The 54,765-nt window shown below is 61.7% G+C and carries 57 protein-coding genes and 1 pseudogene (1 of these 58 only partly in view); 21 read left to right on the top strand and 37 right to left on the bottom strand.

The features are described 5' to 3' along the window. Positions 1–162 carry the start of a nuclear transport factor 2 family protein gene (locus BS629_RS24525; RefSeq protein ID WP_018241220.1) on the bottom strand. It extends 183 nt beyond the left edge of the window, so the window shows 162 of its 345 coding nt (coding positions 1–162); the start codon lies at positions 160–162; the stop codon falls past the left edge of the window. A gap of 329 nt (positions 163–491) precedes the next feature. Between BS629_RS24525 and BS629_RS24520 the strand changes: the two genes are divergently transcribed. Next, a complete protein-coding gene (locus BS629_RS24520; RefSeq protein WP_018241219.1) occupies positions 492–1,718 on the top strand; it encodes a multidrug efflux MFS transporter in 1,227 nt (408 codons plus the stop codon). Here BS629_RS24520 and BS629_RS24515 read toward each other — a convergent pair. After that, positions 1,715–2,329 carry a TetR/AcrR family transcriptional regulator gene (locus BS629_RS24515; RefSeq protein ID WP_018241218.1) on the bottom strand — a complete coding sequence of 205 codons (615 nt, stop codon included), beginning with the start codon at positions 2,327–2,329 and terminating at the stop codon, positions 1,715–1,717. The genes BS629_RS24520 and BS629_RS24515 overlap by 4 nt on opposite strands. Positions 2,330–2,446: 117 nt before the next feature. Between BS629_RS24515 and gstA the strand changes: the two genes are divergently transcribed. After that, positions 2,447–3,130: a glutathione transferase GstA gene (gene gstA, locus BS629_RS24510; protein WP_018241217.1), complete on the top strand. Its 684-nt coding sequence runs from the start codon at positions 2,447–2,449 to the stop codon at positions 3,128–3,130. A gap of 36 nt (positions 3,131–3,166) precedes the next feature. On the opposite strand, the gene nadE is transcribed toward gstA, so the two are convergent. The 4 genes from nadE to BS629_RS24490 form a co-directional block, all read right to left on the bottom strand. Next, positions 3,167–4,000, bottom strand: coding sequence for an ammonia-dependent NAD(+) synthetase (gene nadE, locus BS629_RS24505; RefSeq protein WP_018517847.1), 834 nt, complete (start codon positions 3,998–4,000; stop codon positions 3,167–3,169). 118 nt (positions 4,001–4,118) lie between these two features. Then, positions 4,119–5,324, bottom strand: a complete 1,206-nt coding sequence (locus BS629_RS24500) for an adenylate/guanylate cyclase domain-containing protein (RefSeq protein WP_018241215.1) — start codon at positions 5,322–5,324, stop codon at positions 4,119–4,121. A 30-nt stretch (positions 5,325–5,354) separates the two neighbouring features. Continuing rightward, positions 5,355–6,974 (bottom strand): MDR family MFS transporter, encoded by a 1,620-nt coding sequence (locus BS629_RS24495; RefSeq protein ID WP_018241214.1) that lies wholly within the window; start codon positions 6,972–6,974, stop codon positions 5,355–5,357. 119 nt (positions 6,975–7,093) lie between these two features. Further along, entirely contained in the window at positions 7,094–8,395 is a 1,302-nt protein-coding gene (locus tag BS629_RS24490) for an HlyD family secretion protein (protein ID WP_018517846.1), read from the bottom strand. A gap of 138 nt (positions 8,396–8,533) precedes the next feature. On the opposite strand from BS629_RS24490, the gene BS629_RS24485 reads away from it, so the two are divergent. Together BS629_RS24485 and BS629_RS24480 are read left to right on the top strand one after the other, a co-directional pair. After that, on the top strand, positions 8,534–9,436 hold the full coding sequence (locus BS629_RS24485) for a LysR family transcriptional regulator (RefSeq protein WP_018241212.1): 903 nt from the start codon (positions 8,534–8,536) through the stop codon (positions 9,434–9,436). A gap of 166 nt (positions 9,437–9,602) precedes the next feature. Next, on the top strand, positions 9,603–10,148 hold the full coding sequence (locus tag BS629_RS24480; protein WP_018241211.1) for a hypothetical protein: 546 nt from the start codon (positions 9,603–9,605) through the stop codon (positions 10,146–10,148). A gap of 194 nt (positions 10,149–10,342) precedes the next feature. Here BS629_RS24480 and BS629_RS24475 read toward each other — a convergent pair whose 3' ends face one another. Then, the gene (locus BS629_RS24475; RefSeq protein WP_018241210.1) at positions 10,343–11,230 is read right to left on the bottom strand and encodes a branched-chain amino acid aminotransferase; all 888 of its coding nucleotides are present in this window, start codon (positions 11,228–11,230) and stop codon (positions 10,343–10,345) included. A 247-nt stretch (positions 11,231–11,477) separates the two neighbouring features. Here BS629_RS24475 and BS629_RS24470 point away from each other — a divergent pair, with 247 nt between their 5' ends. Further along, on the top strand, positions 11,478–12,521 hold the full coding sequence (locus BS629_RS24470) for a zinc-dependent alcohol dehydrogenase family protein (RefSeq protein ID WP_077988536.1): 1,044 nt from the start codon (positions 11,478–11,480) through the stop codon (positions 12,519–12,521). Between the two features lie 66 nt (positions 12,522–12,587). On the opposite strand, the gene BS629_RS24465 is transcribed toward BS629_RS24470, so the two are convergent. Beyond that, positions 12,588–13,406 (bottom strand): sugar phosphate isomerase/epimerase family protein, encoded by an 819-nt coding sequence (locus BS629_RS24465; protein ID WP_018241208.1) that lies wholly within the window; start codon positions 13,404–13,406, stop codon positions 12,588–12,590. A gap of 445 nt (positions 13,407–13,851) precedes the next feature. Here BS629_RS24465 and BS629_RS24455 point away from each other — a divergent pair, with 445 nt between their 5' ends. After that, complete coding sequence (locus BS629_RS24455) at positions 13,852–14,319, top strand: cupin domain-containing protein (RefSeq protein WP_077988528.1); 468 nt, start codon at positions 13,852–13,854, stop codon at positions 14,317–14,319. Between the two features lie 71 nt (positions 14,320–14,390). Here the strand turns inward: BS629_RS24455 and BS629_RS24450 are convergent, their stop codons facing one another. The 7 genes from BS629_RS24450 to BS629_RS24425 all read right to left on the bottom strand — a co-directional run bounded on the left by BS629_RS24450 (position 14,391) and on the right by BS629_RS24425 (position 20,041). Then, the gene (locus BS629_RS24450; RefSeq protein WP_018241206.1) at positions 14,391–14,966 is read right to left on the bottom strand and encodes a histidine phosphatase family protein; all 576 of its coding nucleotides are present in this window, start codon (positions 14,964–14,966) and stop codon (positions 14,391–14,393) included. 52 nt (positions 14,967–15,018) lie between these two features. Next, positions 15,019–15,513 (bottom strand): P-loop nucleotide/nucleoside kinase family protein, encoded by a 495-nt coding sequence (locus BS629_RS24445; RefSeq protein WP_018241205.1) that lies wholly within the window; start codon positions 15,511–15,513, stop codon positions 15,019–15,021. 79 nt (positions 15,514–15,592) lie between these two features. Next, entirely contained in the window at positions 15,593–15,748 is a 156-nt protein-coding gene (locus BS629_RS40575; RefSeq protein WP_245268249.1) for a GNAT family N-acetyltransferase, read from the bottom strand. After that, on the bottom strand, positions 15,694–16,056 hold the full coding sequence (locus BS629_RS39985) for a GNAT family N-acetyltransferase (protein WP_020493377.1): 363 nt from the start codon (positions 16,054–16,056) through the stop codon (positions 15,694–15,696). The genes BS629_RS40575 and BS629_RS39985 overlap by 55 nt, the downstream gene beginning before the upstream one ends. Beyond that, a complete protein-coding gene (locus tag BS629_RS24435; RefSeq protein WP_018241204.1) occupies positions 16,031–16,594 on the bottom strand; it encodes a P-loop NTPase family protein in 564 nt (187 codons plus the stop codon). Before BS629_RS24435 ends, BS629_RS39985 begins: the two co-directional genes overlap by 26 nt. Before the next feature lie 100 nt (positions 16,595–16,694). Continuing rightward, complete coding sequence (locus BS629_RS24430; protein WP_018241203.1) at positions 16,695–17,546, bottom strand: alpha/beta hydrolase; 852 nt, start codon at positions 17,544–17,546, stop codon at positions 16,695–16,697. Between the two features lie 110 nt (positions 17,547–17,656). Further along, positions 17,657–20,041, bottom strand: a complete 2,385-nt coding sequence (locus BS629_RS24425; protein ID WP_077988526.1) for a methyl-accepting chemotaxis protein — start codon at positions 20,039–20,041, stop codon at positions 17,657–17,659. Between the two features lie 869 nt (positions 20,042–20,910). Between BS629_RS24425 and BS629_RS24420 the strand changes: the two genes are divergently transcribed. The 3 genes from BS629_RS24420 (at position 20,911) to zwf (ending at position 24,665) form a co-directional block, all read left to right on the top strand. Further along, complete coding sequence (locus tag BS629_RS24420; RefSeq protein WP_018241201.1) at positions 20,911–22,185, top strand: hemolysin family protein; 1,275 nt, start codon at positions 20,911–20,913, stop codon at positions 22,183–22,185. 79 nt (positions 22,186–22,264) lie between these two features. Next, positions 22,265–23,035, top strand: coding sequence for a trans-aconitate 2-methyltransferase (tam, locus tag BS629_RS24415; protein WP_018241200.1), 771 nt, complete (start codon positions 22,265–22,267; stop codon positions 23,033–23,035). Between the two features lie 112 nt (positions 23,036–23,147). After that, the gene (zwf, locus tag BS629_RS24410) at positions 23,148–24,665 is read left to right on the top strand and encodes a glucose-6-phosphate dehydrogenase (RefSeq protein ID WP_018241199.1); all 1,518 of its coding nucleotides are present in this window, start codon (positions 23,148–23,150) and stop codon (positions 24,663–24,665) included. Between the two features lie 15 nt (positions 24,666–24,680). Here zwf and BS629_RS24405 read toward each other — a convergent pair whose 3' ends face one another. Both BS629_RS24405 and BS629_RS24400 read right to left on the bottom strand, forming a co-directional pair. Further along, positions 24,681–25,004, bottom strand: a complete 324-nt coding sequence (locus tag BS629_RS24405; RefSeq protein WP_018241198.1) for a hypothetical protein — start codon at positions 25,002–25,004, stop codon at positions 24,681–24,683. Positions 25,005–25,193: 189 nt separating this feature from the next. Continuing rightward, the gene (locus BS629_RS24400) at positions 25,194–25,649 is read right to left on the bottom strand and encodes an NUDIX hydrolase (protein ID WP_018241197.1); all 456 of its coding nucleotides are present in this window, start codon (positions 25,647–25,649) and stop codon (positions 25,194–25,196) included. 191 nt (positions 25,650–25,840) lie between these two features. On the opposite strand from BS629_RS24400, the gene BS629_RS24395 reads away from it, so the two are divergent. Then, positions 25,841–26,107 (top strand): type II toxin-antitoxin system ParD family antitoxin, encoded by a 267-nt coding sequence (locus tag BS629_RS24395; RefSeq protein ID WP_018241196.1) that lies wholly within the window; start codon positions 25,841–25,843, stop codon positions 26,105–26,107. Positions 26,108–26,110: 3 nt separating this feature from the next. Continuing rightward, the gene (locus BS629_RS24390; protein ID WP_018241195.1) at positions 26,111–26,425 is read left to right on the top strand and encodes a type II toxin-antitoxin system RelE/ParE family toxin; all 315 of its coding nucleotides are present in this window, start codon (positions 26,111–26,113) and stop codon (positions 26,423–26,425) included. Positions 26,426–26,596: 171 nt separating this feature from the next. Here BS629_RS24390 and BS629_RS24385 read toward each other — a convergent pair whose 3' ends face one another. Then, positions 26,597–26,989 carry a hypothetical protein gene (locus BS629_RS24385; protein WP_003546502.1) on the bottom strand — a complete coding sequence of 131 codons (393 nt, stop codon included), beginning with the start codon at positions 26,987–26,989 and terminating at the stop codon, positions 26,597–26,599. Between the two features lie 221 nt (positions 26,990–27,210). On the opposite strand from BS629_RS24385, the gene BS629_RS24380 reads away from it, so the two are divergent. Next, positions 27,211–28,776, top strand: a complete 1,566-nt coding sequence (locus BS629_RS24380) for a helicase HerA-like C-terminal domain-containing protein (RefSeq protein ID WP_018241194.1) — start codon at positions 27,211–27,213, stop codon at positions 28,774–28,776. A gap of 334 nt (positions 28,777–29,110) precedes the next feature. Beyond that, the gene (locus BS629_RS24370; protein WP_018241193.1) at positions 29,111–30,703 is read left to right on the top strand and encodes an ABC-F family ATP-binding cassette domain-containing protein; all 1,593 of its coding nucleotides are present in this window, start codon (positions 29,111–29,113) and stop codon (positions 30,701–30,703) included. A 7-nt stretch (positions 30,704–30,710) separates the two neighbouring features. On the opposite strand, the pseudogene BS629_RS24365 reads toward BS629_RS24370, so the two are convergent. Then, positions 30,711–31,208 (bottom strand): annotated as a pseudogene (locus BS629_RS24365) (metal-dependent hydrolase). Between the two features lie 382 nt (positions 31,209–31,590). Between BS629_RS24365 and BS629_RS24360 the strand changes: the two are divergent. Continuing rightward, positions 31,591–33,111, top strand: coding sequence for an ABC-F family ATP-binding cassette domain-containing protein (locus tag BS629_RS24360; RefSeq protein ID WP_077988524.1), 1,521 nt, complete (start codon positions 31,591–31,593; stop codon positions 33,109–33,111). Positions 33,112–33,313: 202 nt separating this feature from the next. On the opposite strand, the gene BS629_RS24355 is transcribed toward BS629_RS24360, so the two are convergent. The 3 genes from BS629_RS24355 to BS629_RS24345 all read right to left on the bottom strand — a co-directional run bounded on the left by BS629_RS24355 (position 33,314) and on the right by BS629_RS24345 (position 35,453). Next, positions 33,314–34,093: a VOC family protein gene (locus tag BS629_RS24355; RefSeq protein ID WP_018241191.1), complete on the bottom strand. Its 780-nt coding sequence runs from the start codon at positions 34,091–34,093 to the stop codon at positions 33,314–33,316. 78 nt (positions 34,094–34,171) lie between these two features. Further along, positions 34,172–34,639: a DUF1579 domain-containing protein gene (locus BS629_RS24350; RefSeq protein WP_018241190.1), complete on the bottom strand. Its 468-nt coding sequence runs from the start codon at positions 34,637–34,639 to the stop codon at positions 34,172–34,174. Positions 34,640–34,724: 85 nt separating this feature from the next. Beyond that, positions 34,725–35,453 carry a DUF899 domain-containing protein gene (locus tag BS629_RS24345; RefSeq protein WP_018241189.1) on the bottom strand — a complete coding sequence of 243 codons (729 nt, stop codon included), beginning with the start codon at positions 35,451–35,453 and terminating at the stop codon, positions 34,725–34,727. Between the two features lie 88 nt (positions 35,454–35,541). On the opposite strand from BS629_RS24345, the gene BS629_RS24340 reads away from it, so the two are divergent. Beyond that, entirely contained in the window at positions 35,542–35,988 is a 447-nt protein-coding gene (locus tag BS629_RS24340) for a MarR family winged helix-turn-helix transcriptional regulator (RefSeq protein WP_018241188.1), read from the top strand. 92 nt (positions 35,989–36,080) lie between these two features. On the opposite strand, the gene BS629_RS24335 is transcribed toward BS629_RS24340, so the two are convergent. Continuing rightward, positions 36,081–36,503: an organic hydroperoxide resistance protein gene (locus BS629_RS24335; RefSeq protein WP_018241187.1), complete on the bottom strand. Its 423-nt coding sequence runs from the start codon at positions 36,501–36,503 to the stop codon at positions 36,081–36,083. Positions 36,504–36,840: 337 nt separating this feature from the next. Here BS629_RS24335 and BS629_RS24330 point away from each other — a divergent pair, with 337 nt between their 5' ends. Next, a complete protein-coding gene (locus BS629_RS24330; protein ID WP_018241186.1) occupies positions 36,841–37,329 on the top strand; it encodes a MarR family winged helix-turn-helix transcriptional regulator in 489 nt (162 codons plus the stop codon). Positions 37,330–37,373: 44 nt separating this feature from the next. On the opposite strand, the gene BS629_RS24325 is transcribed toward BS629_RS24330, so the two are convergent. The 10 genes from BS629_RS24325 to BS629_RS24280 form a co-directional block, all read right to left on the bottom strand. Then, on the bottom strand, positions 37,374–37,598 hold the full coding sequence (locus tag BS629_RS24325; protein ID WP_003546479.1) for a hypothetical protein: 225 nt from the start codon (positions 37,596–37,598) through the stop codon (positions 37,374–37,376). 230 nt (positions 37,599–37,828) lie between these two features. Then, a complete protein-coding gene (rpsU, locus tag BS629_RS24320; protein WP_018241185.1) occupies positions 37,829–38,065 on the bottom strand; it encodes a 30S ribosomal protein S21 in 237 nt (78 codons plus the stop codon). A 59-nt stretch (positions 38,066–38,124) separates the two neighbouring features. Beyond that, positions 38,125–38,409 carry a hypothetical protein gene (locus BS629_RS24315; RefSeq protein WP_018241184.1) on the bottom strand — a complete coding sequence of 95 codons (285 nt, stop codon included), beginning with the start codon at positions 38,407–38,409 and terminating at the stop codon, positions 38,125–38,127. Positions 38,410–38,684: 275 nt separating this feature from the next. Next, the gene (locus tag BS629_RS24310) at positions 38,685–38,894 is read right to left on the bottom strand and encodes a cold-shock protein (RefSeq protein WP_003546468.1); all 210 of its coding nucleotides are present in this window, start codon (positions 38,892–38,894) and stop codon (positions 38,685–38,687) included. A 306-nt stretch (positions 38,895–39,200) separates the two neighbouring features. Further along, complete coding sequence (locus BS629_RS24305) at positions 39,201–39,935, bottom strand: L,D-transpeptidase family protein (protein WP_018241183.1); 735 nt, start codon at positions 39,933–39,935, stop codon at positions 39,201–39,203. A 139-nt stretch (positions 39,936–40,074) separates the two neighbouring features. Further along, complete coding sequence (locus BS629_RS24300) at positions 40,075–40,881, bottom strand: L,D-transpeptidase (protein ID WP_018241182.1); 807 nt, start codon at positions 40,879–40,881, stop codon at positions 40,075–40,077. A 190-nt stretch (positions 40,882–41,071) separates the two neighbouring features. Further along, entirely contained in the window at positions 41,072–41,992 is a 921-nt protein-coding gene (locus BS629_RS24295; protein ID WP_018449444.1) for an alpha/beta hydrolase family protein, read from the bottom strand. A 113-nt stretch (positions 41,993–42,105) separates the two neighbouring features. After that, the gene (locus BS629_RS24290; protein ID WP_018241180.1) at positions 42,106–43,731 is read right to left on the bottom strand and encodes a cisplatin damage response ATP-dependent DNA ligase; all 1,626 of its coding nucleotides are present in this window, start codon (positions 43,729–43,731) and stop codon (positions 42,106–42,108) included. A gap of 51 nt (positions 43,732–43,782) precedes the next feature. Then, a complete protein-coding gene (locus tag BS629_RS24285) occupies positions 43,783–44,793 on the bottom strand; it encodes a ligase-associated DNA damage response exonuclease (RefSeq protein ID WP_018241179.1) in 1,011 nt (336 codons plus the stop codon). A gap of 87 nt (positions 44,794–44,880) precedes the next feature. Beyond that, on the bottom strand, positions 44,881–45,687 hold the full coding sequence (locus BS629_RS24280) for an alpha/beta fold hydrolase (protein ID WP_018241178.1): 807 nt from the start codon (positions 45,685–45,687) through the stop codon (positions 44,881–44,883). A gap of 114 nt (positions 45,688–45,801) precedes the next feature. Here BS629_RS24280 and BS629_RS24275 point away from each other — a divergent pair, with 114 nt between their 5' ends. Further along, positions 45,802–46,773: a glycerophosphodiester phosphodiesterase family protein gene (locus tag BS629_RS24275; RefSeq protein ID WP_018241177.1), complete on the top strand. Its 972-nt coding sequence runs from the start codon at positions 45,802–45,804 to the stop codon at positions 46,771–46,773. Between the two features lie 377 nt (positions 46,774–47,150). Here the strand turns inward: BS629_RS24275 and BS629_RS24260 are convergent, their stop codons facing one another. Beyond that, positions 47,151–49,448, bottom strand: coding sequence for a sensor domain-containing protein (locus tag BS629_RS24260; RefSeq protein WP_018241176.1), 2,298 nt, complete (start codon positions 49,446–49,448; stop codon positions 47,151–47,153). A gap of 254 nt (positions 49,449–49,702) precedes the next feature. On the opposite strand from BS629_RS24260, the gene BS629_RS24255 reads away from it, so the two are divergent. Further along, complete coding sequence (locus tag BS629_RS24255) at positions 49,703–51,070, top strand: TIGR03808 family TAT-translocated repetitive protein (RefSeq protein ID WP_018241175.1); 1,368 nt, start codon at positions 49,703–49,705, stop codon at positions 51,068–51,070. Positions 51,071–51,168: 98 nt separating this feature from the next. After that, complete coding sequence (locus BS629_RS24250) at positions 51,169–51,834, top strand: glutathione S-transferase family protein (protein WP_026188316.1); 666 nt, start codon at positions 51,169–51,171, stop codon at positions 51,832–51,834. Positions 51,835–51,837: 3 nt separating this feature from the next. Here BS629_RS24250 and BS629_RS24245 read toward each other — a convergent pair whose 3' ends face one another. Continuing rightward, positions 51,838–52,734, bottom strand: a complete 897-nt coding sequence (locus BS629_RS24245) for a LysR substrate-binding domain-containing protein (RefSeq protein WP_018241173.1) — start codon at positions 52,732–52,734, stop codon at positions 51,838–51,840. A gap of 174 nt (positions 52,735–52,908) precedes the next feature. Between BS629_RS24245 and BS629_RS24240 the strand changes: the two genes are divergently transcribed. Together BS629_RS24240 and BS629_RS24235 are read left to right on the top strand one after the other, a co-directional pair. Next, positions 52,909–53,103, top strand: a complete 195-nt coding sequence (locus BS629_RS24240) for a hypothetical protein (RefSeq protein ID WP_018241171.1) — start codon at positions 52,909–52,911, stop codon at positions 53,101–53,103. Positions 53,104–53,141: 38 nt separating this feature from the next. Next, a complete protein-coding gene (locus BS629_RS24235; RefSeq protein ID WP_018241170.1) occupies positions 53,142–53,507 on the top strand; it encodes an MmcQ/YjbR family DNA-binding protein in 366 nt (121 codons plus the stop codon). Here BS629_RS24235 and BS629_RS24230 read toward each other — a convergent pair. Both BS629_RS24230 and BS629_RS24225 read right to left on the bottom strand, forming a co-directional pair. After that, positions 53,492–54,112, bottom strand: a complete 621-nt coding sequence (locus BS629_RS24230) for a glutathione S-transferase family protein (RefSeq protein ID WP_018241169.1) — start codon at positions 54,110–54,112, stop codon at positions 53,492–53,494. The genes BS629_RS24235 and BS629_RS24230 overlap by 16 nt on opposite strands. Positions 54,113–54,337: 225 nt before the next feature. Further along, positions 54,338–54,694, bottom strand: coding sequence for a hypothetical protein (locus tag BS629_RS24225; RefSeq protein ID WP_018241168.1), 357 nt, complete (start codon positions 54,692–54,694; stop codon positions 54,338–54,340). Positions 54,695–54,765 lie beyond the last annotated feature (71 nt).

Genomic DNA, 54,765 nt, shown 5'->3' with positions numbered 1-54,765 from the left:
GCAGCGCTCGAAATAGGTCGCCCGGTCGATGTGGTCGTCGCGCGGACTGGAGAAGGTGAAATCCTCCGTCAACATGGCGCCGACGATATCCTTGCGGTCGTCGAGATAGGCGGCATAGAGATGACGGACAGTCTGCTCTCGGGATGTGCGCATGTCGCTCATGGCAATGTCCTTGGATTGACCGATTGCATTATGCAATCGGTCATGTTGTAGCAGTTTTGTCCGAGAGGGTCCAGATTGCGGCTCTCATTTCCGAAGACAGGCCACCAATGCCGAAGCGCCATCTTGAAGGATGGGCCATAGCGCGGTTATATCAGCGCGTGCCCGCCCTGGAACGGCGAGCGCATGCACCGCTACGGCCTATGCGTTCGACCTCGAAAAACTCGATCTCAGGACAGTTTCACCCGCGCCGATCTCCTCGCCGCGGCAAAGGGCACATTGTTTCACCATGCGTGCGGAACTCGCCGCGCGATCAATGCCGGGGCCGAGAGATGACCGATACGCAATTGGACGCCAGCGCCAGGCCCGGCTCGATCCACTGGAAGCGCAATCTCACCATCTCGCTGATCGGCTCCTTCACCACGATCGTGGCGATGACGCTGCTGCTTCCCTTCCTGCCGCTTTATGTCGAGGAGCTCGGTGTCAGCGACCATGCTGACATCGTGCAGTGGTCGGGTATCGCCTATGGCGCCACCTTCTTCGCCGCGGCTCTCGTCGCGCCGCTCTGGGGCCGGCTCGGCGATATTTACGGCCGCAAGCTGATGCTGGTGCGCGCCAGCCTCGGCATGACGCTGGCGATCTCGCTGATGGGCATGGCCGGTAATGTCTGGCAGCTGGTGGCCCTGCGCCTCTTCGTCGGGCTTGCCGGCGGTTATGCCTCCGGTTCGATGGTGCTGGTGGCGACGCAGACGCCGAAGGACCGTTCGGCCTGGGCGCTCGGCGTGCTCTCCTCCGGCATCATGGCCGGCAATCTCGTCGGGCCGCTGGTCGGCGGGGCGCTGCCGCCGATCATCGGCATCCGCGGCACGTTTCTCGCCGCCGGCGGCATGATCTTCCTCGCCTTTCTCGCCACGGCATTGCTGATCAAGGAAGAGAAATCGCCGGCCCGCAAGCAGGCGGCGAAGGCCAGCGGCGGCTGGAAATCCATTGCCGACAAGCGGCCCGTCATCGCCATGCTGGCGACCGGCATGCTCTTGATGTTCGCCAATATGTCGATCGAGCCGATCATCACCGTCTATGTCGCGCAGCTCGTGCCCGTCGAAGCCCAGGTGACGATGATATCGGGCATCGTCATGTCGGCCGCTGCCCTCGGCAGCATTCTCTCGGCGTCATGGCTCGGCAAGCTCGCCGACAGGATCGGCCATTGGCCGGTGATTTCAGGCGCGCTCGCCGTCGCCGGGCTGTTGCTGATCCCGCAGGCCTTCGTCACCAGCTCCTGGCAGCTGATCATCCTGCGTTTCCTGATGGGCGCAGCACTCGGCGGGCTGCTGCCCTGCATCGCCGCTGTTATCCGCCACAGCGTGCCGGACAGTGCGGCCGGCAGCATTCTCGGGCTTTCCATCTCGTCGCAATATGTCGGCCAGGTGGCCGGCCCCATCCTTGGCGGCTTTGTCGGCGGGCATATCGGCATGCGGGCGGTGTTCCTCGGCACGTCAGTACTGCTTCTCGCAGGTGCTGCCTATTCCTGGATGGTACGGCCGAGGGAGACATCCGGCTAAGGGGCGCTCCCGCAGATCAGCTCGACGCCCGACCTGGCGATCGCTTCCAGCGTCTCGCGGCTGTCGCCGGCGCGGGCGCGGACGGCGAGCGAATGCATGACGGCGGAGGCGAGCCTTGCAAGCATCTGCGGATCGGCGCCTCGGGGAAGCTCGCCCCTGTCCACGGCAAGGCGCATGCGCTTTTCGATCTCGTCGTCGAAATCATTGAGGCTGCGGCCGAGCACCTCGCGGATCCGCTCATGCTGGACCGCCTCGACCGATGCCGTGCCGATCAGCAGACAGCCGCGGGCGGCGGTTTCACCGTGCAGATAGATCGCCAGCGCACCGGCATAGACGCGGGCGATATTGTCGCGCAACGGCAGTGACGGGTCGAGCGCCTCAGTCAGCACGTCCATGCCGTCCTGCCGATACCCCTCCAGCGTATCGAGATAGAGATCCTCCTTGTCGCCGAAGGCGCCGTAGAGGCTCGGGCGGTTGAGGTTTGTCGCAGCGCTCAGATTGTCGAGCGAGGCGGCGGCAAACCCCCTGTCCCAGAAGACATCCCGCGCCTTGCCGAGCGCCGCCTTGGCGTCGAAGGCCCTCGGGCGGCCGCGCTTCTTTTCGTCCTTCATATTTTGTACCATTTCGCATTAAATTCTTGACGAAGATTATTTTATGCGAAACAGTACAAATGTTCAAACGCTATCGGCGGGCGGCACCGACCGCCTCCACAGGGAGAGGAAACCGCGATGAAACTCTATATGCACGCAGCCGCCTGTTCGCTTTCACCGCACATCATCTGCCGGGAGCTAGGGCTTGATATCGAGCTCGTCCAGGTCGACCGCCAGACCCACAGGACGAGCGATGGTGAGGATTACCTCGCCATCAACGGCAACGGCTATGTGCCGGCGCTGATGCTCGACGACGGCAAGGTGTTGACCGAGGGGCCGGCGATCGTGCAGTTCCTCGCCGACAGTGTGCCGGAAGGGGCAGCTATGTTGCCTGAAGTCGGCGACATCCGCCGCAACGAGGTGCAATCCTATCTGAACTTCATCACCGCCGAGCTGCACAAGCCGATGGTGTTGCTCTTCAACCCGATTTATTCCAGCGTTCATGGCGAGGTCCGCGCGCTGATCTCGAAGCGGCTCACCTGGCTGAACGGCCGTCTTGCCGGACCCTATCTTACCGGCGATGCGTTTACGGTGGCGGATGCCTATCTCTTCGTCTGCCTGAACTGGTCGCCCTGGACCGACATCGATCTCAGGCAATGGCCTGATCTGCACGGCTTCATGGCCCGGGTGGCGGCACGACCGAAGGTGCGCGAGGCGCTGCAGGCCGAAGACCTCGAGGCCTTCGATGCCGACGGCGTCTATTTTGCACCACACGCCTATCTCGCCTCATCAGGACGGACCGGCTCGCCGGTCAGGCCGTAAACGCCAGGTCGCCCGCATTCCGGGCTCGGACGACCGTCACAGCGAGCTCACGGCGACCGGCAAAGCGCGCTTGTGGCCGGTCGCCCGATAGGCGGCGAGGATGCGGCGGCGGGCGATCTCGCCGACCGGCTTGCCTTCGAGAAAATCGTCGATCTCGTCATAGCTGACGCCATAGGCCTCCTCGTCGGGGCGCAATGGGCGCTGGTCCTCGAGATCGGCGGTCGGCACCTTGAACACCAGCTCGTCCGGGGCGCCGAGCCGCTTTGCCAGCAGGCGGACCCGGCGCTTGTTAAGGCCGGCGAGCGGCAGGATATCGGCCGCGCCATCGCCGAACTTGGTGAAGAAGCCCATGACCGCCTCGGCCGCATGATCGGTGCCGATGACAAGGCCGCTCACCGCGCCGGCGAGCGCAAACTGGGCGATCATGCGCTGGCGGGCCTTGATATTGCCGAGGATGAAATCCTGTCGGCCGGCATCGGCAAAGGCGAGGCCGCCGTTTAACGCGGCAGCAAGCATCGCATCCGCCGGCGCCTTGATGTTGACCACCATCGAGCGGTCGGCGCCGATCGTTTCCAGCGCCCTCACCGCATCCACCTCATCAGCCTGGACACCGTAGGGAAGGCGCACGGCGATGAATTCGGCCGCGTGGCCGCTGTCCCGCAGCTCGCGCACCGCCTTCTGGGCCAGCAACGCTGCCGTCAGCGAATCGACGCCACCGCTGATGCCGAGGACGTAGCCGCGCATGCCCGAAGCGATGAGATAATCCTTGAGGAAACCGGTTCGCCGTTCGATCTCGCGCTCAGGGTCGATGTCGGCGGCGACACCCAGTTCGCGGATGATCTCACCTTGTTCGTCGAACAGCACAGTCATAAGCCTCTTCCTCCCCGCTTGCGGAATTTCGGCGCCACTATGGCGAAAAGATGGGGGGAAGACGAAGCCGTTTCGGGCAGACCTGCCATGCATTTTATGCAAGTGGGCGGTTTGGCACCTACCGCACGATCGTGAACAGCTCCACCGGATCGGCAAAACCCTTCAGCCTGTGCGCCCCGACAGAGACGGCATCCCCTGCCCCGGCCTCCTCACGGAACGGCGCCGACATCAGCAAGGGCTCTCCCAGTTCGCTGCAGGCGGTCTGGATGCGGCTGACCAGGTTGACGTCGCCGCCGATCAGGGTGAAGTCGAGGCGGCGGCCGGAGCCGACATTGCCGTAGCTGACCTCGCCGTAATGCAGGGCGATGCCGGCCTTCACGCCGAGGCCCTCATATTGGAAATGGTCGATCTCATCGAGGATAGCGCGGGCCGATGCCAGGGCCGCGCCGCACGAATGGGCGGCATCATAGCCCGGGAAAAAGGCAAGCACGGCGTCGCCCATGAATTTCAGCACCTCGCCGCCTTCGCGGGTGATGGCCGGCACGATTTTATCGAAGTAGGCGTTGAGCAGGCCGAGCACGGTGCTGCCCGGCAGCCGGTTCGACAGTTCGGTAAAGCCTCTGAGATCACAGAGCAGCAGGGCTGCCTCCATCGATTCGACCTCGTCGCGGCGGATGCGGCCGGCCAGGATGCGGCTTGCCGTCAGCGGGCCGATATAGGTATCGAGCAGGCTGAGCTCGACCTGGCGAAGGATGCGCAGTTCGCTGGTGTTGCGCAGCGCCGGCAGGATGCGCTCGATCACCTGACGTTCGGTGGCGGTGAAGCCGCCCGGCCGCTTCGTACCGAAGACGGCAGCGCTGACCGGGCCGTCGACATTGCAAAGTGGCGCGATGACGAGCTGCATCAGGCCGCGGTCGGCAAAGACATCGATATGCTGCCAGCGGCCATGCACACTTTCTCTGGTATCGACCACAAGCGGTTCGCGGGTTTCCATGACCTTGCGCAGTGGCGTATTTGATATGGCGACCCGGGCGCCGTGTTCCCGGTCGTGGATCTCGACCGGTTCGCCCGGCGCCCAGGCGATGGTGCGGCCGATGAACTCGGGATGCAGCGTCATCAGATGCAAGGTCAGCCGGTCGACCGGCAGGCCGAGCGCCTGGAGCCTGCGGCCGAGGCCGGAGACGAGGCCCGCTTCGTCGAGCGCGTGGCATTCATCGCCGGAGAGCCATTCGATGATGGAGAGCAGCGCAGCGGCGCTGACGGCATGGCCGACGGTCTTCGTCGGGAGCCTGTCGGTATCGGGAGCATAGATCGCTGACGTCATGGCTTTCTCCTCCTTGAGGGAGGCGGGGCGCTAGTGAGCGCCGCCGCCGGAAAGTTGACCGGGTTTCCTGAGAAGCAGGGTTGCAAGCAGGGCGACGACGAGGGCAACGCCGAGCAGGAAGAAGGTGTCACTGAAGGCCATGATATTGGCCTGCTTGCGTATTTTCAGCGCGATGGCGACGACGGCCTTGTGGCTGGCGAGCGCCTGATCACTGACGCCGTGGTTCACGAAGTAGCCGGTGAGCCTGGCGATGCGATCGCGGGTGGCTTCCTCGAAGACCGAGACAGAATTCGTGAGGATGTTCGAGTGGAACTGTTCGCGCTTCGACAGGAAGGTCTGCAGTGAGGCGATGCCGACGGCGCCGCCGAGATTGCGCATCATGTTGAAGAGTGCCGAAGCCGAACCGGCATTTTCCTGCTCGATGCCTGCGGTAGCGATTGCCGAGAGCGGCGTGAAGACGAGCGCCTGGCCGATGGCGCGGACGATGTTCGGCCAGAACAGCTGGTCGCTCGCATAATCGCCGGTCATATGGACGTTCATGAAGTTCGAGGCGGCGAAAAGGGCAAAGCCGACGACGATCAGCAGGCGGACGTCGAAACGCTTCATCAGGCGCGGCACCAGCGGGATCAGCAGCAGCTGCGGGATGCCGGTCCAGGCGAGAACCATGCCGATCTGCTCGGAATTATAGCCCTGGATGCGGGTCAGATAGATCGGCAGCACGAAGACCGAGCCGTAAAGCGCGATGCCGAGCAGGAAATTGGCGACGATGCCGAAGCCGAAATTGCGGCGCACCAGCAGGCGAAGGTTCAGCAGCGGATTGGCAGTCTTCAGCTCGATGATCAGGAACAGCGTCAGCGAGACGGCAGCGATAACAGACAGGCGGACAATGAAATCGGAGCCGAACCAATCTTCCTTGTTGCCCTCTTCCAGCACGGTCTGCAGGGCCGCAAGGCCGATCGCCATGGTGACGATGCCCGGCCAGTCGCCCTTGGCAAGCAGCTTCAGGTTCATCGGCGCGCGGTCGAGCGAGACCCAGAGCAGGCCGACCATCAGCGCGCCGGGCACCAGGTTGACGTAGAAGATATGTTCCCAGCCCCAGTTCTCGGTGAGATAACCGCCGATCGTCGGGCCGATCGCCGGCGCGAAGGTGGCAGACAGGGCAAAGAGCGCGAGACCGATCGGCTGCTTGGCCTTGGGCAGCAGGGTGATGATGATGGTGAAGGCCATCGGGATCAGCACGCCGCCGGAAAAGCCCTGAATGGCGCGCAGGATGATCATCTGCTGCAGATTGGCCGCGAAGGCGCAGGCGACGGAGAAGATGAGAAAGAGGATGGCGTTGACAAGCAGATAGTTGCGGACCGAGAAGACGCGTGCCAACCAGGCGCTGAGCGGAATGACGACAATCTCGGCGATCAGATAGGAAGTCGAAATCCAGCCACCGTCATCCGTGCCGGCGCCGATCGCGCCCTGGATATCGGCAAGCGAGGCGTTGACGATCTGGATGTTGAGGACGGCCATGAAGGCGCCGAGCGTCGAGCCGACAACGGCTGCCCACATGCGCAGAGGGCTCATGACGGCAGGTGCCACGGGCGCTGCGGCGGCGGGGCGCGTCAGCGAATTGCCGTTTGCGGCGATCTGAAGAGTGGCCATGGCTTATCTCCTTCCAGCTCTCGCGGGAAACTTTCTCATGACGGGATTCGGGTGATCATTCGGGAATGATCGGGATCATTCGGGAACGATCGGGGATCATTGGGCGAAGAAGGGAAGGATCATCCAGCGTGGCTGGATAATCCCTCTTCGGCCGCCCCAGAGGCTTGGGCAGGCTTGGTCTCGCCAACCTTGGTCTCGGCAGCTCGGGTTTGGGCAGCCTTGGTATCGATTTCAGGCTCGACCGACATGCCCGAGCGTAACAGCCCGCTCGGCGCTTCGTCGTCGATGACGATCTTGACCGGGATACGCTGAACGATCTTGGTGAAATTGCCGGTGGCGTTGTCCGGCGGCAGCAGCGAGAATTCCAGCCCGCTTGCCGGCGAAACGCTGTCGACATGACCCTTGATCGAGATGTCGGGAAAGCTGTCGACCTTGATCTCGACCGACTGGCCGGGGCTGATATAGGTCAGCTGCGTTTCCTTGAAATTGGCGACGACATAGACCGCATGCAGCGGCACGACCGCCATCAGCTGCGTGCCCGAGGTGACATACTGACCGACCCGGATCGACCGGGCGCCGACCGTGCCGTCGACGGCGGCGACGATGTCCGTATAGGAGAGGTTGAGCTCTGCCTGCTGGGCGGCGGCGGCCGCACGGTCGCGCTGGGCAACGGTCTGTTCGCGCTCAGTCTGCAGCACCGGCACCTTATTCTGAACCGTGACGAGGGCTGCCCGGTCGCGCTGGACGGCAGCAGCGGCCTGGTCACGGGCCGACTGGGTCTGTTCGGCGCGAGACTGGGTGCCGGCGCCGTTGGTGATCAGGCGGGCCGAGCGGGCGGCATCGGACACGGCAAATTCCAACGATGCCTGCGAGGCATCGATCGTCGCCCTCGCCTGCTCGATCACCGATTGCTGCAAGGAGATCTGGGCGTCGATATTGGTGATGGCGGCTTCGGCCGCCTTCACATCGGCTCTGGCCTGCGACAGTGCGGCCCGGAAGTCGCGATCGTCGATGCGGGCGAGAACCTGACCGGCCTTGACCGTGTCATTGTCGTTGACCAGCACCTGGCTGATATAGCCGGCGACCTTCGGGGCGACAGTGGTGTAATCGGCCTTCACATAGGCATCGTCGGTGGATTCGATGAAGCGGCCGACCGTCCAGTAGCGATAGCCGAAATCGCCTGCGAAAGCGACGCCGGCAAGCAGCGCGGCGGCAAGGACGGCGCGCTTGACGATCCGACGGCCGGTCTTTTTGGGCGCTTCCGCGACTGATGCGTCCGCAGCCGGTACTTCGGCGACCGGCGCTTCAGAGACAGGCATGGCGGGCGCCTCGGCGGCCGGCGCCCTGGCGGCTTCCTCGGCCAAGATCTGCTCGGCCTGCTTCGCACTTTCGAAAACTTGCCTGTGGGGTAACTCGAGCATCGCAATTCTCCTTCACCGTTGGCCTCCTCTGTGAGAGGCCATGTTCGATGCGCAGGAAAATGCACCCTGACATTTATTTTGATAATCTGCTTAAATCGGGAAGGATCATCAACTCTCAGCGGATAATCCGAGGGCAATATGGATCGGTTGACAAGCCTCACAGTCTTTGGCCGGGTGGTGGAATGCGGTGGTTTTTCCGCCGCCGCGCGCCGGCTCAACATGTCCGTCACCATGGTCGGCAACCACGTGCAATCGCTGGAGGACCGGCTCGGCGTGCGGCTGCTCAACCGCACGACGCGCAAGGTCAGCCTGACCGAAACCGGCAAATATTACTATGAGCGCTCTTTGCAGATCCTGGCCGAGCTGGAAGAGGCGGACCGGACGGCAGGCGCGCTGAGTTCGACGCCGCGCGGCACGTTGAAGGTCTATACCAGCAGCGCCATCGTGCGTTTCCTCTCGCCTGTCGTCAGCGAATTTATGGAGCTCTATCCGTCGATCTCACTCGATTTCAGCGTCGGCGAGCGGATGGTCGACATGATCGAGGATGGCTACGATCTGGTGATGCGCACCGTACTGCCGCCGGATTCGTCGCTTGTCGCGCGCAAGCTGACGCCCTGGCGCCATATGCTCGTCTGCTCGCCGGCCTATTTCGAGAGCCGTCCGATGCCGAAGACGCCGGCCGAGGTCGCCGATCACAATTGCCTGCAATATGCCTATCACCCCTATGGCGACGAATGGCGCTTCGAGGATGGCGAGGGCAAACAGGAGAGCGTCAAGATCAGCGGCAATGTCGTCTCCAATAGTGCCGAGATGCTGCGCTTCCTGACGCTGACCGGGCGGGGCATCTTCCTGGCGCCGAGTTTCGTGGTGTTCGACGACATCGCCGAAGGGCGGCTGGTGAAGATCATGCCGGACTACCGGCCGATCGAGTTCAACATCAACGCGGTCTATCCCAACCGCAGCCACCTGCCGACCAAGGTGCGGCTGTTCATCGATCTCTTGGCGGAGAGATTTGCGGAACATCGGAAGTGGATGACGTGAGGGGGAATTTTACATTGGAGGTCAGCCTTCACTGCAACACAGCGGAATTCGGCAGCAATGCCGTTCGGCCCCAAAAATGCCCCGACTTCGCTGGACACCATTCGACTATGAAAAACAACAGGATGGTGCGTCGGCTGTGCCCATAGACATTTGGAATGTTCGGCGAATGGTCATCGCCGCTTTTCTTGGCACCGCGTGTGCAGCTTACCATCGCGCCTTGGATTTTTGGCCGCTTGATTCGGCCAATGGGCTACGAGGACTCTTCGATCTATTGGGAGGGCCGCTGCTCTTTCTCTCGGTCGCGGGCATACTGTTCGTTTGGTTTGTCGGCGCATTAGTCGCGTTATTTCGTCGTCGTATCCGTGGAATGGTGAGTCGTCTTATTGCTATCATCATTGTTCCGGTTTGTTTTGGGACGATGATCACCGTGCCTTTGTTCGATCCCTGGCTATGGTACGTCATTTTCAATAAATCGCGTTTCGAAGCGGCGGCAGCCGCGAGTGGCTCTGCACAGAACGGTACGATCATCGAGGGGCGCGACGTTTCGACAGGGATCGCCGGCGCGGGTTACAATCATTTTGTCGCTCTCATCTTTAGCGAAAGCGATCCGCCCAAACTGGTTTATGGCGACAGCGATGAAGAAAAATTGGCAGCCAATTCGGTGCTGACGCACCTCTACGGCAATTTCTACAGGCGAGATGAGTACTTTTGACGACCTTTGCGGGAACTGAGAGGCTGCGGCTATCCCCCTTCGCCCCGCAAGCGGGGAGAAGGTGCCGCCAGGCGGATGAGGGGCGGGGCGGACCCTGATCCGCCGAACCGCTGCAGCCCTGCGCTTGCGCTTCGGGCGTTCGTCGTTGCAATCGATTCACTGGATCGATTGCTCCCGCTTCGCGGGACCTCTCCTCACTCCTCGCTTTCGCTGCGGCCGTAGGCCCAGTCCATGTAGAGTTCCAGCGCCTTGCGGGTGACCGGGCCTTCCTGGAGGTTGCGGTCGTCGAGGCGGGCAACGCTAACGACCTTGGAATAGTTGCCGGTGGTGAAGATCTCGTCGGCTTGCATGAAATCCTCGACGGAGAGCGTTGCTTCGTGCACGTCGAAACCGGCCTGGCGCAGCAGGCCGATGACGCGGGCGCGGGTGATGCCGGCGAGGAAGGTGCGGTTGGCGGCCGGCGTCATCACCACGCCGTCCCTGACCATGAAGATGTTCGAGGAAGCGGTCTCGACGACATTGCCGTTCAAGTCGCGCACCAGCGCATTGTCGAAACCGCGGCTGCGCGCTTCGGCGATCATGCGGCCGCTGTTTGGATAGAGCGAGCCGGTTTTCGCCTCGGTCATCGCGGTTTCCGGCGAGGGGCGGCGATAGGGCGAGACGGTGAGGCTGGTGCCGCCATGGCCGCCCATCGGCGCCTCGAACAGGCAGAGCGCGAAGCGGGTCGATTCCCCGTCGACGGCGACGACGCTGCCGGGCGAACCGTGTTCGCCCCAGTACATCGGCTTGATATAGATTGCCGTCGCACCGTCGAATTTCGCAACGCCTTCCCAGGCAAGTGCGGCAATCTCCTCGGCTGATTTTACCGGCTTCAGGCCCATGGCGAGCGCTGAGCGGTTGATGCGCTGGCAGTGCAGGTCGAGATCCGGCGCGATGCCGTCGAACCAGCGGGCGCCGTCGAAGACCGTCGAGCCCAGCCACATGGCGTGCGAGGTCGGCCCGATCAGCGGCGGATTGCCAGGGAGCCACTCCCCGTCGACATGGGTCCAGGTGGTTGAACGGGGTGATGTATCGACGGCCATGATGGTTTCCTCCTGAAGCCGGAGAAGGAAAAACCGCTGCGGCAAGCCGGGTCAAGGACAAATCCCGAGCGGAAACGCGGAAGCAAGAAAATGCCGGGGAATGGCGGCAGGCCGCAATATTCGTGCGCAGCACGGCGGCTTCATCGATGGGTGCATCAGCAAAAATGATGGAATGGAATGTTGGAATGGCTACCTGCCGCATGTCATCATGCGCGCAATCACGGATAGACAGCAAGGGAAGACGCCGATGAAAGCCATGTTCTACGAAGCCTTCGAACAGGCGCCCGAAATCCGCACCCTGCCCGATCCGACGCCAACCGAGGACGGCGTCGTCATAGCGGTCGGGGCCAGCGGGCTCTGCCGTAGCGACTGGCACGGCTGGATGGGCCACGACCCGGATATCCGCCTGCCGCATGTGCCGGGACACGAGCTTGCCGGGCGGATCGTCGCCACCGGCCGCGGCGTGATGCGCTTCAAGGTCGGCGACCGGGTGACCGTGCCTTTCGTTTCCGGCTGCGGCCATTGCAGCGAATGCCATTCCGGCAACCAGCAGGTCTGCCCGAACCAATTCCAGCCGGGCTTCACCCATTGGGGGTCGTTCGCCGAATATGTGGCGATCGATTATGCCGAGACCAATCTGGTGCACCTGCCCGACACGATCGACGATGCGACGGCGGCAAGCCTCGGCTGCCGCTTCGCCACTTCGTTTCGCGCCGTTGCCGACCAGGCGCGCACTGGGCCCGGCGAATGGATCGCCGTGCATGGCTGCGGCGGCGTCGGCCTGTCGGCGATCATGATCGCCACGGCGCTCGGAGCGAATGCGATCGGCATCGACATTTCCGAGGAGAAGCTTGCCTTTGCGCGGGATTGTGGGGCGGTGGCGACGGTCAATGCGTCAGGCGTCGCCGACGTGGCGGAGGCAGTGCGCGAAATCACCAAGGGCGGCGCGCATGTCTCGATCGACGCGCTCGGCCATCCTGTCACCTGCTTCAACTCGATCAAGAATCTGCGCCGGCGCGGGCGGCATGTACAAGTGGGGCTGATGCTCGGTGAACACGCAACGCCGCAGATTCCAATGGCGCAAGTGATCGGCCACGAGCTGGAAATCTATGGTAGCCACGGCATGCAGGCCTGGCGTTACGACGCCATGCTGTCGATGCTTTCGGCCGGCAAGATCGCGCCGCAGAAGCTGATCGGACGGCGGGTTAGCCTCGAGGAGGCGGTGCCGGCGCTGATGGCGCTCGACAAAGCTGAGGCCACGGGGATCAGCGTGATTACCCGGTTTTCATGAGGGAATTCCACCCTCCCCGCCCGTGGCCAGCACGGGAATGAGGGAGGGCGGGACGAGCAACAGACCCTACTGAGCTACGCCGATCGAGGCGAGAAAAGCTGATGAAGCCGGGATCTTGGACTTATCCTTGATCTCGATGATGAGGCGCGGATTGCTTTCGAGCTTGGCAAGGGCTCTAAAGACGGCGTGCCAGTGGATCGAGCCCTCACCGAGGCTCCAATGGCGATCGGCATATCCGTCGGCATCCTGCAGATGGACATGCTGCAGGCGATTGCCAGCGGCCTTGACGTAATAATCGACCGGCGGAGCACCGGTATAGCCATGGGCATAATGGGCATGGCCGGTATCGATCGAGACGGCGACGGCAGGCGATTGGAAGCTTTCGGCGAGCGCCACGCGAATATGCGGATCCTTGTCCTCGATGTTCTCGATGACCATGGTGCAGCCGATATCCTCGGCGCGCCTGACGGCATCGCGCAGGGTCATGTGCGTGCGCTCGACCAAGGCCTCGCGGGCGCCGGCATTGTCGTCGAGATTGTTGTAGGACCAGGACGTATAGGGGCTGTGGATGACCATTTGGGTCGCGCCGATGGCGGCACAGACATCGAGCCCCTGCAGCAGACGCCGGGTGACAATGGCGCGGATATCAGGATCTTCCGAGGCGATGGTGAAGCCCCAGAACGGGCCGTGAATGCCGAGGCGGCCACCATGACCGTCGAGAAGCCTTCTGGCGCGGGCGGCGCGCGGCGCCCAGTCACCGTTCAGAATCTCGGCATCGACGAAGCTCTGCAATTCGAGATCGCGGGACTTTTCGAACAGCCAGTCACGGTGAAGTTCGACTTCATCGAGCGTCATGGCGGCACCGACGACGGGAAGAGAAGACATGGATGCGCTCCATCAATGTGAATGATCAATGTGAATGCCGGGACGGCGTGAAATGACGGCCCCCAAAGAACGGCTAAGAACGGCCGCCGCGTTCTATGCGCCCCTTCTGTGTCGGCGGTATTACAGGCGCCGAGCCTTTCGAACTCTCCGGCCTCAGTCATTTTCGCATAGCTGATGCGGCATTGGCGGACCTTGCGGAAACGCGCCGAAGTACCGATATCGGCCCCGACAGTCTCGTGACGCAGTGGCGCGCGAGCGGCGCTGAACCCCCGGCAACGGAGCCGTTTGTTCATCGCTTCGGCCGATGTAGCGCGATTCTTTGAAAGCGTTCGGCGATGTTACCCCCAACAACAGGGCGGGTTGTCAAAGGCGTCGCAAAGGTCTAACGGCTGCGCCCGCAAGAAAAAGCCCATAAGAAGAAGCCCTGTAAGAAAAAGAAAGAGACATGATGTCCAACTCATTTGTGAAAATGCCTGCGAGCGACGAGGCAAAGCGGTTTTTCGTCCTCGGCGACCGGGTCGAGCGGCGGCTTAGAATCAGCGGAGCCTGGCTCAATATCTTCGACGTCACCGTGCCATCAGGCAGCCGGACGCCGAAACATGCGCATGCGAGCCCGGAAGTGTTCCGCATGCTCGAGGGACGCCTGACGATCTGGCGCCTGAGCGACAGCGGCCCCGAAGAGATCGAAGCCAGCGCCGGCGACATCGTCACCATCCCGCCCTTCATGGTGCACGGCTATTCCAACCGAGGAACCGTTCCCGTGGTCTTCTCCGCGGTCGTCGATCGAGACATGGCCGAGTTTATCGAAGCGGAAGGCACGACCGAGCCACCGAAGGTCAGCCCTTCGGCGGAAACCATCGCCCGCATGACGGCAGCCGCCAACGCCTACGGGATCACCATCCTCGCGGCTTAGCGGAGCGTAAGCACCGCGGACGGAAGCGAGCGTCAACGACACCGGCTATGTTTGGGAGGTTGCCTAATCGGTCATCGGTCCGCCGGAGTGTCCGGTACATCGATAATCTTCATTTCGTTCCCGTCCAGCACTACGGCAGTCGGCATGGAAAGACTTCGCCAGAACGCCAGCGGATCGACCCTGAGAACCCGAGCGGCGTAGATCGACATGGCGGTGCCATGTGTTACGATCATTAAGTCGCCACTCGGTCGGGCTTTTCTCGCTCGGGCCACGGCTTGGTCCATTCTATTGAAAACCGCATCTGCGCTTTCGTCGCCAAATGTGAGCTGGTGAGGATGCTCCAACAGTCTGGTGATGCCTGCTTCAAAATCAGTTCGCGCAATATATCCTACCTTGGATCGGTCGTGTTCCCGCAAGTCAGAATCAAGACAAACGGGAAGAGCCAGACGATCAGCAATCAAGGCAGCGGTTTGATGCGCTTTCTTTTCAGGACTGCTGCGTATTTCCTTTACGCGGAATCCGGAGAGGTATTTTGCCAACTCGATCGCGGCTGCCTTACCCGGTGCACTTAGGCGCCAGTCGATAGACGGTGTATCTCCTTCAATGGAAGGGAGACTGTGACGAACGAGAACGATCCGAGATTCCATGTTCCGATACCGGTTCGTCGTTGATTGGCGGCAGCTTGGTGTAATTTCCTTCTCAGTCGCCAAGTCGGTCGATCAGTTCATCAACAGCCGCTTCCACCGTTTTCAAAGCCGTGTCGATGACGATTGCATCAGGCCATTCGTCATAGGTTCTTTCGGAAATCGCTTGCCATGTCGGCTTCACCAGACCTTCGACGTCGGTGAGGCGCGTTTCAGCACGGTTGCGGTGCTCGGCTTTATCCGAGCAAACGATCTCGACCTCCGCCGCTGTCACCCCGGCGGCTTGCGCGACCGAAAGCCACGCTGACCGGGTTATCCGAAGCGGGTTGACGGAGTCGGCGATAACAGTCCTGCCAAGGGTCAGATTGTCTCCAGCAATGCCGTAAGCCACGATATAGCCTGCAGGCCCGGCATCATCGGCAATTCCGGAGGCACGGATTGCCTGCTCGATGGTATCGACGCGCACATGGACCGCATTCAACCGCTCAGCCAAAGCGCGGGCAATCGTCGTCTTTCCACTGCCAGGCAGACCACCGAAGATAATGAGCATCGTGACCTCGTCGTTTTTGGAGAGGCTCCACGAGAACGTTAGAGCAGCTCGCGGTCAGCGCAATACTTCACCATTGAGGCTAGGTTCGCAATTCCTTTGTCAGCACAGGGTTTTCACCATCGGCCTCGACGACGGTCCATCCGAGCGCTTCGTAAAACCCCACGGCGTCTCGCGCCGCATTCACAAGCAATCTCTTGACCCGGTGTTGTGATGCGAATTTTTCGAGGCCTGCCATGAGCATCCGGCCGTACCCTTTCCCTGGCGTTCCGCCCTGATCGCGACGGTCCGCACCCATGCTGTCTGCTCGCTCATCAGATCAAGGCGAGCCGCACCGACCGGAGTGTTTTCAAGCAGAAGCAGCAAAGGGAAATGCCCATCCCTTCGATCATCGGGATGGTTCGCATCATAGCCAATCAACCCGCGGGCCTCGAAGAGGACGGCGCGGCGGATGTCGTGGTAGGCATTCCAGTGTTCATCCGCAAACACCTGGACGACCATCCAGGCGTCTTCGCCCTCGTCATTCGGAAATCTGGGCTCTTTCATCGGCGGCCTCGTCGATGCTGGTGGACAACCGGTCGGCAAAATCGGTGACTGCCTCACGGCTCGATAACAGGAACTTCGGACGGGTAAAGACCGAGAACAATCGCGCGTGCGTCTCGAAGGAATTCCAGTTGTTCGTTCTACTCCGGTATTCGGCCACCCACTTTAAAAGGCCATCGAATTGCGTTCCGGTCTCGCCGCCTTGGATACCTCGCAGCTTGATGTTGGCGATGCATTCTTCCTCCGGCAAATCAATCCAGACCAGGATCGTCGTGCGGTTGAGGACCATGTTCGCCAGTTGCCCGTAAACGCCCTCCATGACCCAAGCATTGCCTTCGGCCGCCGCCTTGACCATCTCGTCCCGCAACGCTCTGTCGCGATCGATGCCGTAGCGCCCCGGCTCCCAATGCATGTCATCAAGGTGGACAACCGGATGGTGAAGCTGCTCACCAACACGACGGGCGAGCCATGATTTACCCGCACCGCCGTTGCCCATGATGAGCATGCGGTCAAAGGTGGCTGAGGGATTGGGAAATGTCATCGGCAACTCCGAGGACTTTGCGCTGATGCTGGTTTGTGTGACCTTAGCGCGAGGTATTGAATGCTTTCAAATCAAAATTGAGCGCGGGCCATCCTTGCAGTTATGTTCGCGTGAGGAAAGCTGGCCGCAGAGCAAAGAAATTCGCGGTCGCCATCACCAGCGCATCGAGAGCTTCAGTGCCGAGCGATGTATTGAAGGCGTGGTCCATCGGACTGATCCGAAGCTCGTTGTCCCCGTTATGGGCCGACACGAATTTTCGTCCTGTGCCCGCCGGAATGGCAGTATCCAAGGACCCTTCCGCCACAAAAAGCGGGCCATCATAGGCTTTGATTTCATCGAATGGATCGTGCGTTGCCACCTCTTGAAAGAAGGGGTGCCTGAGCTTGAGCCTGGCGCCCCACGGCATCACGATCTCGGTCGCAATGCTCTCTTCCGCCAAACCGCGAAGATAGGTTTCCCGACCGATCAGAGCGGGAAAGGAAACACTTAGCTCTCCAATAGCAGCCCAAAGAGCAATCCCGGACGGTCTATTGGTTCGCCCGCCTATCGCAGCAGCGACCAATCCACCCTGGCTCCATCCCAGCAGGAAGATACGGTGTCCATCGACGCGGGGGTCGGACCTGAGAAACTCCATGGCGGCAATGCCATCGGCTATTTGGCTCGAATATGTCGTGTTCTCAAACAGGCCGTCGCTTTCGCCGCTTCCACGGAAATCGATCCGAAGACTGGAAAACCCTAGGGATGCAAAAGACCCGGCTATGTAGGCGAAAATTCCTTTGCCTTGGCTTGGAATCTGAAGCTCATCTCGAACTCCGCCAAACCCCGGAAAAAGCAGGATCACCGGCTGTGGCTTTCCGGTAGCAAGGCGCAACGTGCCGACAACACGCTCTCCCTGAACGTCAAAGGCTACGACCTCCTCTGACGGTTCGTTACTGTTGCGGTCCTTTGGCAATTTCCACCACCGAGATACACCCAAACAAAGAGCTGAGGCGGCAACAAACTCGCGCGGGTGCTATCTGCTGCCAAGGGGAGCGGCGCTCAGCGGCGTCGCACGCCGTATGTCTAGAACTCTTCCCAGTTGCCCTCGGTCGAAGCCGGTGGTGCGGCTGAGGTGCCGAAGGCTGCTGCAAGCTTGCCGCCGAGCGCACGGGCCGGTGACGGAGCGGGCCTGGCATGGTCGGTGGCCGAGGCGGGAACCGGTCTGCGCATCGAAAGCATCGCCCCCACCGGGCGTGCCAACGGCTTGGCAGTCGTCCAGGCGGCAGGGGCCGCCTTTGCCACCTGGCCGAGATTGAACTGTGCCAGACGCTCCGAGAGGGCAGACACCTCCGTCACCAGCGTATGCGAAGCGGCGTTCGATTCCTCGACCATCGCGGCGTTTTTCTGGGTCGACTGGTCCATCTGGTTGACCGCCGTGTTGATCTCCAGGAGACCCGTCGACTGTTCACGGGCGGCCTGGACGACCGCCTGGACATTGCTGTTGATCTGCTGGACTTCGGCAACGATTGCCTGCAGCGCCTTGCCGGTCTGGCCGACGAGATCGACGCCACGCTTGACCTGGTCGCCGGACGAGGTGATCAGCGCCTTGATCTCCTTGGCGGCGGTGGCCGAGCGCTGCGCGAGTTCACGCACTTCCTGGGCGACGACGGCGAAGCCCTTGCCGGCCTCCCCCGCACGCGCTGCTTCAACACCTGCATTGAGGGCCAGCAGATTCGTCTGGAAGGCAATATCGTCGATCACGCCGATAATGTTGGAGATCGACTGCGAGGATTGCTCGATGCCGGTCATGGCGTCAACGGCATTGCGCACGATCTCTCCGGACTTTTCTGCACCATCCTTGGTGCGGCTGACGAGCGTTCCCGCCTCCTCGGCGCGAAGGGTGGAGTCCTTGACCGAGGTGGTGATCTGCTCCAGCGCAGCGGCGGTCTCCTCGACGGAAGCGGCCTGCTGTTCGGTGCGGCGGGCGAGATCGTCGGCGCCCGAGCGGATTTCTTCGGAACCGGCCTGAATGACGGCAGCGTTTTCGGAGAAGGAAATCAGGGCTGCCTGGAGCTTTTCGACAGACGCATTGAAATCGACGCGGATTTCGTCAAGGGAGTCGGTAAATGGCTTTTCCAGCCGGATGGTCATATCTCCGTTGGAAAGGCTTGCCAGTCCGTTGCCGAGTTCGCTCACCGCAAACTTGATCGAATCCTCACGGGCGGCATGGAGGACGGAACGTTCCTGTCGTTCGATCTCTTCGCGGGACCGGGAGCTTTCCGCATCGGCCTCGAGCCTGATCTTCTGGCGATTGCTTTCCAGCAGGATGGCGAGGGAGCGTGAGAGGTCGCCGATTTCGTCCTCGGCATTCTTGTCGTTCAATTGCACGTCGAGTTGGCCATGGGCGATGCGATCAGTCTCGGCAATCACGCCCTCTATGCGGCGGACGAATTTGCGGGCAATGAGCCAGCCTGCGAAACCGAGCAGGAGGGCAGCGATGGCGGTGATCGCGACGGCGCTCCAGGCCATGTTATTGAGTTGGGCAAAGACGGTGGATTTGGGCACCGAAACAATGGCGTACCAGTTGAGGTCATTCGTGAGCTTTACCGGATAGGCGACAGAGAAATAGCTCTGACCGTCCGGGCCTGCGATCTCCTGCTCGACGCCGGGCCTGGCGATCAACTGATCCCAGCCGGCGGTGAGATCACCGCCGTCCTTGATATTCTTGCCTGCGAGCGCAGCGGAGGGATGGCTGATGATGCTGCCGGCGCCCGTCACCAGGCTGAGATAGCCGGTCTCCATCGGGTGGACTGCGGAAATCGCCTTGTTGGCGTCGTCGAGCGAAATGTCCATGCCGGCGACGCCAAGCGCCTTGCCATCGACCACGATCGGCTTGGCGACCGAGGTCATCAGCACATCCTTGCCGTCGACCGCGTAGACATAGGGTTCGATGACGACGGTCTTTTTCTGGGTAAAGGGAAGCTGGTAGTAGTCGCCGGCGCCCGACACCCCATAATCGACCAGCGGCGTGTGCTGGATCTTGTCGCCACTGCGCACCCAATAGGGCACGTAGCGGCCGGTGGTGTCGTGGCCTTCCTTGCCGACGAAATCCTTGTCCTTGCCGTCGAAGGCATTCGGTTCCCAGCCGGTCCAAACACCGAGCGCCATCGGATTATCCTGCAGCATGTTCTTCAGCAGGTCGTCGGCGGTCGCACGACTGGCGTTTCCGCTTTCCTTCATCGTCGACAGCGATGTCTCCAACGCATTGACGATGCCGAGCGCCACGCTCATGGATTTCTCGACGTTGAGCGCGTTGGTGGCAGCGATCTGGAGCATCTGATCGAGGCTCGATTTGCGCATATCGTTATAGGCGATGTAAAAAAGAACGCCCGATGCCGCGATCGTCGCGACGACACCGCAGGCCGCCACGGAAAAAATGTTGCGTCCGGTAGCCGATTTGAACTGCATGCGCGTACCTCCTCGAGCGGGCATGTCGTCGATCGAGCCGGGACGTGGCTGCACGTCGCGGAAATCGTTCGCAATTTGAAGAAAATACGAAGAGGCTGTTAATTTACGGTGTATTGCGCCAGCTTTACTTATGAGTTGGGCAGCTGTTCACGGGCTCACCTTGATTTGTCATAGGCTCTAGCGCCGCGCGTCTTTTCAGACGTGCAAACAATGCTGTAGCGCTTTGAATTTGTGCATAATTTTGTCCTTGACACCACCTCTTTACCGGATCGCTATTCCAGGTCATGGGACGCGCCGCAGTGCCGCTGCTACACCCTAAAAATTCCATCTGCCAATAGCTCGATCATTATAAAGCGTTCGTTGCAGAAGCGCGGAAAATCCGCCGAAATCCTCAATCAGAAAGAGGTGCTACTGTCCTTTTCAAAACTGTCACATCAAGACGCTATAAGGATTTTCGCCCGACGCCTCTTGCGCCGAAAGCGTTTCACCGCCAAAATTGCGCCATGCCTGACAGCGACCCATCCAGTACAAGCTCCGCCCGCTCCAACCGGGATCTCCCGGCCGAAGAAGCTGGCGACCACTGTAGGCGGTGCGATGACATCCGCCTCGCCTCAGGCATATCAGGTTCCAGCAGAGAGCGTTCCAGACCATCGCGAATGACGGGCGGCCGTTGCAGGCCGACTGGATTTCCAACCGTTCCGGCTGGGTCGGGCTTGCCACCTCAAGGAAATCTGAGGACTGATGGAACCTGTACTGATGTTAACACGATGATGGAAAGACGATGGGCGATGCTGATATAGCGTCACTTCGAACGCCTTGCCGCGTCGCCTGATCAATGCGGCATTAAAACCTCAACGAATAGGGTCCCTGTGTTTCTGGAAATTGGAATTGTGGCGTTTCTCACCATCGTAAATGGTGTGCTCGCCATGTCGGAGTTGGCTGTTGTGTCTTCTCGAACAGCCCGCCTAAAGGTTCTCTCTGACAATGGGAGCAAAGGTGCAGCTCAGGCAATCAAACTTGCCGAAAACCCCGGTCGCTTTCTCTCTACGGTTCAGATCGGCATCACGCTGGTCGGCGTTCTCTCCGGCGCTTTCTCAGGTGCCACGCTCGGCGGCCGCCTGAGCGGATGGCTGGAAGCCCAGGGGCTGTCATCGACGGCCGCCGATGCCATTGGCGTAGGTTCAGTCGTTGTGGCAATCACCTATCTTTCGTTGATCATCGGCGAACTTGTTCCAAAGCAGATCGCATTGCGAGAACCCGAAGCGGTTGCGGCCAAGGTCGCCCCAGCTATGGCGGTACTTTCAAAAATCGCGCTGCCACTCGTGTGGCTTCTAAACGCCTCCGGAAATCTTGTGCTTAAGCTTTTGGGCCAATCAGGAAAAGGTGGCGACAATGTCTCTGACGCAGAGATCAAAACCGTTCTGGCCGAGGCGCAGTCGGCTGGCGTGATCGAAAGCGAAGAGTCCGCGATGATATCAGGTGTTATGCGGCTGGCGGACCGCACTGCTCGAGCGCTTATGACGCCCCGACGGGACGTCGAAATTATTGATATTGACGACAGCCTTGATGAAATTCGAACCCAGTTGCACCGGACGAAACGGTCTCGGTTGCCCGTTCGGAAAGGCAGTTCGGACGAGGTGATCGGCATCCTTCCGGTCAAGGACTTCTACGACTCGATGTCCGAACACGGCAGTGTCGACATCAAGGCTCTGACGCAAGACGTCCCGGTGGTTTCAGACCTCTCAACCGCCATAAACGTGATCGAAGCAATCAGGAAATCGCCCGTCCACATGGTGCTGGTTTTTGACGAGTACGGTCATTTCGAGGGAGTTGTTTCGTCAGGTGACATTTTGGAAGCGATCATGGGAGCTCTCCAGGAGGGACCTATCGATGAGCAGGCCATCGCTCGCCGAGACGACGGTTCTTACCTCGTGTCCGGCTGGACGCCGATTGACGAATTCGCTGAGTTCTTAAATCTCAAGCTCGATGACGATTTGGAATATCAGACTGTGGCTGGCCTGGTGTTGGAAGAGTTGAAACATCTGCCGGAATTGGGTGAGAGCTTCACGCGAGATGGATGGCGCTTCGAAGTCGTCGATCTCGACGGGAGGCGCGTGGACAAAATACTTGTGTCTGCGGATTGAAGGTCGGCACGCTCGACGGCCGCAACATCAAAGATCCGCATCCGCCACATGATGTGGCCTGATATCAGGAGTGATCGCCATGGCATGGTCCGCCAACCAATATGTGAAATTCGAGGACGAACGCACGCGACCGGCGCGTGACCTGTTGGCACAGGTGCCGCTGCAAAGCCTTAGCCATGCCGTTGACCTCGGTTGCGGACCGGGCAATTCGACAGAACTGATCATCGAGCGCTACGGGGCGGCCGGCGTCTCCGGCGTCGACAGCGACATGAACATGCTGGAGGCAGCGCGCAAGCGACTTCCGGACACTGCCTTCGTCGAAGCCGATCTCACTCGCTGGCAGCCGGACGAACCCGCAGACCTTTTGTTTGCCAATGCCGTCTTCCAATGGCTGCCCGATCATCTCGATATTTTCGACCGGCTGATGAACGGGCTTTCCGAAGGCGGCGTGCTTGCGGTGCAGATGCCCGACAATCTCGGCGAACCCTCGCACCTGGCGATGGAGGAGACGGCGCATGCCGGACCGTGGAAATCCGCCTTCGAAGCGAAGACCGTGCGCCGCAAGGGGCTGCCGCCGCCGTCCACTTACTACAGCCGGCTGATCGCCAAATCCTCGCGCGTCGATATCTGGCACACCATCTACAATCACCCGATGGCGGATGCGGCTGATATCGTCGAATGGGTGAAGGGAACCGGGCTGATGCCCTATCTCGCCCATGCCGGCGAAGAGCATCGCGAGGCATTCCTGGCGGACTACCTCAAGCGGGTGGAAAAGGCCTATCCAAAGATGTCGGATGGGCGGGTGCTGCTGAGGTTTCCGAGGATTTTCATGGTGGCAGTCAAAGCGTAACCGACCTCGGGCGCACGTCAGATGCTGTCAAATGCCTGTTACCCCTCGCCGCCTATGTTGCGGCGAAACCGGCACGCATTATAGTCGGCCGCAAATTGCAAGGAGATGACACATGGACGCTGCCCCAACCCCGCCGGTCACCCTCGTCATCTTCGGCGCCACGGGAGACCTGACGCGCCGCCTACTGGTGCCGGCGATCATCAATCTAACGCGCAGCCGCCTCGTCGGCGACGATCTCCACATTCTCGGCATCGGCATCGAGCCGGGTGACGATGAATTCCTGCGCGGGCGGCTCGACCAGTTCCTCAACCATCTGAGCGGCGAAGAGCCGACGGTAAAGGACGAAGCCTGGGAAAGCCTGCGCCGGCGTATTTCCTATACGTCAGGCGATTTCACCAAGGACGATATTTTCATCGAGATCGGCAAGCGGCTGGGGCCGAATGCCAATGCCGCCTTCTATCTCGCGGTGCCGCCATCCTTCTTCGGGACGATCGTCGAGAAGCTCGCCGCCCATGGGCTGACCGATGAAAGCGATGGCGTCTTCCGCCGTGTCGCGATCGAAAAACCGTTCGGCACCGATCTCGCCTCGGCGCAGGCGCTCAATGCGCAGATTCTCGCGCAGGTCGGGGAAAGCCAAGTCTACCGGCTCGACCATTTCCTCGGCAAGGAGACGGTGCAGAACCTGATGACGGCGCGTTTCGCCAACATGATGATCGAGTCGTTGTGGAACAGCCGCTACATCGACCATGTGCAGATCACCGCCGCCGAGATCGTCGATGTCGGCAGCCGCGGCAAATTCTACGATGCGACAGGTGCGCTGCGCGACATGGTGCCGAACCATCTTTTCCAGCTGCTGGCGATGATCGCCATGGAGCCGCCGAACAGCTTCGATGCCGAGGCAATCCGCAACGAGAAGAGCAAGGTGCTGAAGGCGCTGCGCATCTATACGCCTGATGAGGCCAAGACGCACGGCGTGCGCGGCGCCTATGGCGCAGGCCCGCTCAATGGGGCTCAGCTTCCCGCCTATCGCGACACCAAGGACGTTTCGCCCGACAGCCGGACTGAGACTTTCGTGGCGCTGAAGCTCTATGCCGATACCTGGCGCTGGGCCGGCGTGCCCTTCTATCTCAGAACTGGCAAGGCGCTGACGGCGCGCGACACCGAGATCGTCATCACCTTCCAGCCGGTGCCCTTCGCACAGTTTCGCGAGACCGATGTCAAGAGCCGCCTGCCGCCGAACCGGCTTGTGATCCAGGTACAGCCGGACGAGGGCATGAGCATGGAAATCTCGATCAAGTCGCCTGGGCTTTCCGTCGATACCGTGCCGGTCTCGCTCGATTTCCGCTATGCCGACAAATTCGATATCGCCAAGACGACCGGCTATGAATCGCTGCTCTACGATCTCTTTATCGGCGACCAGACGCTGTTCCAGCGCGCCGACGGCATCGAGGCCGGCTGGGCGGCGGTGCAGCCCTTCCTCGATATCTGGGCTGGGGATCGGAGCGTGCCTGACGCTTACGCGCCGGGCAGCATGGGACCGGCCTCAGCCGACGAACTGATCCAGCGCGACAGGCGGCAGTGGCATGAACTCGGCGTCATCCTGCATCACGACAAGAAGGACGGCAAATAGCGCCCTCCCCTGGTGTTACTGGTTTCCGTTATCACGGCATGCGGCGCTGACCGAGGCGCCGCTCTTGCCGCCTTCGGTGGCAAGCGCCCCGCGTGCCTTGCGCGGCGGGCAGCGCGCCCAGTCGACCGGACCGCTTAGAGGCTCGTTGTCGATGCTGCCGGTTTCGATCGAGTCGAGCGGGATTATCAGCCCGCTTTGCGTTTCAACTCCCGGCGCGGTGCCGAGCGGCGGCGTGCCGTCGATCCGGCCGCTGGCATCCATGCCCATGTTCGACTGGGCAAGAACCGGGGCGGAGAGGCTGAGGAGAGCGATCGAAGTTGCTGCAATAAACCTGCGCATGATGCTATTCCTTCTGGTTTCAGCGATCGTTTTTGTTTCACGCAATTCCGGACGCAAAACCGCTGCACACTTTTGCTGGAATTGCTCTAGCAACAGGCGATGCCAGCTCATTGTTCCCCCGGGAGCGGGCCGCAGACGATCAAAGTTTGGCGATCGGCCGAAGCCACCTCAAAGCGGGGGATATCAGGCTCAATCGCGCCAGCGCGACAGGAGTTTGTCGAGACCTGTCGGATAGAGATCGATGCCGGCGTCGCGCAGCCTGTCGCGGCCGAACCAGCGCGCCGTCGCCGCCGTCTCGTCGAGTTCGGAATAGTGGATTTCATCGCGCTCACAGAGCGATGCATCGGCCAGCTCGATATCGGCAGCAAAGATGTATTCGTGACCGGTCGCGCCGTGATGCTCGTAGATGTTTTCAAGCAGATGCCAGGGACCGACGATGCGAATATCAGTCTCGAGTTCCTCCCTGAATTCGCGCTGCAAGGCTTCTTCGCGGCTCTCGCCGAATTCAATGGCGCCGCCAAGCGGGCGAACCCCCTTGATGCGACCCCTGTCATCCTCCACTTCGGCGGCGAGCAGTTGGTCTTTCCGCCAGGCGAGGCCGATCACCTTCACCCTGATCTGCTGCGATGGACGCCAGACGGTCATCTGCTCTCCTTCCATCCAATGGGGTAGCCGTTAATTAGCGGGCAGAGGCTGCAAGGCAAGGCGATCAGGCCACCGCGGCAGATCACCAGACGATCGGAGGATCGTACCCGCGCCCCGTCTGAGGTCAAGGATTGACATCTATTGCCATATGCATGTCACAACTCCATATTGACGACAACGAAAGGAAAACCATGCCCAACGTCGCGCTCGGGAACCACTATGAAGAATTTGTGCGGAAGCAGCTGGAGTCCGGCCGCTACAACAACGCCAGCGAGGTTGTCCGCGCAGGCCTGCGGCTGCTGGAGGATCATGAGGTGGCTCGCGAGCGCTGGCTCAATGAGGAGATTCCGGCGCGCTACGACGAGCTGGTGAACAAGCCGGGCATCGGCATCCCGGCCGAGACAGTGCGCGCCCGCTTTGAAACCAAGCGGCGGAATGACGCGGCGAAAGCCAAGTAGGGCATGGCCTACCGCATTGTCTACCATCCGAAGGCGGAAGCCGAACTCGACAAGCTCTATGCCGATATCGCTGTTGAGGCGGGAACGGGCATCGCCGGCGACTTCGTCCACGCCGTGATGACCTTCATTGAGGCCCTGGAGACGTTCCCGGAACGGGGAACGGTGCGGGAAAGCCGAATTCTAGGCCTTCGTGTTATCGGCTACCGGCGCAGCGTCAGCGTGGCGTTCTCGGTCAGTGGCGGTGACGTCAACATATTGGGCGTGTTTGCGCGTGGGCGTGATATCACTGACGAGGTTCTGGAAGAACGACACGGGTGAGCCGACAGGCGAGCCTCCTCCGCGTGAACGGTAGGTTGCAGGCATCTTCGGCTCAGCTCGCCGTGCTGCTGACCGGCCATTTCTTCAAATGGAACGGACCTTTGCCTCGGCGATTTCACTGCAAATATGAGGTGCCCCGCAACGACGCGAGGCTCCTGCCGATCAAACATCTCAGACGAACTGGCTGAGGCCCGGGACGGAAGCGACGACCTCGTCGACGACTTCCTCGCCAGCATATTGCTTGGCGATCGCGATGGTTTCCTTGGCAAGCGAGGTGATTTCGCCCATGCCGAGGCCTTCGCCCATCAGTTGCTGGCCGAGCCCCATGATGCCGCCGCCGCCGAGCGAGCTCATCAGCCCGCCGAGCAGACCGCCGCCGCCGGCACCTGCGCCGTTGAACTGGGCGACGAGATCGGCGCCACCGGGGATCGCTTCGATCATCTTGGCAACCGGGCCATCGGCGGCCTCGCGCTGGAGGAAGCCGAGCATCATGCCGAGCGCCTTTTCGGCCAAATCAGGCGCAATACCCACACGATCGGCGATCTGGGTCACAATTTCATTCATCGTCAGCCTCCTGTTTTTTGACGTTAACGTCAACGTTATTCGAAATTCCACAGCAACTCAAGCCGGCCCTCCCCGGGCGGCGCTTTGTCCGGTTTTGCTTTCAATGCAAACAGTTGTCCGCATGCGCCTGCCTGCTTATAACAGGGAAACGATGGTTCGATGAAGGTAGCTGAAGCAAGCCTTCTCATAAATGGCGGCAGAGCCCCAAGGGAGCATTCCGAATGATCGAGGAAGGCAAGATTTTCATCGGCGCGAGCCGCAATCCCGATGACAGCATCAACAAGCCGGAATATCTCGACCTGAAATTCGGCAATCGCCACGGCCTCGTCACCGGCGCTACCGGCACCGGCAAAACGGTAACGCTGCAGGTGCTCGCCGAAGGTTTCTCCCGCGCCGGCGTTCCGGTGTTTGCGGCCGATATCAAGGGCGACCTTTCCGGCATCGCCGCCAAGGGCGAGCCCAGGGATTTCCTGACGAAGCGCGCCGAGCAGATCGGCTTTGCCGATTACGAATTCGACCAGTTTCCGGTGATCTTCTGGGATCTGTTCGGCGAGAAGGGCCATCGGGTGCGCACCACCATCGCCGAGATGGGACCGCTGCTACTCGCCCGCCTGATGGACGCCTCCGAACCGCAGGAAGGCGTCATCAACATCGCCTTCAAGATCGCCGACCAGGGTGGGCTGCCGCTGCTCGACCTCAAGGATTTCAGCTCGCTCTTGAACTATATGGGCGAGAATGCCAGCCAACTTTCCAACCAGTACGGCCTGATCTCCAGGGCCTCGGTCGGCTCGATCCAGCGGGCGCTGCTCGTTCTCGAACAGCAGGGCGCCGAGCACTTCTTCGGCGAACCGGCGCTGAAGATCACCGACATCATGCGCACCAGCAATAATGGCTACGGCCAGATCTCGGTGCTGGCCGCCGACAAGCTGATGATGAACCCGCGGCTTTACGCCACTTTCCTGCTCTGGCTGCTCTCGGAGCTGTTCGAGGAACTGCCCGAGGTGGGCGACCCCGACAAGCCGAAGCTCGTCTTCTTCTTCGACGAGGCGCACCTGCTCTTCAACGATGCGCCAAAGGTGCTGACCGAACGCGTCGAGCAGGTGGTGCGGTTGATCCGCTCCAAGGGTGTCGGTGTTTATTTCGTGACGCAGAACCCGCTCGACGTGCCGGAAACGGTGCTCGCCCAGCTCGGCAACCGCGCACAGCATGCACTGCGCGCCTATTCGCCACGCGAGCAGAAGGCAGTGAGGACGGCGGCCGATACCTTCCGTGCGAATCCGGCCTTCGATTGCGCCACCGTCATCACCAATCTCGGCACCGGCGAGGCGCTGGTCTCCACGCTGGAGGCCAAAGGCGCGCCTTCGATCGTCGAGCGCACGCTGATCCGCCCGCCATCCGGCCGCGTCGGCCCGGTGACGGATGACGAGCGCCGGCAGATCATGGACAGGAGCCCGGTTCTCGGCATCTATGACGCGGATATCGACCGCGAATCCGCCTTCGAGCTGCTGGCCGCACGGGCGAAGAAGGCGGCCGATGCCGAAGCCGCCAAGCGAGCCCAGGAAGAAGCGCCTCAGCAACAGGGCGGCACGACCTCCGGCTGGAACCTGCCGGGCTTCGGCGGCGGCAATGACGACGACAACCAGGGCCGCGGCCAATCGCGCGGCCGGACTTCCGGCTACCAGCGCGAAACAGTGGTGGAAGCGGCAATGAAGAGCGTGGCGCGCACGGTGGCGACCCAAGTCGGCCGGGCGCTGGTGCGCGGGATCTTGGGTAGCTTGAAGCGGTAAGCCTGGGTCCCTTCTCCCCAGCGGGGAGAAGATGCCGGCAGGCAGATGAGGGGGTGTGAGAAGCGTCAGCGACGAACGCCTTGAGCGGCCGGCGAAAGGCAGCAACGGGGTACCGTGCGGCCCCCTCATCCGACCCTTCGGGCCACCTTCTCCCCGCCGGGGAGAAGGGGGAGCAAGGTTGGTGTCTGCCGCCCCATTGGCTGCTTTGCCTTGAACCTTCAGCCTTTATTCCCTAAATTCCCTGCCATCGACCATTTCAACAGGATGTGTGCCGCAATGGATTTTAACCCGATCGCAACGCCAGTTCGCCTTGCCAACCGGGAAATCCATATCCATGCCTGCATCCATCACCCTCTCCCAAATTTCGTGGTCCGCGCCTGACGGGCGGCCGCTTTTTTCCAATCTCGACCTGAGTTTCGGGGCCGAGCGTACCGGTCTCGTCGGGCGCAACGGCGTCGGCAAGACGACGCTGCTGAAGCTCGTCTCCGGTGAAATCCAGCCGCATTCGGGCACCGTATCCGTCAACGGCAGCCTTGGCGTGCTGCGGCAGAGCGTTCAGGTAGCATCTGACGAAACGGTTGCCGATCTCTTCGGCGTCACCGATGCGCTCGCTATTCTTCGCCGCGCCGAAGCCGGCGCGGCAACGGCCGACGAGCTGGCATCCGCGGACTGGATGCTGGAGGCGCGCATTGCCGCAGCGCTCACTCGGACCGGGCTCGACGCGTCACCGGAAACCCCGCTTGCGGCACTCTCCGGCGGGCAGCGCACACGTGCCGGGCTGGCGGCGCTGATCTTTACCGAACCGGATTTCCTGCTGCTCGACGAGCCCACGAACAATCTCGATCGCGAAGGCCGCGAGGCGGTGATCGCGCTGATGTCAGGCTGGCGGGCCGGCGCCATCATCGTCAGCCATGACCGCGAACTGCTCGAAAGCGTCGACGCGATCGTCGAACTGACCTCGCTCGGCGCCACGCGCTTCGGCGGCAACTGGAGCCATTATCGCGAGCGCAAGGCCCTCGAGCTCGTGGCGGCACAGCATAATCTCACTGAAGCCGAAAAACGCATGGCCGAGGTGGCAAAGAAGGCGCAGGCAACGGTGGAGCGCCAGGCGCAGAGGGACAGCACCGGGCGGAAGATGGCCGCCAAGGGCGGCATACCGCGCATCATGCTCGGCGGCATGAAGGAGCGGAGCGAAACGACAGGCGGCGACAATGCCCGCCTCGCCGACCGCCGGCGCGCCCAGGCCCTGGAAGAGGCAAGGGCAGCGCGCGAGAAGATCGAGATCCTCCAGCCCTTGTCGGTCACCTTGCCGCCGACCGGGCTGCCCGCCAGCAAGATCGTGCTGAGGATGGATGGCGTGACATCGGGCTACCAGCCGGGTGATCCCGTCATCCGCGATCTCTCCTTCGATGTGACCGGACCGGAGCGTATCGCCGTCACCGGCCGCAACGGCTCGGGCAAAACGACCTTGCTGGCGCTCATCACCGGCGACCTAAAACCCTGGGCGGGCACGATCGGCGTCATGACTGCCTTCTCGATGCTCGATCAGACGGTCAGCCTACTCGATCCGTCGGTCTCGATCCGCGACAATTTCCGCCGGATCAATCCGCTTTCCGATGAAAATACCTGCCGGGCGGCCCTTGCCCGCTTCATGTTCAGGGCGGATGCGGCGCTGCAGACCGTATCGACGCTCAGCGGCGGGCAATTGCTGCGCGCCGGCCTTGCCTGTGTGCTCGGCTCAGCGCCGCCGCCGCTGTTGATCCTCGATGAGCCGACCAACCATCTCGACATCGACTCGATTGCCGCCGTCGAGGCCGGATTGCGCGCTTACGACGGCGCGCTCATCGTCGTCAGCCACGACGCGACATTCCTCAGGAGTATCGGGATAACGCGGCGGCTGGATTTGTCTGCCGGCCACCCGGGATAACTCCGGCTCATGCCTGCTGCCGGCCTCCGACGCGACGATTCCGGCAGACGGCGACGATCAACGCGGTGACGCAGATCAGGAGTTCGAGAACGAAGGTTCAATGCAGCATGAAACTCACGATCCAATTGCTGTAGGTCGCCGGCACCGTCGTCAGCTCGAATTTCGACCAATCGAATGGCGCGAGCCAAAGCATCGGCGCAGCGACGGTATCCATAACCATATGAAGCACGACGGCTGCGAAAAAGACGGCGGCCGTGGGAAGCCAGTCCGGCGCCAGTCGACTGATCGCCGGCAGGGCCGTGGCGGCGAAGCCGAGCCAAAAAAGCGGCCAGTGGGAGACATAGTCGTGATGGTGGACTTTGCCGCCGGTCAGGAAGAAATAGACCATATCGAAATCCGGCAATACGCTTCCGATCAAGGCTACGGTCATGATGCCGGGTGCGGCGGACCGTTGCCGCGCGGCGCTCCCGAGAAGGTAGCCTGCAGGCAAATGGGCAATGAGCATGCGTCTTATTCTCCCGGTCGGTCCCGAAGAATCCTCTATGCGCGGTTTATGGCTAGAATCGGCGCAGGTCCGGCTCTCTTGCCTCTTTTTGCGGGCAATGTTATTTGGGTCTTGCAAGCTTTTGAGAAAGGAGGGTCACGCAATGCAATATTATTTTCGGTTTAATCGCCAGCGTGGTCCCGTCAACGCCCTGCAAATGCGTTTGCAGGGCTGACCAGAGACCGTTTCTCGACATCTCTTCCTGGTCTGCCCTTCGTGGCCAATGCCGCGCCGTAATTGACAGCGCGCATTCCTCTCATTTCCCGGGCTCGAACCGCGCAATCCCGTGATGGCTGAATGCCCCGGATCGTGCCGACCACCCGGTCAAGACCAGAGAACGATCATGACACTCATCAATATCCGCAATCTCGGCGTGACGCTGGGCAATCCGTTGTTTTCCAAGCTCAATCTCGTCGTCAATGCCGGCGACCGCATCGGCCTAGTCGCCGCCAACGGGCGGGGGAAATCGACGCTGCTTGCCTGCATCACCGGTAAGCTGGAGCCGAGCGAGGGCGAGATCACCAAGGCGCGCGGGCTGACCATCGGCCATGTCGCGCAGAATGTACCGCCTGCCCTTTTCGACACGCCGTTCTACGATGCGGTGCTGCAGGCGCTGCCGGCCGATCAGGCCGAAAGCGAGAGCTGGCGCGTCGACGTCGTGCTGGAATCGCTCGACGTGCCGGAGCTCATGCGGAGCCGGCCGCTGAAGCAATTGAGCGGCGGCTGGCAGCGGCTTGCCATGCTTGCCCGCACCTGGGTGAGCGAGCCCGACGTGCTTCTGCTCGACGAGCCGACCAACCATCTCGACCTTGAAAAGATCGCGCAGCTGGAGGGCTGGCTGAATGCGCTGCCGCGCGACGTGCCGGTTATCCTGTCCAGCCACGACCGCGCCTTCCTCGATGCGACGACCAACCGGACGCTGTTCCTGCGGCCGGAGCAATCGCCGGTCTTCGCCCTGCCCTATACCAGGGCACGCGCCGCACTTGACGAGGCGGACGCTTCCGAAGCCCGGCGCTACGAGCGCGACATGAAGGTGGCGGAGCAACTGCGCAAGCAGGCGGCGAAGCTCAACAATATCGGCATCAATTCCGGCAGCGACCTGCTCGTCGTCAAGACGAAGCAGCTCAGGCAACGGGCGGAGAAGCTGGAGGACGCGGCAAAACGGGCGCATCTGGAGCGCTCGGCCGGGGCGATCCGGCTCGCCAACCGCGGCACCCATGCCAAGGTGCTGGTGACGTTGGAGGATGCGGTGGTGACGACGCCCGATGGAACGCCGCTGTTCAAGACCGGCCGGCAGTTCATCTGCCAGGGCGACCGCATCGTGCTGCTCGGCCTCAACGGCGCCGGCAAGTCGCGGCTGGTGTCGATGCTGAAACAGGCGATCGAAAGACCGGAGACAGCGCGCGACAGCATCAAGGCGACGCCCTCGCTCGTGCTCGGCTACGGCGACCAGGCGCTTGCCGATCTTGCCGACAGCGATACGCCGATCGGCACGATCATCCGCCGCTTCGATGTCGGTGACCAGCGGGCGCGGGCGTTGCTGGCAGGCGCCGGCATGACGATCGACATGCAGGCAAAACCGATCGGCCAGCTCTCCGGCGGCCAGAAAGCGCGGCTCGGCATGCTGGTACTGAGACTTGCGGAGCCGAACTTCTACCTGCTCGACGAGCCGACCAACCACCTCGACATCGAGGGCCAGGAGGCGCTGGAGAGCGAGCTGATGGCGCACGAGGCGAGCTGCCTGCTGGTATCGCATGACCGCAGTTTCGTGCGGGCGGTGGGAAACCGGTTCTGGCTGATCGAGAAGAAGCGGCTGGTGGAGGTGGAAGGTCCGGAAGGGTTCTTTGCTTCGGTTGGAGGGTGATGGTGGTGGGTGGTGGGATCCGGAGCGTAATTGTTGTTGACGGTGTGCCGTGAGGCCCCCTCATCCGGCTGCCGCCACCTTCTCCCCGCTGGGGAGAAGAAACTCGTGGCGACGTCTCGATTCCCCCTTCTCCCCCGGGGAGAAGGTGCCCGTAGGGCGGATGAGGGGGCTGCACGGCACACCGCCAACGTCGCTCCCAAACCTACCGCTTCGGTGCGACCAGACAGAAGAAGGCGCCTTGCGGGTCGGTGGCCTGGACGATCCAGCTGCCGCCAGGGACTTCCATCGGGCCGTGGACGACCTTGCCGCCGCCCGAGGTGAGGCGTTCGGTTGCGGCGTCGAGGGTCGGCACGATGAAATAATAGCACCAGAAGGGCATCGGAAGGTTTTCCGGCTTGGTCATCATGCCGCCGATCTGCCTGCCGTTATGGGCGAAGAGATAATAGACGCCCATCGGACCCATGTCGAATTCGCTGTGCTTCGTCCAGCCGAACCGCTTGGAATAGAAGGCCAGCGCTTCTTCGCCATTGCCAGCATAGAGTTCGCGCCAGCCGATATTGCCGGGGGCGTCGAAGGCCAGTTCCGGCATGGGATTTTCCATCGGCGCCGGCGTCATGATGCAGAGCACCGCGCCATGCGGATCGGCGACGACGGCGAAGCGGCCGATGGTCGGGATGTCTTCCGGCGGACGGCGGACCGAACCGCCATTGGCGGCAAAATCCTTGGCCGACTGGTCGACGTCGTCAACGTCGACATAACCCGTCCAGTTCGGCGGAATGCCCTTGCCCTCGAGTTCGGCCGGAAATTCCATCAGGCCGGCGACACCGATGCCGTTCGCCTCGAAGATCGTATAGGTGGGCATGCCCTCCATTTTCATTTCTGAGGTGGTCCAGCCGACGACCGAGCTGTAGAATTTCGCGGCCGCTGATGTGTCGGGGGTCATCAACTCGCACCAGATGAACTTTCCATGCGTCTCAGACATCATACTCTCCCTTTTTCGACGCTCCTCTTCGGAAGCCTCTTTGCAAGGCCCCTATTTCGAGGGTGAGCGCCGTGATTGTCAGATCCTGCGGGCGTAATGCGCTTCCATGAACTGCTTCCAGGCGCCATCCGGCTGCTTGGCGCTGGAGACGAAGGTGCGGTGATCGGCATCGACGAAGATGATCTGCTCGCGGTACTCGGCAAGTCCCTCGCCGTTGAAGTCGGGCCCTGTCGTATAAAGGTCCAGCACATTGCCTGACGCATCGACCTCGCCCTCATAGACCCACATATAGTCCATCATGCTGCCGATCCAGCTGCCGACATACTTGCCCTTTGTGGCGTTGTAGCCGAGCGTCAGGATGCTGGTGGCCTCCTTACCGTCCGGCATGCGGCCGGTCCCTTCGGCGACGAACCAGATGCCGTGCAGCGAGCGGACGGTCTCGGTCCAGGTCTCACCGCCACTCATGTCGGGTGCGGTGACGGTCCAGTCGCCGATCAGCCTTTCCAGAAAGGAATGTTCCTTCAGCACTTCAGCGGTCTTCATCATCCTCTTCTCCCTTGAGTGATGGTGGCGCTTGTTTTCCGCATTCCGGACGCAAAACCGCTTACACTTTTCGGCATCATGCTCCGGCTCAGTGACAGCAGGATGGCGCCTTGGCGGCCTCCTCATATTCGTCGTGGCGGCGCACGAAATTCATCGTGCTGTCCTCGTTGCGGCCCTTCGGCGCGCGGTCGAGGATCATCAGGGTGCCGATCAGTTCTTCCGGCCCGCGAGCATAGCTCGAATAGGTATGGAAGATCTCACCCTTGTCGTTGCGGTAGAAAGCGCTGAGGCCCGGCAGTTCGTCATTGGCATCAGCCGGCTGCATAGGCGTGAAATTGTAGAAGACCTTATCTTTGGCAAGATCCTCGGGGCTAAAAGAAACGTGATAATCGAAATTGAAATCGCTGCCGAAAGAAGAGACCCAGGGAAATTTCCAACCCATGCGCCGTTTGTAGGCGGCGATCTTGTCAAGCGGCGCGCGCGAAACGGCGACCCAGGTAACGTCATGATGGTTCAGATGCGGCAGGGCGCCATCGACATGATCCGATAGGAAGGAGCAGCCGGTGCAGCCGGCATCCCAATCCGGGCCGAGCATGAAATGGTAGATCAGCAACTGGCTGCGACCGTCGAAGAGATCGGCGAGCGACTTCCTGCCCTCGGGCGTTTCGAAGACATAATCCTTGTCGACCTTTACCCAGGGCAGCGCCAGACGGGCAGCGTTGACGCTGTCGCGCAGCCGCGTCGCCTCTTTCTCCTCTGCCAGCAGGGCACGGCGGGCCTCCAGCCACTCTTCGCGGGAAACAACCTCATTCTGCATGGAGTGCGCCCTCCTCCGGCGCTTGCCGGTGAAGCCGGCTCATCTCCTTCTCCTTGACTAAATACATTGATATCAATAGAAATGAAGCATGTCAAATTCGATCGAGATTCCCTTTTCCACGACGCTGATGGTGCGCGACACCTGCCTCTGCCTGCATGTGCAGCGGGCAGCGCGCGCGCTTGCCCGGCTGTTCGACGACGCGCTGAGGCCGGCCGGGCTGACCAATGGGCAGTTTTCGCTGATGATGTCGCTGAACCGGCCGGAGCCACCGCCAATGGGGCCGGTCGCCGCCCTCCTCGCCATGGACCAGACGACGCTGACGGCGGCGCTGAAGCCGTTACAGCGCAAGGGCTGGGTGACGGTGATGGAGAACCCGAGGGACAGGCGCGGTCGGCTGCTGAGCCTCACCACTGAGGGCAAGGCGGTGTTGGTGAGAGCGCTGCCGATCTGGGAAAGCACGCATGCGATGATCGACGGAAAGCTGCCGGATGGCAGGGTCGCAAGGCTGCGGCAGGATCTGCTGGCGCTGTCATGAATGGCGGCAGAAACGCCGAAGCCGGCCGGATAGCACCCTACCCGACCGGCAGATGGCGGCAGCCGATACGGCTGCCAGCTTTTTAAAATCGATCAGGCGACGGTGACCGGAACCTCGGTCGAGGTGCGCATGGCGTGGCTGTAGGGGCAGACGATATGGGCTGCGGCTGCGAGCTTTTCAGCCGTTTCGCGGTCGAGACCCGGAATGTCAACCGTCAGCGCCACTTCGATGCCGAAGCCGCCGCCATCTTCCCGCGGGCCGATGCCGACCTTGGCGGAGACCGTCGTGTCTTCCGGAATCTTGACCTTCTGCTGGCCCGCGACAAATTTCAATGCACCGAGGAAGCAGGCGGAGTAGCCGGCAGCGAAGAGCTGTTCGGGATTGGTGCCGGTCGCACCGTCGCCGCCGAGTTCCTTGGGGACGGTCAGGGTCACGTCCAGAACGCCGTTTTCGGAAACGGCGCGGCCTGCGCGGCCGCCGGTGGCAGAGGCTTTGGTCGTATAGAGAATAGGCATGACGATCTCCTTTGGTTGGCCCTTCGATGGGGTTGGATTTTTAGTATCGCACAATTAAATTGTACGCAAGTGAATTTTGCAAATTGCATTTCGAATTCGAAAGGAGGACAATCGGGCCTTAGAACAGGATGATCTTAGCCGCGCCGGCCTAGAATCTGAATCCTGTTCTAAATTAAAGAGTTAGAGCATGATGTCGCCCGAAAACCGCTGAAACTTTTCGGCATCATGTTCTAGAGCAATTCCAGCAAAAGTGCGCAGCGGTTTTGCGCCCGGAATTGCGTGAAAACAAAGGGATAGAGCATTTCGTGATTCGAAGAAAAACGGGAATGCTCTAGGGATGATGGATATGAAAGCGCACACGACGAAGACGATGGAGATACCGCAAGAGGAGAAGCGGCTGGAAAAACAGCTGTGCTTCGCGGTCTATGCGACGGCGCATGCTTTCACCCGCGCCTACAAGCCGATCCTCGACAAGGTCGGCCTGACCTATCCGCAATATCTGGTGATGCTGGTGCTCTGGGAACGCGGCGAATTGCCGGTCAAGACGATCGGCGAGCAGTTGGATCTCGATTCCGGCACGCTGTCGCCGCTGTTGAAACGGCTGGAACAGAGCGGGCTGATCAAGCGCATCCGCGACCTGCGCGACGAACGGCAGGTGATTGTGTCGCTGACCCCTAGAGGTGAGGCTATGAAGGGGGAGATCGATACGATCATGATGGCGATCGGGCAAGCCGCAGGCTGCACGCTTAAGGAAATGGCCGAGATGCGCGACATGCTGCATCGGCTGCGGGGTAATCTCGGGCGGGCCGGCGCGGACGGAGGCTGAACGCGTCCACCCGGTAGACCCTCATCAGCGTGCGCTCCGAGAGATCAGGGCCGCGGCTTAGCCGGCGACCGACGCTTCTTTGCAGGAGCCGCCTTAGGTTCGGCCTCGGCCTCCTGCTGCAAACGCAGCGCCTTCAGCTTCTCCGTCTTCTTGTCACGGGCCGACGCCTCGGCGGCGATGATGGCACGCGCCGTGTGATCGGTCGCTTCCGCCTTGTCGCGAGACGAGAGCTTGGCGGGATTGAAGAATTCTCCCTTGGTGGCGGTCATGTGCCCCTTTCCCAGGTGATGGCGGCGCTACAGCATAATTCCTTAAATCGGAATTGGCTCAAGGAATTATGCAGAAATTCAAAGTGTTACGGCGTCCATTGCGCGTCTCAAAAGACGCGCAGCGCTGCAAGCCATGAATCCGCGGCTGAAAGCCGTGATCTCACGGCTGAAACCATGATTCCGCGGTCGGACCGTGATGCCACGGCCGGACCGCGACTCCCCGGCCGGGATCAGCGGGTGCGGAGAACTTTCTTCGGTGCCGGCAGCAGACCTTCGCGCTGCAGCTTCTTGCGGGCAAGCTTGCGCTGGCGGCGAATGGCCTCGGCCTTTTCGCGGGCGCGCTTCTCGGACGGCTTTTCAAAGGCGCTGCGCGCCTTCATTTCCCGGAACAGGCCTTCCCGCTGCATCTTTTTCTTGAGCACGCGGAGCGCCTGATCGACATTGTTGTCCCTGACGAGTACCTGCAAAACGATATCCTTCCTGTCGCGGCGGCGAGGCCGCACTGTCCATATTAAAAAGCGCGGGACTACTTCCCGATTTTGATGCTCGAAAACTTCAGCCAGGGTTCGGCGCCATCGGACTTGGCCGCCGCTTGGGGGGAAACCCTGGATGGCGTTTCCCCGGTATCGATGTCGGCCTCAGTGATGCGGCGTTCGAAATTCTCTGCGTCGAACTGGACGCGGTATTGCACATGCCCATGGTCATTGGGCAGGATGCTGGAGATCCGGCACCGCTTGTCGGCTTTCGCCGTGCGGGTGAGGCCGGACTTCAGCACGATCATGTCGCCGACTTTATAGTTTGGTCTGCCCATTTCAGCGTCCCTTCGACTCTTCGGCTGCTCAATCGGTCAATCAGAACGACCAGGGGCCATTCAGGTACGACCGAGGGCCATTCCGGAAAAGCCTGCGATCAAAGCAAAAAGGCCGGGCTCGGACCCGACCTCTTCCAGTCACTCAGCCCGCTGCCCGTATGGTCAGCTCACCGCCACCCCTGGCCAGCTCGCTGCCAGTACATCCGTGGTCAGCTTGCCGCCAGCACATGGCCAGCCCGCTGCCATATTCATGGTCAGCAGAGGCGAATGACAAATCATGCGGCCTGAAGATTATCAGCCGAATTCTTGCCGGACTTCTTGTCGCGGACGAGATCGTAGCGGATCTTCTGACCTTCAACGAGTTCGCGCATGCCGGCGCGTTCAACCGCTGAAATATGGACGAAAACGTCCGTAGAACCATCATCCGGCTGAATGAAGCCAAAACCCTTGGTGCCATTGAACCACTTGACGACGCCTGAATTCATAACGATCTCCTTTTCAACCGTTTGTGTTCGCCTGCGGAGAGATATCCGACAAGCCGTATCGATGTTGAGAGGATATCTGACGGTGCGCTCAAGCGCGTGGACAAAGGTCGCAAGCAATTCGATACGCACCATGTAGGATATTTACCGAATTAAGCAATGGTATTTCGGAAAATAATTCTCTTGCGGGCGCAAAATGAAGCTCTTGCCCCGGGGGCAAAGCATCTGCTTGCCCGGGGCAAAGCAGGTGCTTGCCCGGGGAAAAGGAATTGATCCCAGGCGACCGGATTGGGGCCGCCTGGGTGAAAATTACTGCCAGACGACGATCGGCGCCTTTGTCGGAACGCGATCGTAGAGATCGATGATATCCTGGTTCAGCAGCCGCACGCAGCCCGATGAGACGGCCTTGCCGATCGAGCGCCAATCGGGATTGCCGTGCAAGCGATAAAGCGTGTCCTCTCCATTCGAGAAGATGTAAAGCGCGCGGGCGCCGAGCGGGTTTTTCAGGCCCGGCTCCATGCCGCCATTCTCGATCGAATATTTGACGAGTTCGGGCTGGCGGGCGACCATCTCGTTCGGCGGCTTCCAGCGCGGCCATTTCTGACGCCACTGGATGACGCCCGACCCCTGCCAAGCGAAACCCTCGCGGCCGATGCCGACGCCGTAACGCATCGCCATGCCGCCATTCTGGACGAGATAGAGGAAGCGCGACGGCGTATCGACGACGATGGTGCCGGGAGGCTGACCTGTGGGATCGACGACGAGCTGGCGATAATAGCGCGGATCGATCTGCTCGTAGGGAACGGCTGGAATGAGAAAGCCGCCGTCCTCGACGGGGCCATACATGACGGCAAGCTCGGCCCCACTCGGCACGCTCGACGTTCCCATCGATTGGAACAGGCGCATGGGCGAACGGTAGATGATCGTCGTATCGCCTGATGTCACCGTGTTGGCTGAGGAGGCGCAGCCGGTGAGCGCGGAGGCTGCGGTCAATGCCGAAAAGGAAAGAAAGCTGCGGCGGGAAAGGTGTCTATCGAGGCTCATGACGCGGGACTGATTTCCTTTGATGCGGGAATCTTGGGATAACGACATAAGAAGATCTATCGGCTTGCGCCAAATAAACCATAGCTTCACGCAGACGTGTCCCGCCCGGAGCGGACGAATGGGCCACGCTGTTGCAGCGCTACATCACAACGATCTCGGCCTTGGCAGGCACGCGGTCGTAAAGATCGACGACGTCCTGGTTCAGCATGCGCACGCAGCCCGACGAGGTGGCCTTGCCGATCGACTGCCAGTCGGGCGTGCCGTGGACGCGGTAGAGCGTATCCTGCCCGTCCTTGAAGATATACATGGCGCGTGCGCCGAGCGGGTTCATCAGCCCCGGATTCATGCCGCCATTCTCCGCCCCGAACGGGCGAACCTCAGGCTGGCGCGAGACCATTTCGACCGACGGTGTCCAGCGCGGCCATTTCTGCTTCCACTGGATGACGCCGCGGCCGGACCAGGCGTAACCGTCGCGGCCGAGGCCGACGCCGTAACGCATCGCCTTGCCGTTGCCCTCGACGAAATAGAGGAAATGCGCCTTGGTATCGACGACCACGGTGCCGGGACGCTCAGTCGTCTGATAATCGACCTCCTGGCGCAGGAACTGCGGCTGCACGCGGCTGACCGGGATCGCCGGCAGGGTGAAATCCGCGTCGCGAAGCTCACCATACATCGCCATATGCACGGGATTGGTCACCGGCAGGCCATAGGTCTGGTGGAACTGGGTCTTGTAGAGTTCGCGCGTCTGCGGCACCGGCTGATCGGGGACCGGCCGCACCCGGCGCGGATCGACACCGGGCGGCTGATAGAAGACCGGCGAGGTTTCCTGGACGAAGCGGGCGGGCGAATCGGCGGCGACATCGGGAATGAGGATGTTGCACCCGCTCAGCGACGCAACCGCAATCACGAGCCCGGCAATCGGGAAGACCCGGCGCAGAAAATTCATGGAACCACCCTTATCAACGATCGGCAGACAACGACATCTGCCGGGACGATGGCATCCGCGGCTGGCGCGAGGCTGGCGTTGGGGTGGAAAAGGCACAAGGTCAGGAAACGACCAGCCCGCCGCCATCGGTGGCGGGATCGCGGATCAATCGTCCAGGGCACTTAATCGCAATTGCCGGTGGCGGCGAAACTCAGGCCGCCACCCCGTGGAAGAAACGGATGCTCTGTTCGATCTCGGCCGGCAGCGCCGAGGTATGATTGCCGGCGACGGTTTCGGTCTCGATATGAATGCCGGCGGCGCGGGCGCGGCGGGCAAGCAGATCGGCGCGGTCGTTGAAATGCGGCTCCTCGGTGCCGTGGACGACACGCACCGGGCATTTGAAGCTCTGGGCGTAACACAGAGCAGAGCGCACCTCGAATTCATGCTCATTGCTGTCGTCGAAGCGGATATCCTGGGGATAGCGGCTGAAAAAGCGGAAGGCGTTGGGGTTGCCCGAAATCGGCGCGGCGGCGCGGAACTTGTGGGTGGTCATCGCCGTCAGCATGGTCAATGTGCCGCCGATGCTGTGGCCGGCGATGAACAGCCGTTCGGGGTCGACGCCCGGCAGATGCGCCAGGCGCTCGGTGGCGGCCAGCACGTCGTCGACCTCGTCGTAGAAGCCGGAGAAATTGCCCATCTGGCCGTTTTCGCCGCGCAGCGACGGCATCATCACGACATAACCGGCATCCATATAGGGCTTCATCAGCTGCCAGTGGCCGATGCCCATGGCATTGCCGCCGTGCAGGAAGAGCACGGCCGGTTTGGCGGCGCGCTCGCGCTTATATTTGGAAACCCAGGCCGCCAGTTCCAGCTCGCCGTAGCCGGAGCGGTAGAAGATCTTGTCGGCATCGGCCGGCGCATTCAGCGGTTCGTATTTGTCGGGCGCCGGGCCCTTCTGCAACAGCTTGGTGCGGAAATGGTGGCGGACCTTGGCATAGTCGTGCTTGGCGAGACGCGGCTCGTCCGGGACATCAAACGCGGCTGCCATGCGCGGCAGGATGAGTGCACCGGCAAGACCCGCCAGAACGGCACGGCGTTGACGGAAAAAGGAATTTTGTTCAAGCGAGCTCATAACGCACCCATCATTTCCCCGGCACGCAGAATCTGCACCGGAAGATCGTTGCCGCCAATACACATGATGTTGAAAATATTGCCCTGCGTCATTGTTGCGCAGGGCATGCAACCTCATTCCGGCTTGGCGTCGATCATGGCGATCAGCGTGCGCAGCCGGTCGGCCTCGTATGAGGGCTTGTCGGGGCGAAGGCGAGCGATGCGGGGGAAACGCATGGCGACCCCCGATTTGTGCCGGGTCGAGCGGTTGATGCCCTCGAAGGCCACTTCGACGACGAAGCCGAAATCCTTGTCGGCGCGCACGGCGCGCACCGGGCCGAAGCGCTCAGTGGTATTGTCACGTACGAACTTGTCGAGCACCTCGAGTTCGGCATCGGTGAAGCCGAAATAGGCCTTGCCGACAGGCACCAGCTGTTCGCCGTCCTCGTCATCGGCCCAGACGCCGAAGGTGAAATCAGAATAGTAGCTGGAGCGCTTTCCATGGCCGCGCTGGGCATACATCAGCACCGCATCGACATTATAGGGGTTGCGCTTCCACTTGAACCAGGGGCCCTTCATGCGGCCGGCCTGGTAGATGCTGTCGCGGCGCTTGATCATCACGCCTTCGATGACCGGATCGGGCGGCGCGGCGCGGAGAGCGTCGAGCTCTTCCCACGACGAGAACGGCACGAGCGGCGAGAGATCGAAACGGTCATGGGGGGCGCGGTCGATGATCTCGGTCAACCGGTCGCGGCGATCGATATAGGTCCGGCCGCGGACATCCTCCTCGTCGTCGAAGAGCAGGTCATAGGTGCGGATGAAGGCGGGATAGTCGCCGAGCATCTTCGTCGTCACCGTCTTGCGGTTCAGGCGCTGCTGCAGGTCGGAGAAGGTCCGGGTCGGGCTGTTGGAGCGGGCGGTGCCGCCAACCAGCAGCTCGCCGTCGACGACGCCGGAAAAACTGATCGCGTCGAGAATATCGGGAAAGGCGCCTGAAATGTCGTCGCCGGAGCGGGAATAGATCTTGCGCCTGTCGCCGGAGCGGGAGAGCTGCACGCGGATGCCGTCCCATTTCCATTCGGCGACATAGTCGGCCGGATCGAGACCAGTGAGATCGCCCTCCTCCACCGCATTGGCGAGCATGACGGAGTGAAAGATTGCCGGTGTGGCCAGCACCGGTTTTTCGCCGCCATTCGCCAGCCATTCAAACAGCGTCTCATAGGGCGGCTGCAGACCGTGCCAGAGGGTTTCGATCTCGGTGACGTCCTTGTCGCCGAGATCGGCCAGCGCCTGCTTGGCAAGGCGAGCGGAAACGCCGATGCGCATGGCGCCGGTCGCCAGCTTGATGAAGGCGAAACGGCCGGACGAATCCAGCCGGTCGAGCAGGTCACGGACGAAGCTGCGCACTTCTGTGCGGCCGAGTGCGTTCATGCCGGTGACGACCTCGCCGAGACGCGGCTGGGCGAGCGCCGAGCGGTCGAAATCCCTCTCATTGTCCCAGACAAGCGAGATGGTTTCGGCGAGATCGCCGACATAATCATAGGAATAGCGGAACAGCACCTCGTCCATGCGCTCCAGCACCAGCTCGCGCAACATGGCGGGCTTGACGTTGCGCACCTCCAGCGTGCCGGCGATGGCGGCAAGGCCATAGCCACGGTCAGGATCGGGCGTGTCGCGGAAATAGTCGGTCAGCAGCTTCAGTTTGCCGTTGCGGCTGGGTGTGAGCACCAGGCGGTCGAGGAGGTCGGCGAAGGCTTTCATGGGCGCCTCCCGACTTCGGAGGGGTTTTGACGCGGGATATTGCTCATCTCCTCAATCCCCCTCGTCCTCATAACCCACCAGATGCAGCGGTTTCGCCTTGATGCCCTGCAAATGGCACCAGCGCACCAAGGCCTCCTCGCGGCCATGCGTCACCCAGACCTCGGCCGGGTGCAATTCCCGGATCGTTTCGGTCAGCTCCGGCCAGTCGCAATGATCGGAGATGACGAGCGGCAGTTCGACGCCGAGCTGTTTGGCGCGCTGGCGCACCATCATCCAGCCGGAGGCGAAGGCCGGCAGCGGCTCGTTGAAGCGCCGGGCCCAGCGGTCGGCGAAGGCCGATGACGGGCCGATGACGACCGCACCCTTGAAGACTGATTTGTCGCGGCTTTCGATCGTCGCCGGCAGCAGCTCGCCGAGATCGATGCCCTGCTCGATGTAATAGTCGCAGAGCCTTTCCATGGCGCCGTGGATATAGATCGGTTCGGCATAACCGGCATCGCGCAGCAGCCGGATGACGCGCTGGGCCTTCCCCAGCGCATAGGCGCCGACGAGATGGGTGCGCTCGGGAAATTGCCGCAGCGACGCCAGCAGCTTGGCTATCTCCTCCATTGGATCGGGATGATGGAAGACCGGCAGGCCGAAGGTCGCCTCGGTGATGAAGACATCGCAGGCAACCGGCACATAGGCGGCGCAGGTCGGATCGGGGCGGCGCTTGTAGTCGCCGGAGACGACGATGCGGGTGCCGTTCTTCTCGATGGCGATCTGGGCGGAGCCGAGCACATGGCCGGCCGGATGAAAGCTCACCTTGACGCCGTTCACCAGCAGTTCCTCGCCGAAGACCGCAGCCTGCTCGCTGGCGCAGAAACCGTCGCCGTAACGCAGACGCATGATGTCGAGCGTCTGGCGGGTGGCAAGCACGTTCACATGGCCCGGGCGGGCATGATCCGAATGGCCGTGGGTGACGAGCGCCTGCTCGACCGGCCGCACCGGATCGACATAGAAGCCGCCCTCGGGGCAATAGAGCCCCTCCGGGGCGGGATAAAGCAGCGCATCAGGTCTCATGAAACGAGAGATAGCGGGAAATGGACGCGAGGCCAGAGGGCGGGAAGAACGGACTATGGAATGGAGCGCGGCTCAACGACTGCGATGTCATGACCCTATCCCGTCGAGAAAGTTGACCACAGCGACATTAAACTCACCCGGCCGCTGCAGCGGCGCGAAATGACTGACGCCTGTGAGATAGATCATCTCAGCGTTCGGAATGCTGCGAGCAAGATATTCGGCATGGTCGGGCTTGATGAATTCGTCGCGCTCGCCGAGGACGATTGCGACCGGCACCCGGATCAGGCCCAAGTCGGCGGCCTGATAATTCGGCTCCGTCCGCATCATCAGGCTGACCGCCTCGACGAATGGATTAAAATCGTCAGGCGTGGTGGACAATGCGGCATAGTCCTTGGCGTGCCGGCTGAAGCATCGGTCGATGACCGGGCTCGGAACAAATTCCAGCGTGCCGCTCGGATCCATGTTGCAGGCGAAAAAGAAGACCCCCTCGACACGTGACGGCGCCGTCATGGCGAGAATCAGGGCAATGCAGGCGCCGTCGCTCCAGCCGACGACGGCCGCCTTGTCGAGATGCAGCGCGTCCATGACCGCGAGCACGTCAGAGGCCATCAGCTCATAGCTATAGGGACGGGCATCGCGGGTGCTTCTTCCATGGCCACGGCTGTCGATCAGCACGACGCGGCGGCCGCGGCGCAACAGTGCCGGGACCTGATAGCCCCAGTTGCCGCTGTGACCAAGGCCGCCATGCAGCAGAATGACAGGGGGACCTGCGCCGTAGGACGCATACCAGATGCGGGCACCGTCGCGCGCGACATGCCCTTCAACTGCTGCCGGCGGCAATGGGGCGCCGCCATGCGTCTCGAAATGGATGAGCTCGTCGTCTTGTGGTTCCATAGCGATGAGGCTCCCGTCCGGCGAATAGACCGATGGCATAGAAAAGCCGGAAAACAGCCCAAGAACAACCAGAATCGCTTTCTAGCCCTTGCGATGCAACCAGGGGGATCAGCATTGGGCAGGAAGTTTTTCTATTGTGCGGCGGCAATCGCGGTCGTCGCGGCGGGTATCTACCTCAACAATACCAGCCTGATTGCCGAACACCGACCGGGAAAACCGGTGCTGCTCGCCCATCGCGGCATCGCCCAACGCTTCGACGAAACCGATCTCAAGAACGACACCTGCACGGCGAGCCGCATGCTGCCGCCGAAACACGATTATCTCGAAAACACACTTCCGTCGATGCAGGCAGGCTTTGCGGCCGGCGCCGATATTGTCGAGATCGACGTACATCCGACAACGGACGGGCAGTTCGCCGTCTTTCACGACTGGACGCTCGACTGCCGCACCGACGGGCATGGCGTCACCCGCGAGCATTCGATGGCTGACATGAAGAGGCTCGACATCGGCTATGGCTATACCGCCGATGGCGGCAAGACCTTTCCCTTTCGCGGCAGGGGCATCGGCATAATGCCGACCCTTGCCGAGGTGCTGTCGACCTTTCCGGATCGGCGCTTCCTCATCAACGTCAAGAGCCGCGATCCTTCCGAGGGCGAAAAGCTCGCCACCGTGCTCAACGGACTTTCCCAGGAAAGACGGGCCGAGATCATCGTCTATGGCGGTGACGAGCCGATCGACGTGCTGCGCCGGATGGCACCCGATATCAAGACCGCCTCGCGCAAGAGCCTGAAGGGCTGCCTGTTCGGCTATGTCGGCTATGGCTGGACCGGCCTGCTGCCGGACGAATGCAAACATGCGATGATGCTGGTGCCGATCAATATCGCCCCGTGGCTCTGGGGCTGGCCGGACCGTTTTCTCAACCGGATGGCGGATGCCGGGACCGAGGTCTTCGTGCTCGGTCCCTATCGCGGCAGCGATTTTTCCACCGGCATCGATGACCCCGCGCAACTGGCGCGGCTGCCGCCAAACTATGCGGCGGGCATATGGACGAACGAGATCGAGGCGATCGGCAAGCTTGCGAAATAGAGCTTGAAAGACGCCGCATCGACCTGATCGATGCGGCGTCTTTCAATGTTTCCTTTTGTGCATGTCGTTCTCCCAAAATCGCTGCACACTTTTGGGCGACATGCAATAGAGCCTTTCCGGGTTAGATTGAAGCATTCTGTTGGCTCAAACGGAGTCGGATGGTCGACCGGCCGGCGCGCGTCGTAGCCCGGCTCTACGGCCAAGCCGGCCGGTCGATCAGCCGGCCCGTTTCAGCCAACCCGAAGGGCCGGGCATCTTTCCGCCAGGATCAAAGGCGATCGGCTCGGACGTACCTTGGGGTATGCCCGTCGCCAATCGCCTTTGATCCTGACGAAAACCTGCTCCGGCAGAATGCTTCAATCTAACCCGGAAAGGCTCTAGAGGCTCCGCGCCCGCAACAATGCCGGGATCTCCTCCGGGGAGACGGGTTTCGAGAAGCGATAGCCTTGCGCTTCCTCGCAACGCGCCTGGCGCAGGAAATCCATCTGGGCGTCGGTTTCGACACCCTCGGCGAGAACCGAGAGCTTCAGCGTCTGCGCCAGCGAGATGACGGCCGAGGCGATGGCGACGGCGGTCTTGTCGCCCGGCAGGGCCTCGACCAACGAACGGTCCATCTTCAGGCGGTCGAAGGGGAAGGTCTTCAGCGCCGCGAGGCTGGAATAGCCGGAGCCGAAATCGTCGATCGACAGGCGAACGCCCAGCGCCCGCAGCGATTCCATCATGGCGAGCGCGCGTTCGGCATCGTGCATCACCACGCTTTCGGTGACCTCCAGCTCCAGCCAGCGCGACTGCAGGCGGTGGCGCTCGAGCGCTTCGGTGACATGGGTTGCGAAATCCGGGTCGGCGAATTGCTTGGCGGAGACGTTGACGGCGATCGTCAGCGGCGGCAGGCCCATATCCTGCCAGTTGCGCGCCTGGCGGCAGGCCTCGTTCAGCACCCAGAGACCGAGGGGGACGATCAGGCCGGTCTCTTCGGCGAGCGGAATGAAATTGACCGGCGGCAGCCTGCCCTTGGCCGGATGGTTCCAGCGAACCAGCGCCTCGAGCCCGGTGATGCGGCCGGTGGCGACATCGACCTGCGGCTGGTATTGCAGGAACAGCTGGTCGCCGGCGATCGCCAGGTGCAGTTCCTCGTGCTCGCCGAGCGGCATTCCGAGGGGCGTGCTGCCGCCCTCGTGATGTTGCAATGTGTTGCGGCCGAGTTCCTTGGCGCGGTACATGGCGCGGTCGGCATTGGCGAGAAGCTCTTCCGAGGTTGCGCCATCGAAGGGGAAGGCAGCGACACCGATGCTCGAGGTGACGGTGATCTCGCCGTCCGCGCCGCGGATCGGCCGGTTGATCGCCTTCTGCAGCTCGCGAAGACGGCGCGTGATGCCGGCATCGTGGCTCGACTGGTGGACGAGCACCACGAGGAATTCGTCGCCGCCGAGACGCACCACCATATCTGACGCCCTGACGCTATTGGCCATCCGGGCGGCGATCTCCTTCAGCACCTCGTCGCCGGCGGCGTGGCCGCGGCCATCATTGATGTCCTTGAAGTTGTCGAGATCGATATAGGCGACGGTCACCTTGCGGTTGTTGCGCCGGGCCTGGTCGAGGATACTCGCGAGCCGCTCCTTCAGGAAGGCGCGGTTCGGCAGGCCCGTGAGATCGTCATGATGGGCCATAAAATGAATGCGGTCGTCGACACGCTTGCGCTCGATGGCGATGCCGGCGATATGGGTGGCGAGCGCCACCAGCGTCATCTCGTGCTCGGTGGGACGGCGGACTTCCCTGGAATAGAGCGCGAACGTGCCGAGCACATTGTTCTGCGATGTGGCGATCGGCGTCGACCAGCAGGAGCGGAACCCGAACGGGGCAATCAACGCGCGAAAATCCTCCCAGAGCGGATCGCTCATCACGTCCTCGACGATCACGGTCTGACCGCGCCACGCGGCGGTGCCGCAGGAGCCGACCTTCGGACCGATCGTGACACCATCGATGAGGCGGCTGTAGCCGCCGGGCAGATTGGGAGAGGCGCCGTGATAGAGCCTGGTGCCCTCGCTGTCGAGCAGCAGTACCGATCCGTCGATCCCGGTCAGTTGCGCCTCGATCATCAGCACGAGCGCCTCGAGGATCATCGGCAACGGCTCGTTGCGGGCAATCATTTCGAGCAGGCTCGCCTGGCCGCGATGCAGATCCTCCTGGCGCTTGCGTTCGGTGATATCACGGGAAACACCGATCAGGCCGACGATTTCGCCGCGATCGTTGCGCAGCGGGATCTTCGAGGTCAGCCGGCATATTGGCCTTCTGCTGCCGGGAAGGACGTAGGATTCCTCCATGTCGATGCGGGCTTCGCCCGTCGTCATGATCTGCTGCTCGATATCGAAATGGTGGAGCGCCGTCTCGAAATCGAACAGGTCGAAATCGCGCTTGCCGGTCATCAGCGCAGCGCTCTCCAGGCCAAGGCTGCTGGCGGTGACGGCATTGGCAAAGACGAAGCGGCTGTCACGATCCTTGACGTAGAGAAAATCCGGAAGCTCGTGGACGATTTCCTTGAGGCGGAGATTCTCGATACCCTCGGAAAAGTGGTGGGCGGTCGATGCCATCATTGCCTCCGTCGCGGCGACGATGCGCCGCGTTTCGGCCGTCAGGGCATCGGCTGATTCCCATCGCCTGGCACTCGGTTCGTGCATGCCGCCATTCTCCCCGCCGGCCGAAGGCCGTATCCCACACCCGTCATCATAGAATTTCCCTTAAAAGTAGTCCTCATTTCCTTCGGCTTGCTTAAATGAAAGGGTGAACAAGACGACAATATAAGCGGCGATATCCTGCCGTCGCGCTCGCCACGACGGCAATTTCGCCCGCCTTTGCCAAGCTTGTGCCAAAAGAATACATGCCCGCCTGGCACGTTTCCTGCTACGGGCGCGTTATGACAAGTGATCTCCGGATGCGCTCACGCCGCGACATGCTTTTATTCCTCGCGGCCTCGGCCGTTGCGGGAGGGGCATCACGCGCCGTCGCCTCGCCGCTGACGGCGGCCGCTCAGCCCGACCTGCGTGGGGCAATCGACGCGGTGGAATATCGCGCCATTCCCGAAAGTGGCGACCGCAAGACACGCAACCTTGAGCAGATGATCAAACAGGCGGCGCGCGAGAACGTGCCGGTGTTCCTGCCGCCCGGCACCTACCGGGTCTCCAACCTCACCTTGCCCGACAATACCCGCATCACTGGCGTGCCTGGCGCTTCACGGATCGTCTATACCGGCGACGGCCACCTGTTTTCGGCCGAGAACGTGCGGCGGATCGAGCTTTCCAATCTCGTCATCGACGGCGGCAACCGCTGGCTTGGCGACGATGCCGGCGGGCTGTTGCAATTTACCGGCGTCGACGAGGTGCTGATCGACAATTGCGAGATCGGCGGCAGCCGCAAACATGGCCTGCAGCTGGAGCGCTGCGGCGGCAGGATCGAGCGCAGTCACATTTCGGGGGCTGCCCAATCCGGACTTTACGCGGTGGATTCCACCAACCTTTCGGTCACCGGCAATACGATCTCGGATTGCGGCAATGGCGGCATCCTAGTGCATCGCTGGAAGAAGGCGGAGGACGGCACGGTTGTCTCCGGCAACCGCATTTCCAACATCCGCGCCAATGACGGCGGCACCGGCCAAAACGGCAACGGCATCAATATTTTCCGCGCCAACGGGGTGATGGTGGCGAACAACCACATCTCCGACTGCGCCTTTACGGCGATCCGCGCCAATTCGGCTTCGGATATCCAGATCAGTAGCAACCAGTGCCGGCGCTCCGGTGAGACGGCGATCTATGTCGAATTCGCCTTCGAAGGCGCCGTCGTTTCCGCCAACATGATCGACGGGGCGGCAAACGGCATCTCGATCGCCAATTTCGACGAGGGCGGCCGGCTGGCGAGCGTTACCGGCAATGTCGTGCGCAACCTGACGTTGAAAGGTCCCTACCAGCACGAGGTCGGTTTCGGCATCGGCATCGCGGCGGAGGCCGACACGCTGATTTCAGGCAATGTGATCGAGGGCGCGCCGCGCTGGGGGCTGCAGATCGGCTGGGGTCCCTATCTGCGCAACGTCGTTGTGACAGGCAATGTGGTGCGCAAGGCCCCGGTCGGTTGCGCCGTCTCGGTCGCCGACGGCGCCGGGACCGCGGTCATCACCGACAACATCTTCCAGGAGATCACCGAAGGCGCGGTTTTAGGCTTCCAGTGGGAGAAGAAGGTGTCCGGCGAGATGGCAGGCGGCGGCTCGCCCTATGCGCAGCTGACCGTGGAGCGAAACCGTATCTCCTGAAGGCCATCAAAAGCTTTCATCATCCCATCAGCCACAAGGACTTTTCCCACGCCGATCCGGCATTTACGGTCTCTCGGACACATCGAGGGGATATGGACATGCTGACAATCTACGGAGTCTATCGATCGCGCGCCTCACGCGTCTACTGGATGGCGGAGGAACTCGGGCTCGAATTCCGCTCGGTGCCGGTGCTGCAGGCAAGGCGGCTCGCAGATCCGCTATCTCAGGATGCGCCACTCAACACGCATTCGCCTGAATTCATTGCCGTCAACCCGATGGCCCAGATCCCCAGCATTCGGGATGGCGACCTCGTCATGCACGAGTCGCTGGCGATCAATCTTTACCTCGCCCGTAAACATGGCGGACCGCTTTCCGGCCAAACCGTCGAAGAAGACGGATTGCTGACGATGTGGACGATCTGGGCGGCTGCGGAGGTCGAACCGCACACGGTGAAGATCGTACTCACCTATGATAACGGGCTTGAAAACAGCGAAGGTGGCCAACAGACGATCGCGGTTGCCTGCCGCTCGCTGCGCAGGCCGCTGGCGGTTCTCGAAGGCCACCTCGCCGGCCGGCAATGGATCGTCGGCGACCGTTTCACCGTTGCCGATCTCAACATCGCCGAGGTGCTGCGCTACGCCCAGAGCGAAGAGGCGCTTTTCCAGGCGCATCCGAATATCAAAGCCTGGATCGAGCGCTGCCAGTCCCGCCCAGCTTACAAGGCCATGCAGGCGACCCGCGGCAAGGAGCCGATCGAAATTTGAGGACTACTGGAAAAGTGTGAGCGTGCCGGCCATTTCCTCACGGATCCAGGCCTTGAAATCCTTGACCTTCTTTGGCTCGCGCGTGCCTTCGGCGGTGACGAAGTAGTGGCCGAAGCCGGTCGGCGCGCGAATGCCGAAGGGGGCGGCGAGCCGGCCTTCGGCGAGCGCAAAGGCGGCAAGGGTCTGCCAGGCCAGCATGACGCCCTGCCCTGCAATCGCCGCATCGAGGCAGAGCGAGGCGTCGTTGAAGACGTGACGGGTCGAAAGCGTAGCACCTGATAGTCCGACCTCGCGCATCCAGACCTCCCAGGTGAACATGGCATGGCCATCGATGATGGCAGGCAGTTCGAGAATATCGGCAGGCTCTTTCAATTTTGCCGCCATCTCGGGCGAACAGACGGGAAAGACCTCCTGCTCCAACAGCAGCTCTGCCTTCACGTCCGGCCATTTGCCGGTGCCGACGCGGATACCGATATCGACGTCGCAGAGGGCCGGATTGACGAGATTGGTGGTTGCATCCAGCCGCAGCTTGATGTCGGGATGGCGCTCGGCGAAGCGATCCAGCCGGCAGACCAGCCAGCGGGCGGCGAAAACCGGCGCCACCGAGATGGTCAGGATGGTATCGTCCTTGCGGCTGGCGATCGACACCGCCGCCGAAAGACGGGCGAACCCCTCGCCGAGCGCCAGAAGCACCGGCCGGCCGGCTTCGGTGGCGATCATGCCCCTGGCGGTGCGCTCGAAGATCACCTGACCAAGCTGGGCTTCTGCCTTGATCACCTGCTGGCTGACGGCGCCAACCGAGACGCCGAGTTCGTCGGCGGCGGCCTGGAGCGAGCCGAGACGACCGACGGCCTCCAGCGCGCGCAAGCCGTTGAGATGGACCATATTCAAGTTCTTCATATAGTTTTTCTATAGCGGCGCCGCATTAATCTCAATTGAAAATCTACCTGTTGAGGCCGACATTGCAAGCACAGGCAATCCATTCGAACGCAGGACGCGAGCGGATGGGATGGCTCAGCAGGCGCCAGCCGCCATTGATCATCCTTCTGCGCTACTGAGAAAGCGAGGCATGCCATGTCTTTGTTGAAGTTTTTCTTCACCCCTGTTCGGCAGGTGGCAAGCGCGGAAATTGCCCCAGCTTGGAAGGATGATCCGCTGCGGCATCCCGAGGTCGAGCGCATGTCGATGCGCGAAATCGCCGATCTGCCGCTTGGGATGCCGGCCGGCTTTCAGGCAGAGGGCAAGCCGCCGCTGGCGAAATGCGCGTGAAGATATGGTAGGTTCGCCCTAACCGAAAGGGCGGAGCAATGGCCGACGACGTCGATGCGATCTTCGAACGCCTGAAGCGGCTGGCGGCGGAAGCCGGCCTGCCTGATGTCGAGGAGAGCACCTCCTATGGCAATCCAGCGCTGAAGGTCGGCGGCAAGAGTTTTGTCGCGGTGAAGAATGCCGAGACGATCGTGATCTCGATTTCGCTCGACGACAAGGATCACCTGCTGGAAATGGCGCCTGACGTCTATTTTCAAACCGATCATTATGTCGGCTGGCCGCATCTGCCGGTGCGCGCCGCCGTGATCGGCGACGAGGAACTGCGGTTGCGACTGATCGGCGCCTGGCTGTTCCGGGCGCCGAAGAAGCTTGCCGCAGGTTTTAACGGTCAGGCCCGGTCGTAGGCCAGCGCCCGCTGGACGGCGGGGCGCAGCAGCATGCGGGCGTGGTGGTCGCTCGCCTTTTCGAAGCGGGCGGGATCGACGCCGTCCGATGGCAGCCAGTCGGTCATGACGAAGAGATAGGGATCGGCGAGCGAATAGGCCTCGCCCATCACCCATGGGCCTTCGAACATCGTCTGCTCGATCAGCGTGAAACAATCGGCCATATTCTCAGGCACCTTCGCCTTCATCGCCTCGATTGCCGCCGGCTCGTCGGCCCAGCGGGAGCCGCGCGGGCGATGGGCATGGTTCACATGCACGGTCGAACAGATATAACTGTTAAAGGACTGGAGCCTGGCAAATTCGAAAGGATCGTCGAGCGGCGCCAGCTTGGCGGCCGGCGCGCTCTGAGCGATATAAGCCAGGATCGCCGGCGTTTCCGTCAGCACGCCATAATCGGTGACCAGTGCCGGCACCCGGCCCTTCGGGTTGATTTTCAGATAGTCCGGCGAACGCTGCTCGCCATCGCGGATGCTGATCTTCTTTACTTCGAAGGCCAGGCCGGATTCTTCCAGGGCAATAAGGCTTGCGAGCGCGCAGGTTCCCGGCGCGTAATACAGTGTCAGCATGGTTCTCGACTCCCTTTCGGCAAGGGTTATAGCGTAGCGGTCGGTGCGCCGGAACTGGGGAGATTGGGTTTTGATCGTCCATCGGGACAAGGTGGGTGCGAGTGTGAGGACATGATAGGTGTGCCGTGTGGCCCCCTCATCCGACGGGTCGGTTGAGGGGGTGAGCGATACAGCTGCGAATGCGCTGAGTGTAGCGAAGGGCAAAGCGCGGGCGCAGCAATCCGCTCAGCCGCAGCCCGGCACGTCTTCCAGGCGGTTCCAGACCGGAATGCCGCGTTCCCTGGCGATGCGCACGTCGTTATCAGCTCCCTTGGAATCGCCGGGCAGGCGCAGCACGCCTTCGCAGAGCTGCAGCAGCCGGCCGGCGACCGGGTGGAAGATCTCTTCGTAGAGCGCATCGCCGACCGACCGGCCGCCGGCGGCGTGCCAGATCGGCAGCGCCACCCATTCGCCGATCATCGGCACGTGGCCGGCTTCAAACAGCGCGTGTGAGGGTTCTTCCAGCCGCTTCAGGTTGGCGGCCATCTTTTCCGGGTCGTCGCCCGTTCCGGACCGATAGGGCCCGGCAATCAAAATCAACATGATCCACTCCTTCGCTCCGCATCTGCGTGAGCACTCCCGGCCTCATGCACGGGATTTCGCGAAAATGCACG

Source organism: Rhizobium leguminosarum bv. viciae USDA 2370 (assembly GCF_002008365.1).
Classification (GTDB): domain Bacteria; phylum Pseudomonadota; class Alphaproteobacteria; order Rhizobiales; family Rhizobiaceae; genus Rhizobium; species Rhizobium leguminosarum.
This window is presented reverse-complemented; position numbering and strand designations above follow the sequence as displayed.

Coding starts and splice junctions, on each gene's coding strand:
- BS629_RS24520 (WP_018241219.1), top strand. CDS start 492: ATGACCGATACGCAATTGGACGCCAGCGCCAGGCCCGGCTCGATCCAC.
- BS629_RS24515 (WP_018241218.1), bottom strand. CDS start 2,329: ATGAAGGACGAAAAGAAGCGCGGCCGCCCGAGGGCCTTCGACGCCAAG.
- gstA (WP_018241217.1), top strand. CDS start 2,447: ATGAAACTCTATATGCACGCAGCCGCCTGTTCGCTTTCACCGCACATC.
- nadE (WP_018517847.1), bottom strand. CDS start 4,000: ATGACTGTGCTGTTCGACGAACAAGGTGAGATCATCCGCGAACTGGGT.
- BS629_RS24500 (WP_018241215.1), bottom strand. CDS start 5,324: ATGACGTCAGCGATCTATGCTCCCGATACCGACAGGCTCCCGACGAAG.
- BS629_RS24495 (WP_018241214.1), bottom strand. CDS start 6,974: ATGGCCACTCTTCAGATCGCCGCAAACGGCAATTCGCTGACGCGCCCC.
- BS629_RS24490 (WP_018517846.1), bottom strand. CDS start 8,395: ATGCTCGAGTTACCCCACAGGCAAGTTTTCGAAAGTGCGAAGCAGGCC.
- BS629_RS24485 (WP_018241212.1), top strand. CDS start 8,534: ATGGATCGGTTGACAAGCCTCACAGTCTTTGGCCGGGTGGTGGAATGC.
- BS629_RS24480 (WP_018241211.1), top strand. CDS start 9,603: ATGGTCATCGCCGCTTTTCTTGGCACCGCGTGTGCAGCTTACCATCGC.
- BS629_RS24475 (WP_018241210.1), bottom strand. CDS start 11,230: ATGGCCGTCGATACATCACCCCGTTCAACCACCTGGACCCATGTCGAC.
- BS629_RS24470 (WP_077988536.1), top strand. CDS start 11,478: ATGAAAGCCATGTTCTACGAAGCCTTCGAACAGGCGCCCGAAATCCGC.
- BS629_RS24465 (WP_018241208.1), bottom strand. CDS start 13,406: ATGTCTTCTCTTCCCGTCGTCGGTGCCGCCATGACGCTCGATGAAGTC.
- BS629_RS24455 (WP_077988528.1), top strand. CDS start 13,852: ATGATGTCCAACTCATTTGTGAAAATGCCTGCGAGCGACGAGGCAAAG.
- BS629_RS24450 (WP_018241206.1), bottom strand. CDS start 14,966: ATGGAATCTCGGATCGTTCTCGTTCGTCACAGTCTCCCTTCCATTGAA.
- BS629_RS24445 (WP_018241205.1), bottom strand. CDS start 15,513: ATGCTCATTATCTTCGGTGGTCTGCCTGGCAGTGGAAAGACGACGATT.
- BS629_RS40575 (WP_245268249.1), bottom strand. CDS start 15,748: ATGGCAGGCCTCGAAAAATTCGCATCACAACACCGGGTCAAGAGATTG.
- BS629_RS39985 (WP_020493377.1), bottom strand. CDS start 16,056: ATGAAAGAGCCCAGATTTCCGAATGACGAGGGCGAAGACGCCTGGATG.
- BS629_RS24435 (WP_018241204.1), bottom strand. CDS start 16,594: ATGACATTTCCCAATCCCTCAGCCACCTTTGACCGCATGCTCATCATG.
- BS629_RS24425 (WP_077988526.1), bottom strand. CDS start 20,041: ATGCAGTTCAAATCGGCTACCGGACGCAACATTTTTTCCGTGGCGGCC.
- tam (WP_018241200.1), top strand. CDS start 22,265: ATGGCATGGTCCGCCAACCAATATGTGAAATTCGAGGACGAACGCACG.
- zwf (WP_018241199.1), top strand. CDS start 23,148: ATGGACGCTGCCCCAACCCCGCCGGTCACCCTCGTCATCTTCGGCGCC.
- BS629_RS24405 (WP_018241198.1), bottom strand. CDS start 25,004: ATGCGCAGGTTTATTGCAGCAACTTCGATCGCTCTCCTCAGCCTCTCC.
- BS629_RS24400 (WP_018241197.1), bottom strand. CDS start 25,649: ATGACCGTCTGGCGTCCATCGCAGCAGATCAGGGTGAAGGTGATCGGC.
- BS629_RS24395 (WP_018241196.1), top strand. CDS start 25,841: ATGCCCAACGTCGCGCTCGGGAACCACTATGAAGAATTTGTGCGGAAG.
- BS629_RS24390 (WP_018241195.1), top strand. CDS start 26,111: ATGGCCTACCGCATTGTCTACCATCCGAAGGCGGAAGCCGAACTCGAC.
- BS629_RS24385 (WP_003546502.1), bottom strand. CDS start 26,989: ATGAATGAAATTGTGACCCAGATCGCCGATCGTGTGGGTATTGCGCCT.
- BS629_RS24380 (WP_018241194.1), top strand. CDS start 27,211: ATGATCGAGGAAGGCAAGATTTTCATCGGCGCGAGCCGCAATCCCGAT.
- BS629_RS24370 (WP_018241193.1), top strand. CDS start 29,111: ATGCCTGCATCCATCACCCTCTCCCAAATTTCGTGGTCCGCGCCTGAC.
- BS629_RS24360 (WP_077988524.1), top strand. CDS start 31,591: ATGACACTCATCAATATCCGCAATCTCGGCGTGACGCTGGGCAATCCG.
- BS629_RS24355 (WP_018241191.1), bottom strand. CDS start 34,093: ATGTCTGAGACGCATGGAAAGTTCATCTGGTGCGAGTTGATGACCCCC.
- BS629_RS24350 (WP_018241190.1), bottom strand. CDS start 34,639: ATGATGAAGACCGCTGAAGTGCTGAAGGAACATTCCTTTCTGGAAAGG.
- BS629_RS24345 (WP_018241189.1), bottom strand. CDS start 35,453: ATGCAGAATGAGGTTGTTTCCCGCGAAGAGTGGCTGGAGGCCCGCCGT.
- BS629_RS24340 (WP_018241188.1), top strand. CDS start 35,542: ATGTCAAATTCGATCGAGATTCCCTTTTCCACGACGCTGATGGTGCGC.
- BS629_RS24335 (WP_018241187.1), bottom strand. CDS start 36,503: ATGCCTATTCTCTATACGACCAAAGCCTCTGCCACCGGCGGCCGCGCA.
- BS629_RS24330 (WP_018241186.1), top strand. CDS start 36,841: ATGATGGATATGAAAGCGCACACGACGAAGACGATGGAGATACCGCAA.
- BS629_RS24325 (WP_003546479.1), bottom strand. CDS start 37,598: ATGACCGCCACCAAGGGAGAATTCTTCAATCCCGCCAAGCTCTCGTCT.
- BS629_RS24315 (WP_018241184.1), bottom strand. CDS start 38,409: ATGGGCAGACCAAACTATAAAGTCGGCGACATGATCGTGCTGAAGTCC.
- BS629_RS24310 (WP_003546468.1), bottom strand. CDS start 38,894: ATGAATTCAGGCGTCGTCAAGTGGTTCAATGGCACCAAGGGTTTTGGC.
- BS629_RS24305 (WP_018241183.1), bottom strand. CDS start 39,935: ATGAGCCTCGATAGACACCTTTCCCGCCGCAGCTTTCTTTCCTTTTCG.
- BS629_RS24300 (WP_018241182.1), bottom strand. CDS start 40,881: ATGAATTTTCTGCGCCGGGTCTTCCCGATTGCCGGGCTCGTGATTGCG.
- BS629_RS24295 (WP_018449444.1), bottom strand. CDS start 41,992: ATGAGCTCGCTTGAACAAAATTCCTTTTTCCGTCAACGCCGTGCCGTT.
- BS629_RS24290 (WP_018241180.1), bottom strand. CDS start 43,731: ATGAAAGCCTTCGCCGACCTCCTCGACCGCCTGGTGCTCACACCCAGC.
- BS629_RS24285 (WP_018241179.1), bottom strand. CDS start 44,793: ATGAGACCTGATGCGCTGCTTTATCCCGCCCCGGAGGGGCTCTATTGC.
- BS629_RS24280 (WP_018241178.1), bottom strand. CDS start 45,687: ATGGAACCACAAGACGACGAGCTCATCCATTTCGAGACGCATGGCGGC.
- BS629_RS24260 (WP_018241176.1), bottom strand. CDS start 49,448: ATGCACGAACCGAGTGCCAGGCGATGGGAATCAGCCGATGCCCTGACG.
- BS629_RS24255 (WP_018241175.1), top strand. CDS start 49,703: ATGCGCTCACGCCGCGACATGCTTTTATTCCTCGCGGCCTCGGCCGTT.
- BS629_RS24250 (WP_026188316.1), top strand. CDS start 51,169: ATGCTGACAATCTACGGAGTCTATCGATCGCGCGCCTCACGCGTCTAC.
- BS629_RS24245 (WP_018241173.1), bottom strand. CDS start 52,734: ATGAAGAACTTGAATATGGTCCATCTCAACGGCTTGCGCGCGCTGGAG.
- BS629_RS24240 (WP_018241171.1), top strand. CDS start 52,909: ATGTCTTTGTTGAAGTTTTTCTTCACCCCTGTTCGGCAGGTGGCAAGC.
- BS629_RS24235 (WP_018241170.1), top strand. CDS start 53,142: ATGGCCGACGACGTCGATGCGATCTTCGAACGCCTGAAGCGGCTGGCG.
- BS629_RS24230 (WP_018241169.1), bottom strand. CDS start 54,112: ATGCTGACACTGTATTACGCGCCGGGAACCTGCGCGCTCGCAAGCCTT.
- BS629_RS24225 (WP_018241168.1), bottom strand. CDS start 54,694: ATGTTGATTTTGATTGCCGGGCCCTATCGGTCCGGAACGGGCGACGAC.